This is a genomic window from Streptomyces sp. NPDC002564, assembly GCF_042889645.1.
GTDB lineage: Bacteria > Actinomycetota > Actinomycetes > Streptomycetales > Streptomycetaceae > Streptomyces.
Map to the genome: position 1 here is coordinate 1128286 of NZ_JBIARE010000001.1, position 57671 is coordinate 1185956.

At 72.3% G+C, this 57671-nt stretch carries 41 protein-coding genes and 1 pseudogene (2 of these 42 only partly in view); 16 read left to right on the plus strand and 26 right to left on the minus strand.

Annotated elements, in window-relative coordinates:
• On the minus strand, positions 1–303 hold the 5' end (the start) of the coding sequence (locus ACFYXE_RS05290; RefSeq protein WP_389308980.1) for a sensor histidine kinase. 1095 nt of this gene lie to the left of the window's left edge; 303 of the gene's 1398 nt are visible here — the first part of the coding sequence; its start codon is at positions 301–303; the stop codon falls past the left edge of the window.
• A complete protein-coding gene (locus tag ACFYXE_RS05295) occupies positions 300–1043 on the minus strand; it encodes a response regulator transcription factor (RefSeq protein WP_389308982.1) in 744 nt (247 codons plus the stop codon). Before ACFYXE_RS05295 ends, ACFYXE_RS05290 begins: the two co-directional genes overlap by 4 nt.
• A gap of 64 nt (positions 1044–1107) precedes the next feature.
• Here ACFYXE_RS05295 and ACFYXE_RS05300 point away from each other — a divergent pair, with 64 nt between their 5' ends.
• Both ACFYXE_RS05300 and ACFYXE_RS05305 read left to right on the plus strand, forming a co-directional pair.
• Positions 1108–2298 carry a glycosyltransferase gene (locus ACFYXE_RS05300; RefSeq protein ID WP_389308984.1) on the plus strand — a complete coding sequence of 397 codons (1191 nt, stop codon included), beginning with the start codon at positions 1108–1110 and terminating at the stop codon, positions 2296–2298.
• On the plus strand, positions 2295–3311 hold the full coding sequence (locus ACFYXE_RS05305) for a GDP-mannose 4,6-dehydratase (RefSeq protein ID WP_361177954.1): 1017 nt from the start codon (positions 2295–2297) through the stop codon (positions 3309–3311). Before ACFYXE_RS05300 ends, ACFYXE_RS05305 begins: the two co-directional genes overlap by 4 nt.
• A 15-nt stretch (positions 3312–3326) precedes the next feature.
• Here ACFYXE_RS05305 and ACFYXE_RS05310 read toward each other — a convergent pair whose 3' ends face one another.
• On the minus strand, positions 3327–3959 hold the full coding sequence (locus ACFYXE_RS05310; protein ID WP_361177957.1) for a TetR/AcrR family transcriptional regulator: 633 nt from the start codon (positions 3957–3959) through the stop codon (positions 3327–3329).
• Between the two features lie 323 nt (positions 3960–4282).
• Here ACFYXE_RS05310 and ACFYXE_RS05315 point away from each other — a divergent pair, with 323 nt between their 5' ends.
• The 4 genes from ACFYXE_RS05315 (at position 4283) to ACFYXE_RS05330 (ending at position 8715) form a co-directional block, all read left to right on the plus strand.
• Complete coding sequence (locus tag ACFYXE_RS05315) at positions 4283–5272, plus strand: tetratricopeptide repeat protein (RefSeq protein WP_389308987.1); 990 nt, start codon at positions 4283–4285, stop codon at positions 5270–5272.
• 666 nt (positions 5273–5938) lie between these two features.
• Entirely contained in the window at positions 5939–6556 is a 618-nt protein-coding gene (locus ACFYXE_RS05320; RefSeq protein WP_389308989.1) for a DUF6230 family protein, read from the plus strand.
• A gap of 163 nt (positions 6557–6719) precedes the next feature.
• A complete protein-coding gene (locus ACFYXE_RS05325) occupies positions 6720–7289 on the plus strand; it encodes a DUF6114 domain-containing protein (protein ID WP_389308991.1) in 570 nt (189 codons plus the stop codon).
• Positions 7279–8715 (plus strand): hypothetical protein, encoded by a 1437-nt coding sequence (locus tag ACFYXE_RS05330; protein ID WP_389308993.1) that lies wholly within the window; start codon positions 7279–7281, stop codon positions 8713–8715. The genes ACFYXE_RS05325 and ACFYXE_RS05330 overlap by 11 nt, the downstream gene beginning before the upstream one ends.
• Positions 8716–8788: 73 nt before the next feature.
• Here ACFYXE_RS05330 and pyk read toward each other — a convergent pair whose 3' ends face one another.
• The 3 genes from pyk to pta form a co-directional block, all read right to left on the minus strand.
• The gene (pyk, locus tag ACFYXE_RS05335) at positions 8789–10219 is read right to left on the minus strand and encodes a pyruvate kinase (protein WP_361179332.1); all 1431 of its coding nucleotides are present in this window, start codon (positions 10217–10219) and stop codon (positions 8789–8791) included.
• Between the two features lie 73 nt (positions 10220–10292).
• The gene (locus ACFYXE_RS05340; RefSeq protein WP_389308995.1) at positions 10293–11510 is read right to left on the minus strand and encodes an acetate kinase; all 1218 of its coding nucleotides are present in this window, start codon (positions 11508–11510) and stop codon (positions 10293–10295) included.
• 38 nt (positions 11511–11548) lie between these two features.
• Positions 11549–13630, minus strand: coding sequence for a phosphate acetyltransferase (gene pta, locus ACFYXE_RS05345; protein WP_361179328.1), 2082 nt, complete (start codon positions 13628–13630; stop codon positions 11549–11551).
• Positions 13631–13920: 290 nt separating this feature from the next.
• Between pta and ACFYXE_RS05350 the strand changes: the two genes are divergently transcribed.
• Positions 13921–14946 carry an ATP-dependent 6-phosphofructokinase gene (locus ACFYXE_RS05350; RefSeq protein WP_389308997.1) on the plus strand — a complete coding sequence of 342 codons (1026 nt, stop codon included), beginning with the start codon at positions 13921–13923 and terminating at the stop codon, positions 14944–14946.
• A 42-nt stretch (positions 14947–14988) separates the two neighbouring features.
• Here the strand turns inward: ACFYXE_RS05350 and ACFYXE_RS05355 are convergent, their stop codons facing one another.
• The 11 genes from ACFYXE_RS05355 to ACFYXE_RS05405 all read right to left on the minus strand — a co-directional run bounded on the left by ACFYXE_RS05355 (position 14989) and on the right by ACFYXE_RS05405 (position 31057).
• Positions 14989–15618: an XRE family transcriptional regulator gene (locus ACFYXE_RS05355; protein WP_389309558.1), complete on the minus strand. Its 630-nt coding sequence runs from the start codon at positions 15616–15618 to the stop codon at positions 14989–14991.
• 197 nt (positions 15619–15815) lie between these two features.
• Positions 15816–16472, minus strand: a complete 657-nt coding sequence (locus ACFYXE_RS05360; protein WP_389308999.1) for a hypothetical protein — start codon at positions 16470–16472, stop codon at positions 15816–15818.
• Positions 16473–16486: 14 nt separating this feature from the next.
• Positions 16487–20977 (minus strand): DUF6531 domain-containing protein, encoded by a 4491-nt coding sequence (locus ACFYXE_RS05365; protein ID WP_389309001.1) that lies wholly within the window; start codon positions 20975–20977, stop codon positions 16487–16489.
• Positions 20978–21067: 90 nt separating this feature from the next.
• On the minus strand, positions 21068–23206 hold the full coding sequence (locus ACFYXE_RS05370; protein ID WP_389309003.1) for a protein kinase: 2139 nt from the start codon (positions 23204–23206) through the stop codon (positions 21068–21070).
• Positions 23207–23261: 55 nt separating this feature from the next.
• Positions 23262–24296, minus strand: a complete 1035-nt coding sequence (locus ACFYXE_RS05375; RefSeq protein WP_389309005.1) for a hypothetical protein — start codon at positions 24294–24296, stop codon at positions 23262–23264.
• Positions 24284–24931, minus strand: a complete 648-nt coding sequence (locus ACFYXE_RS05380) for a hypothetical protein (protein ID WP_389309006.1) — start codon at positions 24929–24931, stop codon at positions 24284–24286. Before ACFYXE_RS05380 ends, ACFYXE_RS05375 begins: the two co-directional genes overlap by 13 nt.
• A 185-nt stretch (positions 24932–25116) precedes the next feature.
• Positions 25117–25971, minus strand: coding sequence for a carbohydrate ABC transporter permease (locus ACFYXE_RS05385; RefSeq protein WP_389309008.1), 855 nt, complete (start codon positions 25969–25971; stop codon positions 25117–25119).
• On the minus strand, positions 25972–26916 hold the full coding sequence (locus ACFYXE_RS05390; RefSeq protein WP_389309010.1) for a carbohydrate ABC transporter permease: 945 nt from the start codon (positions 26914–26916) through the stop codon (positions 25972–25974). It lies immediately after the preceding gene.
• A gap of 61 nt (positions 26917–26977) precedes the next feature.
• Positions 26978–28345: an extracellular solute-binding protein gene (locus tag ACFYXE_RS05395; RefSeq protein WP_389309012.1), complete on the minus strand. Its 1368-nt coding sequence runs from the start codon at positions 28343–28345 to the stop codon at positions 26978–26980.
• Positions 28346–28559: 214 nt separating this feature from the next.
• On the minus strand, positions 28560–29246 hold the full coding sequence (locus ACFYXE_RS05400) for a response regulator (protein ID WP_361179313.1): 687 nt from the start codon (positions 29244–29246) through the stop codon (positions 28560–28562).
• On the minus strand, positions 29243–31057 hold the full coding sequence (locus tag ACFYXE_RS05405; protein ID WP_389309015.1) for an ATP-binding protein: 1815 nt from the start codon (positions 31055–31057) through the stop codon (positions 29243–29245). The genes ACFYXE_RS05400 and ACFYXE_RS05405 overlap by 4 nt, the downstream gene beginning before the upstream one ends.
• Positions 31058–31209: 152 nt before the next feature.
• On the opposite strand from ACFYXE_RS05405, the gene ACFYXE_RS05410 reads away from it, so the two are divergent.
• Entirely contained in the window at positions 31210–32631 is a 1422-nt protein-coding gene (locus ACFYXE_RS05410) for a cation:dicarboxylate symporter family transporter (protein ID WP_389309017.1), read from the plus strand.
• A gap of 270 nt (positions 32632–32901) precedes the next feature.
• On the opposite strand, the gene ACFYXE_RS05415 is transcribed toward ACFYXE_RS05410, so the two are convergent.
• Positions 32902–33501, minus strand: coding sequence for a TetR/AcrR family transcriptional regulator (locus ACFYXE_RS05415; RefSeq protein ID WP_389309019.1), 600 nt, complete (start codon positions 33499–33501; stop codon positions 32902–32904).
• Positions 33502–33697: 196 nt separating this feature from the next.
• On the opposite strand from ACFYXE_RS05415, the gene ACFYXE_RS05420 reads away from it, so the two are divergent.
• Both ACFYXE_RS05420 and ACFYXE_RS05425 read left to right on the plus strand, forming a co-directional pair.
• Positions 33698–35392, plus strand: a complete 1695-nt coding sequence (locus tag ACFYXE_RS05420; RefSeq protein WP_389309561.1) for an MFS transporter — start codon at positions 33698–33700, stop codon at positions 35390–35392.
• 207 nt (positions 35393–35599) lie between these two features.
• A complete protein-coding gene (locus ACFYXE_RS05425) occupies positions 35600–36217 on the plus strand; it encodes a dihydrofolate reductase family protein (protein ID WP_389309021.1) in 618 nt (205 codons plus the stop codon).
• On the opposite strand, the gene ACFYXE_RS05430 is transcribed toward ACFYXE_RS05425, so the two are convergent.
• The gene (locus ACFYXE_RS05430) at positions 36175–37041 is read right to left on the minus strand and encodes an alpha/beta fold hydrolase (RefSeq protein WP_389309023.1); all 867 of its coding nucleotides are present in this window, start codon (positions 37039–37041) and stop codon (positions 36175–36177) included. The two genes, ACFYXE_RS05425 and ACFYXE_RS05430, sit on opposite strands and share 43 nt — an antisense overlap.
• A 97-nt stretch (positions 37042–37138) precedes the next feature.
• Between ACFYXE_RS05430 and ACFYXE_RS05435 the strand changes: the two genes are divergently transcribed.
• Positions 37139–38068, plus strand: coding sequence for a MerR family transcriptional regulator (locus tag ACFYXE_RS05435; protein ID WP_389309025.1), 930 nt, complete (start codon positions 37139–37141; stop codon positions 38066–38068).
• Positions 38069–38070: 2 nt separating this feature from the next.
• On the opposite strand, the pseudogene ACFYXE_RS05440 reads toward ACFYXE_RS05435, so the two are convergent.
• Positions 38071–39033 (minus strand): annotated as a pseudogene (locus tag ACFYXE_RS05440) (glycoside hydrolase family 16 protein); the annotation flags it as partial.
• A gap of 133 nt (positions 39034–39166) precedes the next feature.
• Here ACFYXE_RS05440 and ACFYXE_RS05445 point away from each other — a divergent pair.
• The 4 genes from ACFYXE_RS05445 to ACFYXE_RS05460 all read left to right on the plus strand — a co-directional run bounded on the left by ACFYXE_RS05445 (position 39167) and on the right by ACFYXE_RS05460 (position 43084).
• Positions 39167–39799, plus strand: a complete 633-nt coding sequence (locus tag ACFYXE_RS05445) for a disulfide bond formation protein DsbA (protein ID WP_389309027.1) — start codon at positions 39167–39169, stop codon at positions 39797–39799.
• Positions 39800–39865: 66 nt separating this feature from the next.
• Positions 39866–40258 carry a MerR family transcriptional regulator gene (locus ACFYXE_RS05450; protein ID WP_389309029.1) on the plus strand — a complete coding sequence of 131 codons (393 nt, stop codon included), beginning with the start codon at positions 39866–39868 and terminating at the stop codon, positions 40256–40258.
• Between the two features lie 55 nt (positions 40259–40313).
• Complete coding sequence (locus ACFYXE_RS05455; protein WP_389309031.1) at positions 40314–40649, plus strand: thioredoxin family protein; 336 nt, start codon at positions 40314–40316, stop codon at positions 40647–40649.
• A gap of 200 nt (positions 40650–40849) precedes the next feature.
• Positions 40850–43084, plus strand: coding sequence for a HelD family protein (locus ACFYXE_RS05460; protein WP_389309032.1), 2235 nt, complete (start codon positions 40850–40852; stop codon positions 43082–43084).
• 21 nt (positions 43085–43105) lie between these two features.
• On the opposite strand, the gene glgB is transcribed toward ACFYXE_RS05460, so the two are convergent.
• From glgB to ACFYXE_RS05490, 6 genes are all read right to left on the minus strand, one after another.
• The gene (glgB, locus tag ACFYXE_RS05465; protein WP_389309034.1) at positions 43106–45850 is read right to left on the minus strand and encodes a 1,4-alpha-glucan branching enzyme; all 2745 of its coding nucleotides are present in this window, start codon (positions 45848–45850) and stop codon (positions 43106–43108) included.
• Between the two features lie 27 nt (positions 45851–45877).
• Positions 45878–47308: a maltokinase gene (locus tag ACFYXE_RS05470; RefSeq protein WP_389309036.1), complete on the minus strand. Its 1431-nt coding sequence runs from the start codon at positions 47306–47308 to the stop codon at positions 45878–45880.
• A gap of 176 nt (positions 47309–47484) precedes the next feature.
• Positions 47485–49203 (minus strand): maltose alpha-D-glucosyltransferase, encoded by a 1719-nt coding sequence (gene treS / locus ACFYXE_RS05475; RefSeq protein ID WP_389309038.1) that lies wholly within the window; start codon positions 49201–49203, stop codon positions 47485–47487.
• Positions 49200–51236, minus strand: coding sequence for a maltotransferase domain-containing protein (locus ACFYXE_RS05480; protein WP_389309040.1), 2037 nt, complete (start codon positions 51234–51236; stop codon positions 49200–49202). The genes treS and ACFYXE_RS05480 overlap by 4 nt, the downstream gene beginning before the upstream one ends.
• 435 nt (positions 51237–51671) lie before the next feature.
• Entirely contained in the window at positions 51672–54140 is a 2469-nt protein-coding gene (locus ACFYXE_RS05485) for a protein kinase (RefSeq protein WP_389309042.1), read from the minus strand.
• 76 nt (positions 54141–54216) lie between these two features.
• A complete protein-coding gene (locus tag ACFYXE_RS05490) occupies positions 54217–56970 on the minus strand; it encodes a protein kinase (protein WP_389309044.1) in 2754 nt (917 codons plus the stop codon).
• Between the two features lie 249 nt (positions 56971–57219).
• On the opposite strand from ACFYXE_RS05490, the gene glgP reads away from it, so the two are divergent.
• On the plus strand, positions 57220–57671 hold the start of the coding sequence (gene glgP, locus ACFYXE_RS05495) for an alpha-glucan family phosphorylase (RefSeq protein WP_389309046.1). It continues 2176 nt past the right edge of the window; only the first 452 of its 2628 coding nucleotides appear in the window; the start codon lies at positions 57220–57222; its stop codon lies beyond the right edge, outside the window.

A 57671-nucleotide genomic window follows, 5' to 3' on the forward strand; every position in this document is an offset into this window, starting at 1 on the left:
GGCCGGGTCGTCCGCCGCGTCGGCGGGGACGATCTGGGAGCAGGCGGGGGCGCCCAGGTAGCGGCACTCGCCGGTGACGACACCCGGCTCGGTGTCGTAGTGCCGCTGCTGCGCGATGAGCGTCGCCGACTGGGCGAGGTTCTGGTCGAGCTGCTGGTAGAGCTTGTAGCGGATCACGAAGAACGCGGCGGCGCACACCCCGATCGCCACCAGCGCCACCGCCGCCGCGGCCGCCACCGCCAGGCGGGTGCGCAGCGGCCTGCGGCGCCGCCAGCGCGTGCCGAGCCTGCGCCGCGCGCTCACGGGGAGCCCAGCCGGTAGCCGACGCCGTGCACCGTGTGGACCAGCCGCGGCTCGCCGCCCGACTCCAGCTTGCGCCGCAGATACCCCACGTACACCGCGAGGGAGTTGGAGTCCGGGCCGAAGTCGCGGCCCCACACCGTCTGCTGGATCAGCTCGCGCGGCAGCACCTGCCCCGCGTTGCGCAGCAGCAGTTCGAGCAGCACCGCCTCCGTACGGCTGAACTCCACCCGGCGCCCGCCGCGCCGTCCGGTACGCGTCGCCGGGTCCAGGACCAGATCGCCGTACGCCAGGTCGTCGGGGTCGTCCGCGGCCCGCTCCGCCGTCGCCCGGCGCAGCAGCGCCCGCACCCGGGCCACCAGCTCGTCCAGCGCGAACGGCTTGACCAGGTAGTCGTCGGCGCCCGCGTCCAGGCCGTCCACCCGCTCGCTCACCGAGTCCAGCGCGGTCAGCACGAGCACCGGGGTGCGGTCGCCCGCGGCGCGCAGCTGACGGCACACCGCGAGGCCGTCCATGACCGGCATCAGCACGTCCAGGACCACCAGGTCCGGTTCCCAGCGGGCCACCGCCGTCAGCGCGCGGTGGCCGTCCGCCGCGCCCCGCACCCGGTGCCCCTCGATCGTCAGGGCGTCCTCGACGGCGGCCCGCACCTCCGGGTCGTCGTCGACGACGAGGATCTTGTGCGGGACGGGCTCACCCGCACCCGGCGGACCGCCCCTGCTGGTCGGGCTCGCGAAGCTCATGCACCAAAGGTGCCAAACGCGGCTCTTAAAACCCTCTTAGACCCTCGCGTGAAGCTCCACTGCCATGCGAACCACTCACTCCGACCGCGCCGCCGCCCCGGGCCGCGCCGGGCTCTCCGTCGTGATCGGCGCGGGCGGCACCGGTGGCCACATCTACCCGGGCCTCGCCCTCGCCGACGCGCTGCGCCGGGCCGTGCCCGGGGCGGTGATCTCCTTCGTCGGCACCGAGCGGGGCCTGGAGACCCGGCTGATACCGGACGCCGGGTACCGCCTGCACACCGTCGACATGATCCCCTTCGACCCCTCGCTCGGCGCCCGCCGCTATCTGCTGCCCGCCGCCCTGATGAAGTCCGGCGCCCAGTGCCGGGCCATCCTGCGCGCCCAGGGCGCACAGGTCGCCGTCGGCATGGGCGGCTACCCCAGCGCCCCCGTCATCGTCGGCGCCCGGATGGCGGGGCTGCCGAGCCTCATCCACGAGTCCAACGCCGTGCCGGGCCGCGCCAACCGGTTCGCCGCCCGGCTCACCCCGAACATCGCCGTCGCCTTCGACCGCAGCCGCGCCCACCTGCCGGGCGGCGGGCGCGCGCACACCACCGGGATGCCGATCGCCGCGCCGCTCGCCGCGCTCGACCGGGCCGCGCTGCGCGACGAGGCCCGGCGCTCGCTCGGCGTGCCGCCGGGCGCCCGCCTCGTGCTGTTCAACGGCGGCAGCCTGGGCGCGGCCCGCCTCACCGAGGCCGCGGTCGGTCTCGCCGCCCGCTGGCAGGGCCGCGCGGACGTGCACCTCCTCATCAAGACCGGGCCCGCCGCCCTGGAGGAGACCCGCGCCCGGCTCGCCTTCGAGGGCGGCGACGCCGTCGCCCGCGCCGTCCCCTACCTGGACCGCATGGACCTCTCCTACGCCGCCGCCGACCTCGTCGTGTGCCGGGCCGGCTCCGCGACCGTCGCCGAACTGGCCGCCACCGGCGTCCCCGCCGTCCTCGTGCCCTACCCGCACGCGCCCGGCGACCACCAGACCCACAACGCCCGCGTCCTGTCCGACGCCGGCGCGGGCGTCCTGCTGCCCGACGCCGAGACCACCGCGGACCGCCTCGCCCAGCTGGTCGGCCCGCTCCTCGCGGACCCGGCGCGGCTGGCCGCGATGAGCGGCGCCGCCGACCCGGGCCCGCACGCCCGCGCCGCCGACCTGCTCGCCGAGCAGGTCCTGCGCCTCGCCCGCACCACCCCTCACCTGGATCACCTGGAGTACGCATGAACACCACCGCAGCCGCACCGGACACCTTCTCCTGGCAGCACCGCACCGTCCTGGTCACGGGTGCCGAGGGCTTCATCGGCTCGACCCTCGTCGACCTGCTGCTCGACGCGGGCGCCACGGTCCGCGCCTTCGTGCACTACAAGCCGTACGCGGAGAAGGGGCACCTGGCCCACCTCATCGGCGACCCGCGGGTCGAGATGATCGCGGGGGACGTCCGGGACCCGGGGCGCGTGATGGACGCGGTCGCCGGGTGCGACACGGTCTTCCACCTCGCCGCGCTGATCGGCATCCCGTACTCGTACGACTCCCCGGGCGCCTACGTCCAGACGAACGTGGTCGGCACCGAGAACGTCGCCGAGGCGTGCCGCAGGCACTCCGTGCGGCGGCTCGTCCACACGTCCACGAGCGAGGTGTACGGGACCGCGCTGACCGCGCCGATCGCCGAGTCGCACCCGCTCCAGCCGCAGTCGCCGTACTCGGCGTCGAAGATCGGCGCCGACATGATGGCGCTGTCGCACTGGCACGCCTTCGAGCTGCCGGTGACGGTGGTCCGGCCCTTCAACACGTACGGCCCGCGGCAGTCGGCGCGCGCCGTGATCCCCACGATCCTCGCCCAACTCCACGCGGGCGCCCGGGAGATCAAGCTCGGCTCGCTGACGCCCACGCGGGACTTCACGTACGTCACGGACACGGCGCGGGGCTTCCTGGCGATGGCGGTCGCCGACCGGGCGCTCGGCCATGCGGTGAACCTCGGCGTGGGGCGGGAGATCTCCATCGGCGACCTCGCCGACGCGCTGATCGAGGCGTCCGGGCGGGAGGCGTCCGTGGTCGTCGACCCGGCGCGGCTGCGGCCCTCGGGGAGCGAGGTCGAGCGGCTCCTTTCGGACAACTCGCGGGCGCGGGAGTGGGCCGGCTGGGAGCCGGAGGTCTCCCTCGCCGAGGGGCTCAAGCTCACCTCCGCGTGGGTCGCGGAGAACCTGGACCTGTTCGCGCCCTCGCGCTACCAGGTGTGACCTTCGGCAGGAGCCTCAGCCCTGGCCCGCTGCCGCCGCCAGGCCGCCCAGGAGGAGGAGGGTGAAGCTGCGGGCCCAGTCCTCGTCCACCGGTTCCGCGCTGACCAGGGCGCGGTGCACCACCGCGCCGGCGATCACGTCGAAGATGAGGTCGGCGGTGCGGCCCGCCGCCGACGGGTCGGACTCGGCGGGGAGTTCACCGCGGTCCTGGGCGCGGGAGCGGCCCTGGAGGACCAGGCGTTTCTGCCGGTCGACGATGGACGCGCGGATGCGGTCGCGCAGCGGCTCGTCCGTCGTCGACTCGGCCACCACCGCCATCAGGGCCGTCTTCGTCTCGGGGCGGTTGAGCAGGGCCGCGAACTGCAGCACCACGCCCTCGATGTCGGCCGCGAGGCTGCCCCGGTCCGGCAGCTCCAGCTCGTCGAAGAGCTCCGCCACCGCGTCCACGACCAGCTCGCTCTTGCCCGCCCAGCGCCGGTACAGCGTCGTCTTGGCGACGCCCGCGCGGGTGGCGACCGCGCCGAGGGTCAGCTTGGACCAGCCGAGCTCGACGAGCCCCTGCCGGGTCGCCTCCAGGATCGCGGCGTCGGCGGTCGCGCTGCGCGGACGGCCGCCGGTGCGGGAGGGCGGAGTGGTGCGGCTCTGCATTCCGCGACCATACCGGCCAGTACGGAGCGGTTCGGGGTGCCGAGTGAGCGAGATCACCGGCAGGCGTCTCCCCGCGCCGGATGCCGGACAGTTACGCTACGACCCGTAGCGAAAGCTCCGGGGTGGCGGACGGCGCACCTCTTTCACCCAGGAGCGAAAGCGCACGAGAGACAACCACGCAGCACGACCACGGCACGGGGTGGGGACCCCGGGCCAACCAGCGGTCCTCCTCGGGACCTTGAACCAGCCCACTGCGGCCCCGCAATCCGGCGGGGGGCCGAAGCCGGGCGCGGTTCCCGCACGGCTTGGGGGAGGATGTACTCATGCAGCCACGGAACATGTCCATGAGCGGTGTCGTCGACCTCGCCGCGGTGAAGGCGGCCCAGGAGGCCAAGGCCAAGGCGGAGCAGGCGCGCGCCGAAGCGGCCCGGCAGGGCGGGGGCGCGGCGGGCGCCGCGATCTCCCCGGCCTCACTCGTCATCGATGTCGACGAGGCGGGCTTCGAGCGCGAGGTCCTGCAGCGCTCCAACGAGGTACCGGTCGTCATCGACTTCTGGGCCGAGTGGTGCGAGCCGTGCAAGCAGCTGAGCCCCCTTCTGGAGCGGCTCGCGCAGGAGTACAACGGCCGTTTCCTCCTTGCCAAGATCGACGTCGACGCCAACCAGATGCTGATGCAGCAGTTCGGGGTCCAGGGGATCCCGGCCGTCTTCGCGGTGGTGGCCGGACAGGCCCTGCCGCTCTTCCAGGGGGCCGCCCCCGAGGCGCAGATCCGCCAGACCCTGGACCAGCTCATCCAGGTCGGCGAGGAGCGCTTCGGCCTGACCGGCCTGGTGGTCGACGCCGACGGCCAGGGTCAGGGCCAGGAGGCCCCGGCGGCGCCCGAGGTGCCGGCCGGTCCGCACGACGCGCTGCTCGAAGCGGCCGTCCAGGCCTTGGACGCGGGCGATCTGGGCGGTGCCGTGCAGGCGTACAGGAACGTGCTCAGCGACGATCCGGCCAACACGGAGGCCAAGCTCGGCCTCGCCCAGGCCGAGCTGCTGCTGCGCGTGCAGGGTCTGGACGCGCAGGTGGTCCGCAAGGACGCCGCCGACAGGCCGGCCGACGTCGCGGCGCAGATCGCCGCCGCCGACCTGGATCTGGTGGGCGGTCATGTCGAGGACGCCTTCGGGCGGCTCATCGACACCGTGCGGCGCACGGCCGGCGACGACCGGGATGCCGCGCGGGTGCGCCTGCTCGAACTCTTCGAGGTGGTGGGCGGGGAGGACCCGCGGGTGAACGCCGCGCGCACCTCGCTCGCCCGGGTGCTCTTCTGACCCCTGCGTGACCTCCGGCCGGTTCGTCCCCGGCCGTCCGGCTGACCAGTCCCTAAACGCAGGGGCCTGTGATGCCGAGGTGAAAAGTCTGTCCCCAGGACGCAACAGCGGTCGCACTTTGCCAAAACTTGGCAAATGCGGCCGCTGTTACTTGGAGTAAGACAGCGGCTTCCTTCTGGGCGCATTCGCCCGCCCATGTCCCGTTCTGTTCCGACCCGTTGGGCCACCGTCCGTACCCGACCGATACCGCGCGGTCGCGCTTCGGTTATCCGGCCGTTACTAGCGAGTAACGAACCCCCTTGTGCGGGGGCCGAGAATGCACCACGATCGGCCACGCTCGGTCCGATGACCCGCAGCCCGACAGCCAATCGGGAGCGGGGTTTCTGGGTCCCCACCGAGCAGGCCGGTGACGCCGTCGCCGGTCTTGGACAGGGGGGTCTCTGCCGTCCCGGCAGGGCCTGTCCGTGCGGTCGTGCGTGATGCGTCAGGCGCGACCAGTGGTTGTCGCTCGGGGGTGATCGCCGGTGAAGTGTGGTGCGGTTGCGCGCCTCCGATGCGGGCGCTCTCCTTCCCGAGGACGTAGCACTTCTCCCATCCCTGCCCGGCTGAGCCGCCCCAAGGGGAGCAGTCAGGGCCGGAGATGTACGTCCGAGAAGGAGGAAAGTCATGGAGTCCGTGGCTCGTGGCGGAACCAGATGGAAGCGGTTCGCCGTGGTCATGGTGCCGAGCGTCGCGGCGACTGCCGCGATAGGCGTCGCCCTGTCCCAGGGTGCGCTCGCGGCATCGTTCAGTGTGTCCGGTCAGCAGTTCAAGGTGACCGCAAAGGAGCTCAAGGGTACGGGATTCGTCCAGTACGGAGCCCTTGACAGCGGCAAGTCGGGTGCCCACCCGGTGGCCGTCGTCGGTCTCGACGAGGCCACGATCACCAATCTCTGCCAGTCGGTGGTCGTGCCGGTCCCGGTCTTCGGCGATGTGTCGATGACCCTCAAGGCCGGTGGCGAGGGTGGCCCGAAGGTCAAGGCCAAGAAGCTCTACATCGATGCCGACGACCTGAAGGCCAACGCGACCTTCAACAAGGTCGACATCGGTGTCTCGGTCGACCAGACCACCAAGGGCCCGGGTCCGGCGAAGGGCGACAAGTACGCCCCGGACTCGTTCGCGCAGCAGGCGGAGTCGGTGAAGTTCACCGATGTTCAGCAGCGTGCGTGGGCGACCACCGCCGGCACCTTCAAGCTCTCTGGCCTGGGCATGTCGGTCAAGAAGGGCAAGCACGAGTGCTACTAGGGCAGTTGATGCCCTAGCGGGTCGCGACAGGCGGCCCGGTGCGCACTCGATGCGATGAGAACGGCCGGGCGCGGGGGCGCGACGGCATATCTGACGGAGCCGTCCCCGTGCCCGAAACCGCACGACACACAGAACCAACGCCATTCCCGAGGAGCTGTACGACATGAGCGCCGAAGCGCAAGTGGGACTGGGCGACAAGCTCGGCCGGATGCGCCGATCGTTCCGAGGGTGGCGCGGTCAGCGCCCGTTCTGGGGTGGTCTGCTGACGCTGCTCGGCGGCATCCCGATCATGTACTTCCCGTACGCGAACCTCACGCTCGGCACGATGACGATCCGGATGGCGACCACCGCCGGCGCCGGATCGCTGATCATCGGCGTGCTGTTGGTCGTGCTCGGCCTGACCATGTGGTTCCAGCCGCACTCCCGGGTCTTCGCGGGTGTCGCGGCGATTCTGCTCGCCCTGGTCTCCCTGGTCGTCTCCAACTTCGGCGGCTTCGTCATCGGCTTCCTGCTCGCCCTGATCGGCGGCGCCCTCGGCGTCTCCTGGGCGCACGCGAAGCCCGGCGGTGACCCCGCGAAGGGGCGTACGGCCAAGGACTCCGACGGTCCCGTCGACGACGGGACGCCCGAGCCCACCGGCCCGGCCGGCGCGGGTGGGGTGAACGGCGAGCAGGACCATCTGTCAGGAACGAGCCCGACAAACGGGACGAACGGGAGGCACCGTGCCGGCTGACGAGGTGCACCACGAGGGCTTCGCGGGGGAGCCCCGTGCGAGAACCGGGCCGCGCCACGCGGCCCCCAGGAAGCCGCTGCTCACCCGGCTGCAGGTTCCCGCGGGAAAGGCGATAGCCATCGCCGCCATGCCCACCGCCGTACTGATGGGCATGGGGCTGACCCCGACGCTCGCGCAGGCCAAGCCGGGAGTCCCGGACAACCCCTTCCAGGACGGCCCGTGTGTCACGGCGCCGGACAAGGACGCCGAGGACGCGGAGAAGGACGCCGCGGACAAGGCGAAGGAAGAGGCCGAGAAGAAGGCCGCGGAGAAGAAGGCCGCGGAGAAGGCCGCCGAGGAGAAGGCGAAGCAGAAGGAAGCCGAGGACGCCGAGAAGCAGGCGGACGAGGACGAGGCGAAGAAGGGCGACGCCAAGGAGCCCGCTCCGTCGGCCTCGCCCTCCCCGGACGGCACGGCGGACCCGGACGACAAGGACGGGCCCACCCCTTCCACCGGTGACAGGGCCGGCGAGGAGGAGTCGGGGAAGACTCCCGAGCCGGACAAGACCAAGAACCCCTGGGACCCGCTGGGCCTCGGCGAGGCCCTCAAGGACGCCTTCACGCCCGACGGGAAGAAGTCCGGGAGCCCCGAGCCGGACCCGGCCGCGTCCGGGAAGTCCGACGAGTCCGACGAGCCCGACGACTCCGACGCGACCGCCGGGTCCGGGAAGGACCGGGCCGGCGACGAGAAGGACGCCAAGGACGCCGAGGACCCGCTCAAGGACACCACCGACAAGGTCACCAAGCCGGTCGACGACACCGTCGACGGACTCAAGGACGGCCTGAAGGACGGCAAGGACAGCGCCGAGGACGCCGCGGACAAGCTCAAGGAAGCAGCCGACAAGGCGGCCGAGGACGCGGCGAAGGACAAGGCCGAGGACCCGATGGCCCCGGACGAGGACGGCAAGAAGCCCTTCCCGTGCGTGGTCGAGAAGAAGGTCGACGGCGAGGGCGAGAAGCCGCCCGCGCCGATCCCGAACCAGCCGTGGCACCTGGAAGCCAGCTCGCTCACCCTCAAGGGAGCCGACTACCAGGGCGTCGTGAACCTCACGATGCCCAACGGCCAGTCCAAGCAGGCCCTGAAGTACGTCATCCAGAAGACCGACATCGGCGACCTGCACCAGATCGTCGAGGGTCCGGGCGGCAAGAAGTACCACGTCGAGGCCGCCAAGGGCTCCACGTCCACCATCCGGGACGGGGAGACGACGATGTACACCGAGCGGATCTCGGGCAAGCTGTTCGGGCTGATCCCGATCACCTTCGACCCCGAGCACCCGCCGCCGCTGAACATCCCGCTGATCCACTTCACCGACGTGAAGGTGCAGCAGGCGGGCCAGTTCGGCGGGAACCTGACGATTCCGGGCCTGCACCAGTCGATCACCGACTGAGTCGCCGGTCCCCACGCACCGAGGGCGCCTCCCCACGCGGGGAGGCGCCCTCGGTGCGTGTCGCGTGCGGCGGTCAGTCGCGCTCGCCGCCGCCCAGGTGGTGCACCCGGACCATGTTGGTGGTGCCGGGGACGCCGGGGGGCGAACCCGCGGTGATGACGACCGTGTCGCCGTCGTTGAAGCGGTTGAGCTTGATCAGTTCGGCGTCGACCAGCTCGACCATCGCGTCGGTGTTGTCGACGTGCGGCACGACGTAGGTGTCCACGCCCCAGCTCAGCGTGAGCTGGTTGCGGGTCGCCTCGTCCGTGGTGAAGGCCAGGATCGGCTGGGCCGCGCGGTAGCGGGACAGGCGGCGGGCCGTGTCACCGGACTGCGTGAAGGCGACCAGCGCCTCGCCGCCCAGGAAGTCCGCGATCTCGCACGCGGCACGGGCCACCGAACCACCCTGCGTACGCGGCTTCTTGCCGGGCACGAGCGGCTGCAGGCCCTTGGCGAGCAGCTCCTCCTCGGCCGCCTTGACGATCTTCGACATCGTCTTGACGGTCTCGATCGGGTACGCGCCCACGCTCGACTCGGCCGACAGCATGACCGCGTCCGCGCCGTCCAGGATCGCGTTGGCGACGTCGGAGGCCTCGGCGCGGGTGGGGCGCGAGTTGGTGATCATCGACTCCATCATCTGGGTCGCGACGATCACCGGCTTGGCGTTGCGGCGGCACATCTCCACGAGGCGCTTCTGCACCATCGGGACCTTCTCGAGCGGGTACTCGACGGCCAGGTCGCCACGGGCCACCATCACGGCGTCGAACGCCGCGACGACGCCCTCCATGTTGGCGACGGCCTGCGGCTTCTCCACCTTGGCGATGACGGGGACCCGGCGGCCCTCCTCGTCCATCACCTTGTGGACGTCCTTGACGTCGTTGGCGTCGCGCACGAAGGACAGGGCGACCATGTCGCAGCCCATCTTCAGGGCGAAGCGCAGGTCCTCGATGTCCTTCTCGGACAGGGCGGGGACGTTCACGGCCGCGCCGGGCAGGTTGATGCCCTTGTGGTCGGAGATGACACCGCCCTCGACGACGATCGTCTTCACGCGCGGCCCGTCCACCTCGACCACGCGCAGCTCGACGTTGCCGTCGTTGATCAGGACCTGGTCGCCCTTGGAGACGTCGCCGGGCAGACCCTTGTAGGTCGTGCCGCAGATCGACTTGTCGCCCGGGACGTCCTCGGTGGTGATGGTGAACTCGTCACCGCGCACCAGCTCGACGGGACCCTCGGCGAAGGTCTCCAGGCGGATCTTCGGGCCCTGCAGGTCGGCGAGGACGCCGACGGCACGGCCCGTCTTCACGGCGGCCGCACGGACGCGGTCGTACCGCCCCTGGTGCTCGGCGTGCGTGCCGTGGCTGAAATTGAAGCGGGCCACGTTCATACCGGCTTCGATCAGCGAGACGAGCTGCTCTTCGGAGTCGACGGCGGGGCCCAGCGTGCAGACGATTTTGGAACGGCGCATGGGGCGATCCTATCGGTTTGTTTCGCTACGGAATATTCCGTCTGGTGGAATCTACAAATGGGCGGAAGTGCGCTCAGGCGTTGCGGTCGGCGACCAATGCATACGTCTGCGACGCGATCTCCAATTCTTCGTCGGTCGGCACCACGGCCACGGCCACGCGCGCGTATTCCGGCGAAATGAGCCGCGCTTCGTCGGAACGTACGGAATTGAGCGCGCCGTCGACCGCCAGGCCCAGCTCCTCCAGGCCCGCCACCGCCGCCTCGCGCACCGGGGCGGCGTTCTCGCCGACGCCCGCCGTGAACGCGATGGCGTCCACGCGGCCGAGGACCGCGTAATAGGCGCCGATGTACTTCTTCAGGCGGTGGACGTAAATGTCGAAGGCCAGTGCCGCCTGTTCGTCGCCCTCGTCGACGCGCCGCCGGATCTCCCGCATGTCGTTGTCGCCGCAGAGCCCGATCAGGCCGCTCTTCTTGTTGAGCAGGACGTCGATCTCGTCGATCGACATTCCGCCGACCCGGGCCAGGTGGAAGATGACCGCGGGGTCCGTGTCACCGGAACGGGTGCCCATCACGAGCCCTTCCAGCGGGGTGAGCCCCATCGAGGTGTCCACGCAGACGCCGCCCCGCACGGCGCTCGCCGACGCGCCGTTGCCCAGGTGCAGCACGATGACGTTGACGTCCTCGGGGGCCTTGCCCAGGAGCGCCGCGGTCTTGCGCGAGACGTACGCGTGGGACGTGCCGTGGAAGCCGTAGCGCCGCACGCGGTGCTCGTCGGCGGTCGCCACGTCGATCGCGTAGCGCGCCGCGGCCTCCGGCATCGTCGTGTGGAACGCGGTGTCGAAGACGGCGACCTGCGGCAGGTCGGGGCGCAGCGCCTGGGCGGTGCGGATGCCGGTGATGTTGGCCGGGTTGTGCAGCGGGGCCACCGGCACCAGGCGCTCGATCTCGGCGAGGACCTCGTCGGTGATCACGGTCGGCGCGGTGAACTTCAGGCCGCCGTGCACCACCCGGTGGCCGATCGCGGCCAGCTCGGGGGAGTCGAGGCCGAGCCCGTCGGCGGCGAGCTCCCGGGCGACGGCCTCGAGGGCCGCCTCGTGGTCGGCGATGGGCTCCTCGCGCTCACGGGTCTCGGCGCCGCCGCCGGTCAGCGGGGTGTGCTTGAGCCGCGAGGTCTCCTCGCCGATCCGCTCGACCAGGCCGACGGCGAGGCGGGAGCTGTCGCGCATGTCGAGCAGCTGGTACTTCACCGACGAGGAGCCGGAGTTGAGGACGAGTACGCGAGTGGCGGTCACGGGGAGAGACGCTTTCTGTGGGGGACTGGCTGCGGGGGTCACTGGACGGGAGCGGGCGTCTGCGCCTGGATCGCCGTGATGGCGACGGTGTTGACGATGTCCTGGACGAGGGCGCCCCGGGACAGGTCGTTCACCGGCTTGCGCAGACCCTGCAGGACCGGGCCGACGGCGATCGCGCCGGCCGAGCGCTGCACGGCCTTGTAGGTGTTGTTGCCGGTGTTCAGGTCCGGGAAGATCAGCACGCTGGCCTGACCCGCGACGTCCGAGTCCGGCAGCTTGGTGGCCGCGACGGAGGGCTCCACGGCGGCGTCGTACTGGATCGGGCCCTCGATCTTCAGGTCCGGGCGCGCGGCCCGCACCTTCTCGGTGGCCTCGCGCACCTTGTCGACGTCGGCGCCCGAACCGGACGTGCCCGTCGAGTAGGAGAGCATCGCGATCCGCGGCTCCACCCCGAACTGCCGGGCGGTGGACGCCGCCTGCACGGCGATGTCGGCGAGCTGCTCGGCGTTCGGGTCCGGGTTCACCGCGCAGTCGCCGTACACGAGGACCTTGTCGGCCAGGCACATGAAGAAGACCGAGGAGACGATCGAGGCCTCCGGCTTGGTCTTGATGATCTCGAAGGCGGGGCGGATGGTCGCGGCGGTGGAGTGCACCGAGCCGGAGACCATGCCGTCGGCCAGGCCCTCCTGGACCATCAGCGTGCCGAAGTAGTTCACGTCCGCCACCACGTCGTACGCCAGCTCGACGGTGACGCCCTTGTGGGCGCGCAGCTCGGCGTACTTCGCGGCGAACCGGTCCCGCAGCTCGGAGGTCTGCGGGTCGATGAGCTCGGAGTCGGCGAGGTCCACGCCCAGGTCGGCGGCCTTCTTGCGGATCTGCTCGACCGGTCCGAGCAGCGTCAGGTCGCACACGCCCCGGCGCAGCAGTACGTCGGCGGCGCGCAGCACCCGCTCCTCGGTGCCCTCCGGCAGCACGACGCGGCGCCGGTCGGCGCGGGCCTGCTCCAGGAGCTTGTGCTCGAACATCATCGGCGTGACGCGGTCGCTGCTCGGCGCCGAGACGCGGCCCAGCAGGTCCGCGGTGTCGACGTACCGCTCGAAGAGGCCGAGGGCGGTCTCCGCCTTGCGGGGCGTCGTCGCGTTCAGCTTCCCCTCCAGCGCGAACAGCTCGGCCGCGGTGGGGAAGGAGCCGCCGGAGACGGCGACCACCGGGGTGCCGGGCGCGAGGCGGTCGGCGAGGGTGAGGATCTCCTGGCCCGGCTGCTCGTTCAGGGTCAGCAGGACGCCCGCTATCGGCGGGGTGCCGGCGCTGTGCGCGGCGAGCGAGCCCACGACGAGGTCGGCGCGGTCGCCGGGGGTGACCACCAGGCAGCCGGGGGTCAGGGCGTTCAGGAAGTTCGGCAGCATGGCGCCGCCGAAGACGAAGTCCAGGGCGTCGCGGGCCAGCCCCGAGTCGTCGCCGAGCAGCACGCGGCCGCCCAGGGCGTGGGTGATCTGCGCGACGGTCGGCGCGGAGAGCGCGGCCTCGTCCGGCAGGACGTAGCAGGGCACGGGCAGGCGTGCCTCCAGGCGCTCGTGGATCTCGTCGCGGTCGGCCGGGGCCACCCGGTTGGTGATCATGGCGAGGACGTCGCAGCCGAGCGAGTCGTAGGCGCGGTAGGCGTTGCGCGTCTCGGCGCGCACCGACTCGGCGGTCTGGTTCTTGCCGCCGACCACGGGGAGCACCGAGGCGCCGAACTCGTTCGCGAGGCGGGCGTTCAGCGCGAGCTCGTCGGGGAGCTGGGTGGCGGCGAAGTCCGTGCCGAGCACGAGGACCACCTCATAATCCCTCGCGACCCGGTGGAACCGGTCGACGAGCCGGGAGACCAGCTCGTCGGTGCCCTGCTCGGCCTGGAGCGCGGACGCCTCGTGGTAGTCCATGCCGTACACCGACGCGGCGTCCTGCGAGAGGCGGTAGCGGGCCCGCAGCAGGTCGAAGAGGCGGTCGGGGCCGTCGTGGACCAGCGGCCGGAAGACGCCGACCCGGTCGACCTGGCGGGTGAGGAGCTCCATGACTCCCAGTTCGACGACCTGTCGACCGTCGCCCCGGTCGATCCCGGTCACGTACACGCTGCGCGTCACGCGTGCTCTCCCCTTCTTCCTGTCCTGCTTCGCTTGCCTGTCGATGCCCGGCGCGAGGCGCCGGTGGAGCCGGACAAAGTACCCGATATCGCGGCTGTGCCCTCTTGACAATACCTCTGCGGCTGGCTAGGTCGCCCGCCGGACGAAAGGCCCGGCAGGGCCGGTACCAAGGTCCCTGCCCACCCCTCGCACGCCCATCCGTCGGACATCCGTGAGCGGCGACCCCCCTCCGGCCGTGGAACAATCGGACCGGCTCACAAGTACCAATAGCGAGCAGGAGACACAGCGCGATGCGTATCGGAATTCTCACCGCGGGCGGCGACTGCCCCGGCCTCAACGCAGTGATCCGGTCGGTCGTGCACCGCGCCGTGACCCACCACGGCGACGAGGTCATCGGCTTCGAGGACGGCTACGCGGGCCTGCTCGACGGGCGCTACCGCCCGCTCGACCTGAACGCCGTCAGCGGCATCCTGGCCCGCGGCGGCACCATCCTCGGCTCGTCCCGCCTGGAGCGCGACCGCTTCCGTGCGGCCTGCGACAACGCCAAGGACCTCATCGAGAAGAGCGGCTTCGACGCGCTCATCCCGATCGGCGGCGAGGGCACCCTGACGGCGGCACGCATGCTGTCCGACGCGGGCGTGCCGGTGGTCGGCGTCCCCAAGACCATCGACAACGACATCTCCTCCACGGACCGCACCTTCGGCTTCGACACGGCGGTCGGCGTGGCCACCGAGGCGATGGACCGCCTCAAGACCACCGCCGAGTCCCACCAGCGCGTCATGGTCGTCGAGGTCATGGGCCGGCACGCGGGCTGGATCGCCCTGGAGTCCGGCATGGCCGGCGGCGCCCACGGCATCTGCCTGCCGGAACGTCCCTTCGACCCGTCCGACCTGGTCGCGATGGTCGAGGAGCGCTTCGCCCGGGGCAAGAAGTTCGCGGTGATCTGCGTCGCCGAGGGCGCGCACCCGCAGGACGGCACGATGGCGTACGGCAAGGGCGCGATCGACCAGTTCGGTCACGAGCGCTTCCAGGGCATCGGCACGGCGCTCGCGTACGAGCTGGAGACCCGCCTCGGCAAGGAGGCCAAGCCGGTCATCCTGGGCCACGTGCAGCGCGGCGGCACTCCGACGGCCTACGACCGCGTCCTCGCGACCCGCTTCGGCTGGCACGCGGTGGAGGCGGTGCACCGCGGCGAGTACGGCCGGATGACGGCCCTGCGCGGCACGGACATCACCATGGTGCCGCTCGCCGAGGCGGTCACGGAGCTGAAGACGGTCCCGAAGGACCGGATGGACGAGACGGAGTCGGTCTTCTAGGCCCCGCCCCCGCGGCCCTTGGTCCGTGCCGCTGCCGGGCCCTCAGGCCCGCCCGCCGCGGACCAAGGCCCAGAAGTGTTCGAGGATTCGGTCCAGGAAGTCCCGCCCGGCCTCGCCGGACGCGTCCGAGCCGGCCCCGCCGCCCCAGCTCAGGGTGCGCGCCATCCGGGACTGGTAGTCCTCGTGCATCTGCCGCAGCACGTCCTCGACGTGCCGCTTCGGCACGGGCAGCAGCTTCGTCACCGGCCGCACGTACCCCTGCCACCGGGTGGTGACGGCACTGCGCAGCAGCTCCGCGAGGGGCTCGGCGCGCCCGGTGACGGTGACGAAGTCGGGCACGGAGAGCCGTAGGATCCGGGCGAGCGCCTCGGACTGGCGTTCGTTCCCGCGCCAGGTGTCGGTCTCCTCCATCCGCAGGTACGCCTGGATCTCGACGCCCGCCTCCCGGGCGACGTCCTCGGGCGCGAGCCCGCCCGCGAGCCGGTGCTCGCGCAGGGTCCGCGCGGCCCCCATCAGATCCCCCGGCGAACACCACAGGGTCGCGGCGAGCGCGGTCAGCTCGGCGGACGTGGGCGAGGCGAGCCCCCGCTCCCAGGCGGCGACGGTGTCGGCGGTGACGTGAGCGAGCCCGTAACTGGCCCGCATCCCGTACGCGACATGCCCGTGCGCCATCCCGAGCGCCTCCCGCAGGCGCCGGGCGGCGGGAAAGTTGAAGGGGGGCGTGGGCTGGTGCGGCGATCGGCTCGGTTGCACGGGCACACGGTAGGCGCCCGTGGGGGCGGTGACTACGGTGCGTTTCTACGAGGCTGCGGGTTGGTGGGAAGGTACGGGGGGATCGGCCGGGCCGATCCGGTGCGGGGCTGTCGGGCTCAGCGGGTGGCCGGGGGCGACAGCAACTCCTCCAGCGCGTGCCCGTACGCCCGGAAGCGGGGGCGCGCCTCGGGGTGAGCCGGGGAATCGGGGAGCAGCAGATCGGCGAGGAATCCGGTGCGCCACATCTTGAAGACGGTCCGCGGGGCGGTGGCGTGATCGTCGTCGAGCGCTCCAGCGACCAGCCCCACTCCGATCCGCACCGCCTCGGCGACCAGCGGTGCGCCCCAGGCCACCTCGGGGCCGCGTGCGATCGCCGCGTTCACCAGTTCCTGCAGCATGCGCGTCAGCTGGAGGTCGGCTCCCGCGCGGCTCATCCGCCGTACGGCGGCGGGCTCCGAGAGCCGGGGCGACACGTCCTCGTACAGCGAGGACCACATCAGCAGTGACGGGACTTCCACGGGGTGGTCGCGCAGGTAGCCCAACTCGTCGAAGATCCCCATCGTCGGGCCGCCGAAGTCACCGGCCTCCCGGATCACGTCCAGCAGGCGGTTCACCTCGGACCGGTGCGCCGACACGAACGAGACGACGGACGCGTCGGGCAGCGCCCACGTGCCCGTCGCGGCGACCGCGCCGATCTCCACGATGCCGCCGAGCGGACCGAAGACCGAACGGCCGAGCACGCTCTCCGAGATGTCCCACTCCACCTGGCTCAACTGGACCGACCTTTCTAGAAGTTCCCGGCCACGTTCTGCATGAACGCTTCGCCCATCGGCAGCACCCGTGGCGAACCGGCGTTCAGAATGTCCACGTCATCCTGTGTATTCACGAAGTACTCCGGTTGATTTCCGGCAGGACCTTCGTGCTGCCTCAGCCAGCGATCGGCGTCCGCCCGCGGCACTTCGGTGCGTACGACATGACCGCCCGGCCCAGCGTACTGGTTGGCCGCCCGCACGAAATCGTCCGTCAGATAGACCCCGGCGTCCGGTGTGTACGGCCGTGAGTCGTCCACTGCCCTCGGCAGTGAGAATGCGTCGCCGTGCCAGTTCTGCGAGCCGTGGTAGAGGACCACGTTTTCGTCGTATCCGGAGAGGCCGTAGGGGTCGATCTGGCGGAACGGGTTGGCGACGTACCCGTAGGCGTCGGGGCTCGGTTCCAGGCCGAGCGGATCGAGCGTGGTGTACCGGGCGGCCTCGGGGTCGTAGTGACGCTGGAAGTTGTAGTGCCAGCCCGTCTCCGGGTCGTGGTACTGGCCGGGGAAGCGCAGCGGTGTGTACGCCGTGCCGTGCGCGGGCCAGGAGGTGAGACCCCAGACCGTCCGCCGGGCGCGCCAGGCGACGTCGCCGTCCTCATCGATGAGTTCGGTCGGGGTCCCGGCGATGTCGGTGACGATGGCGAAGAACCGGGAGTCGATCTCCTCCTGGGTGGCTTCGTCGAGCAGCCGCTCCGTCTGGGCGATGGCGCGGAACCCGTCGTAGTCCCACGTCAGCGTGACGAGGTGGGGCAAGTCGGTTGCGGTGGTCGTCTGTTCGGCGAGCTGGGGGCCGTCCCACGTGAAGTCGGTCCGCTCGACAACGCTGCCCGTCTCATCGAGCCGCAGCTTCGCCCGGCGTCGCCCCAGCGGATCGTACAGATAGCGCCAGGTGGTCCCGTCGGGCATCGTCACGGCCGTGAGCCGGTCCTCGCCGTCCCACGTGTACCGCCACGTGTCCGGTTTCCTCGACTCCCGGCGCTTGCGCCGTACGACGACACGCCCCGCCGCGTCGTGCTGGTAGCGCACCGCCCCCGCACGAATCAGCCGGGTGCCGGCGAAGCGTCGCTCGCCGCGCGCGTCAGGGGCCGGGTGTCGCTCCGGCCACTCGGCGGCGGTCAAGTGACCCGCTTCGTCATAGGCGTAGCGTTCGGTCCAGTCGTGGCCGCTGACGTCGGTGATCCGCCCCGCAGGGTCGAGCCCCAGAGCGATCCCGCCGAGGAGCGGATCCTCGATGCGGGAGACGAAACCGTCGGGCCGGTAGGAGTAGTCGCGGGTCTGGACGACGTCGTCTCCGGCCGTCACCGTCTGCGCGAGAGGGCGGCCGACCGGGTCCCATGTCTGGGTGACCGCCAGCGAGTCCCCCACCAGTCGCTCTGTCTCCTGGCCGTTCGCGGCGTATGCGAAGGCCAGGACATGCCCCGAGGTGTCCAGCAGGGTCGCGCGGCCCACCGGGTCGTAGGCCTGCCGGGCCACGGCGCCCGTCGGTGTGGTGCGCCGTATGCACCGCCCCCTGGCGTCGTAGGCGAACGCCAGTGTCCGGCCGTCCGTCCGCTCGGCGAGTACCCGTCCGCGCGGATCCCGCTCCCACGTCAGTGCCGAGTCGGGTCCGACGGCGCGCACGAGCCTGCCTGCACGGTCGTAAGTGAACGCGGTCTGCCGTCCGTCGACGTCCTTGGCCACCGGCCGGCCCAGGACGTCGTAGGTGAAGCGGACCGACTGCCCCTGCGGGTTCGTGCGCTCCAGGAGCCGTCCCGCGGCGTCGCGCGCGTAGTTGGTGACCCGGTCGTCGAAGTCGGACTCGGCCACCAGGTGCCCGGCGGCGTCGTACTTGTAGTCCCAGGTCAGGCCGTGCGGGTCGGTGACCTGGGTGAGGCGTAGCGACGCGTCGTGACGGAACTCGTGACGGGCCCCGTCCGGCCCGGTCCGCGCGCTGACCAGATCGAAGTGGGTGTACTCGAAGACCGAGACCCCGCCGTTGGCATCGGTGCTGCGGACGCAGTTGCCCTCGCCGTCGTACTCCCAGGCTTGCTCGGTCCCGTCCGCGGAGAGCACGCGCGCGATTCGGCCCTCGACGGTCCACCACATCCGCGTCGTCGCGCCTAGCGGATCGGTGACCTCGGTGAGGCGTCCGAAGGCGTCGTAGGAGCGAGTGGTCCGTTCACCGAGCGGGCTGAGGATCTCGACCGGGAGGCCTGCGGCATCGCACCGCACTTGGGTGGTGGCCCCCAGTGGGTCGGTGATCGTCAGCGGTCGGCCTGCCGCGTCGTGGGTGAACCGGGTCGTCGAGAGGTCGGGCCCGGTGAGTGCTACGCGATTGCCCCGCTCGTCGTAATCGTGTTCCCACACGGAGCCGTCGGCGGTCACCACCCGCACCGGCAGGCCGAGGTCGTCGTACTCGGTGCTGCTTTCGGCCCCGTCGGGGCGGATGACGTGGACGGGCCTGCCGTACGCGTCGTTCCTGAACTCCGTGGTGTGCCCGCACCGGTCGGTCCAGGAGACGAGGTGATGATGCGTGTCGTACGTGCTCCGCGTCACCGAGCCGATCGCGTCGACCTCCGCGACGACCTGGTACCGCTCATTGACGACGAAGCGGGATACGGCTCCCTCCGCGGTGGTGAGCGTGGTGACGTGGCAGCCGGGCCACGCGGGGTCGGTCCCGTCGTAATCGAGGGTGAGGGCGAGGTGGCCGGCCGCGCCTCCCTCGGTGACGCAGCGGTCCCGGTCGTCATAGGTGTACTCGTAGCGGCTCTGATTGGTGTCCGTCCAGGACGTGACGCGCAGCCGCTCGTCGTAGGTGAACTTCAGCGGCAATCCCGAAGAGTTGACCGTCTCGGTGAGGTTTCCGTCGGTGTAGCGGTATTCCTTGACGGTCCTGTCCGAGCCGTCGTCGGCCGCTCCCACGAGACGCAGAGCGGTGATCCGTGCGTCCTCGATCTCCAGCGAAAGGTGATAGCCGCCGGAGTGCCGGATCGCGAGCGGAGTGCCGTCGGCGTCGTAGTCGAAGTCGATGGTGTTGCCGTTGCGGTCGGCAATGCGCTCGAGCAGCGCCAGGCCCTCGTGCGGAGGGCCGAAGAAGCGGCATTGTCCCGTCAGAGGGTCGTCGATGCGGTAGCCGCCGTCATCCGTGCGGACGAGGGGGCGGCGCGGGCCCACCTCCGGCAGCACCGGCATCCCGGGCCCTTCGGAGTGCGGATAGGCGAGGAGTAGACCGTCCTCCGTGACGAAGACGACGCCCTCAGCGTCGATCTCGAGGCGCTGGTCGATGGTGGAGGACCACGTGGGGCCGAACCACCATCCGGTGCGGTAGTCGGAGGCGACGCGCCGGGTGAAGGTCAGAGGCAGGATGCCGGGCAGGTCGATGTCGGTCTGGGGTAGGAACATCTGGCCGGTGGCCAGGTCCACGGGGTCGGTGAGCTTCTTCCACACCGCCTTTGCGTTGCGGGCGAATGCGTCCTTGCCCCGCCCCAGCATGCCCCGGGCATTCTTCAGCCCCTTGAGCCCGCCCTTGAGGCCCTTCATGCCTTTGGCGAGTTTGGCCGCGGTGGTGATGCCCTTGGCGCCGGGTATGCAGTCCATGGCGGCGAAGGCCACGTCCATCAACGTGGCCTGGCCTTTGGCGTATTTGCTCAAGGTGTCGGCGAGGACGATGGCGCCGGCGACGATGACGATGGCGGCGAGGATGGGGCCGCCGACGATCATCGCGATGACGCCGACGACGGCGACGACGACTTTGCAGACGGCGACGATGGAGTCCCAGTTGTCGGTGACCCAGTCGCCGATCTCCTCCCACCACTTGCGGTTCCTGATGCCCGCGTCGGAGGCTTCGTCGATCTTCCGCCGGGCGGTGCCCGCGGCGTCCTCACGCATCGTGCGGGCATCGGCGGCCATCTTCTTGGCCGCTTCCAGCGCGCTCTTGGCGGAGTCGACGTCTTGCTGTGCGGACTTCTGGGCCTTCTCGGCGGAGGTGGCGTTGCGGGTGGCGGCCTTGACCTTGTCCTGGTCGGGTGGGGGGACGTCCTTGCCGGGCTTGTCCTTGTACTTGTCGGCTTCCTTGCCCGCGCGCTCCATCCAGGAGTCGGCCGAGGACAGCCGGGAGGTGGCGCTCTTGAGGTCGGCGCGGGCCTCGCGGCCCTTGACCAGGGCTTTGTCGGCCAGGGTCTGGGCGCGTTCCAGTTCGGGCCAGTAGGCGGCCAGTGCGTCGCCGGCCATCTCGTAGCTCTTCTTGAGCTTCTTCAGCTTGTCGGGGGCGTCCTGGAACTTCTCGGTGAAGGCGTCCGCGGTCTTGCCCGCCCACTTCAGGATGGCGTCCTCGCCCGCCATCCCCTTGATGTCCCGCAGCACCCGGCCGACGTCGTCGGAGAAGTCGTGCAGATTCTTCGCCAACGACCGCACCCGGTGCGGATCACCCGGCGTCGGATCCTTGTCCAGGTCAAGGACATGCCAGTCCGACGGCCGATGGCCTCCCATGCGACTACCCCCGCCACTCGCGTATCTCCGGTCCTTGTACGCACGAGCGAAGCTATCGAATGACAGTGCGTATGTGCAGGCGAATGCGGGCTAGTGCTTCGCGGGCTCGAACGTGTTGGTCACCGTGCCCAGTTGCGTCCAGTGGTCGTCGTCTCTGCGGTCGAGCCAGACGGGCCAGTCGCGGGCCGAGCGGCGGGTGTCGAAGGAGAGTTCGTGGAGCGTGCCGTTCACCGAGACGTGCTGGATCTCGCGGTCCAGGGTGTGGCGCAGGGAGGCGGGGGAGGCGTCGGCGGGGAGTTTCTTCAGGGCCGCCGCCAGGGCCGTCGCGCCGTCGTACAGCTCCTTGTTGCCGTGCGCCGGCAGGTTCGCGTCGGGCTCGCCCGCGTGGTTGCGGGTGCGTACGACGCCGTCGGGGACGCCCTTGTCACGTGACGTCGCCGCCGCGCCGTCCTCGGAGTCGGCGCAGGCGCCCTCCGCGTCGCCCTGGGTGAGGACGGGTCCGCCGAAGCCGTCGGCCTCCAGCGCCCTCGTCCACGTCCGCACCGACGTCCCGGTCGGCACCACCACCGCGTCCGCCCGTGCCGCCGTCACCAGCCCGGGGATCCGCGCCGCCGTCACCTTGTCGGGGTCGTCGTCCAGCGCCTCGGCCGTGACGCCGCCCTTGCGCAGGCCGGTGGCGATGCCGTCCGCGCGGTCCACCCACAGCTTGTCCTCGGCCACCAGCACCCGGCGCGCCCCCGTCTCGGCGCGGAGGTAACGGGCCATCGCCTCGCCCTGGCGCGCGTCGTCCGCCGGAAGGGCGAACGCGCCGTCCGGGTGGGCGTATTCGGTGCACGTGCTGATCTCGGGCAGGAACGCCTCGTCCGTGTCGTGCACCCACGAGAAGTCCACCGTGTCCCCGATGACGGCGAGCAGGTCCGGGTGCTTCGCCAGCAGCTCGCGCGAGCTGACGTCCGGGTCCGCGGTCACCGGTACGACACGGAAGCGGCTGCTGCCCCGCGCGCCGAGCGTCTCCTCGAAGGCCGACGCGACGGTGCGCCGCTGCTGCGTCGTGAACTGGTCGTACTCCGACTTCTCGTCCGTGTCGGGGGTCGTGCCCGCGCCCACGTGCCGGTAGCTGTGTGCCACGCCTATCTTGTAGACGATCTCGGGGGAGGCGGCGGATCCGCCGTCGCCGGTCGTGCCCAGCGCCTGGATGCCGATGCCGGTGGGGACGCCGGCCGCGACGAGCAGGGCGACGGTCAGGAGCAGGCGGCGTCTTCGGGAACGCGGGGCCTGCGGCGACGTGGCCGTCTTCGCGAGGGCCACCGGAGCGGTGGTCCTGGTGACCTCCGGCTCGGGGGCGGTGCCCGCGTCCGGGCGGTGCGGTGTGCGTACCGGTGGCGTCGTCCCCGCGGCTGCCGCCCCGATCCGGGCCAGCGCCGTCGCCGCGTCCGCGGGGCGGTCCGCCGGGTCCTTCGCCAGCAGGTCGAGGACGAGGCGCTCCACCGGCTCCGGCACCTCGGGACGCGCCGCCCCCGGCCGCAGCGGCGCGTCGTTGACGTGGTGGTACATGACGCCGACCGCCGACCCCGTGAACGGGGGCCTGCCGACGAGGAGTTCGTACAGGACGCAGCCCAGCGCGTACAGATCGGTGCGGCCGTCCCCCGCCTCCTGGCGGAACCGTTCCGGCGCCAGATACGGCACGCTCCCGAACGGCAGCTGCCCCGTCCGCGTCAGCCGCGCGTCACCCACCGCCCGTTCCATGAACGTCGCGATGCCGAAGTCGACGACCTTCGCGGTGCCGTCCCGCGCGATCATCACGTTGCCGGGCTTGATGTCGCGGTGCACGATCCCCGCCGCGTGCGCCACGTCCAGGGCGCGGCACACGTCCGCCGCCCAGCGCAGCGCGTCCGCCACCGCGACCCGGCCCTCCTCGCGGAGCACCTCGTCGAGGGAACGGCCCTGGACCAGGGACATCACCAGGTACGGGGTGCCCTCGTCCTCGCCGTGGTCGTGGACGGCGACGATGTGCGGGCTGTCCAGGGCGGCCGCGGCGCGTGCCTCCTGACGGAAGCGGGCGAGGAGCTCCGGCCGCTCCGCCCCGCCCGCCGGCGTCCCGGGTACGAGGAGCTTGACCGCGACCTCGCGGCCCAGGCTGCGGTCACGGGCCCGCCAGACCTGGCCCATGCCGCCCGCGCCGATCGGCGCGAGCAGCTCGTACCGGCCGTTCAGCAGGCGCCCCTGCACGGTGTTCCCCCTCGGCGTTCCCGGCGTTCCCGGCGTTCTTGCGGTCCTCGCCGTGCTAGCGGTTGACGGACTGCACCTCTTCCACCACCACGTCCTGCTCGGCCCCGAACTCGCCGTCCGGCAGGGCCTGTTCGCCGTTCACCCCGGTGCCCGTCCAGTGCACCTTCCAGGTGACCGTGGCCTTCAGCGGGTACGAGCCGTCGCCCGACGAGCGCAGGTACTTCACGCCGCAGGGCGGGGTCTCCTTGGCGTTGCCCTTGGCGTACGGGCGGCCGATCCTGCCGTCCACGATCTCGCAGACGCCGTCCGCGGGGAAGGTCTCCGCGTCCGCGGTGCCGGGGTCTATTTTGAGGGAGACGGGTTCGGCGGTCGTCGTCGCCTCGATGCCGAGCACGTCGACCCTCGCCGTGACCGACACCGGCTTGAACTCCGCGCCGTCCAGCCACGCCCACGTCGGCAGGTTCACCTTCGTCGCCGCCTCGGGGGCGAGGGACACCTTCGTGCCGGGTACGCGGATCCGGGCGTAGGCGAGCTTCGCCAGGATCTCGGGGTCGATCGCCTCCGGCACGTCGGCGGGCGGCGGGTCGCCCGTGTCGACCCAGAAGGTCTCCTTGGTGCACTTGTCCCAGCCGGGCGGATAGGACTTGTTGGGGAACGACGTCCACCAGTAGCCCTTCCCGGCCTTGTCCATGTTGAAGTCCTTGTACGGCTCGCCCTCGACGTACCGCTTGCGCTGCTCCAGGTCCCACTGGTGGCCCGTGGAGTCGACGGCCCACACCGCCTCGCGCTCCTTCTTGAACTGGGCGGGCGTGTACGTCGGGCCGTACCAGCAGGGCGGCGGGCTGTAGTCGCCCGCGGGGGCGATGGGGCCCGCCTTGGGGCCCGAGCCGTTCTTGGAGTCGTCGTAGCTGATGCCGCCGGCGGTGGCGAGCAGGGTGCCGTCCTGTTCGTCGCCGGACACGGCCGGTGTGGCGCCCGGCGTTCCGCCGCCGATGCCCTTCTCGGCCGTGGCCGGTCCAGCGGACAGCATCACGCATCCGAGGGCCGCAGCCGTGGCCAGCGCGGCCGACCTGTGCTTCATGGTTGGCATGTGTCGCTCCCCCGAGTCGCGTTCAGTTCAGTGGTCACCCAGACGCCCGCGTCGTTCTTGCGGAGCTTGGCCGCGTAGAGCACGTAGCTGTTCTTCGTGGCGGGCGACTTGTCGACCTTGTCCTTCTTGAGGTACTTGTCGAAGACCTTGCCCTGGTCCTCGCAGTACGTGAGGCCCGCACTGCTGCCTTCGGCCGTGACGGTCGCGGCGTAGTAGCGATAGGCGCCGGTGGTGCGCGCCTGTGCCTTCACATAGGCCTGGATGTATTTCTGCGCGCCGGCCGCCGCGTCACCCTCGTGGTAGAAGCGCATGGCCTTGCTGGCCGGCTCCTGATCGGCGATGGCCATGTCCACCGTCTGGATGGCCTGTTGCCGGTCGGCGAGGACCGCGTCCTTCGTCTTGTCGCCGGTCTTCGGCCACTGGAAGTCGAACGACACATCCGACGGCAGCTCGATCTCCGGCCGGTCCGCCGCCGCCTTCGCGGGCTCGCTCGGCGGGGTCGACTTCTCGTCACCCTGTTCCGCTCCGGCGATCTTGTCGTCGTCCTTCGGCTTGTCGTCGCTGCCGCACGACGTCAGCAGCAGGGCTGCGGACGCGGTGAGCGCGGCCGTGGCGAGGCGGAGAGGGCGGTTCACTGTCGGCTCCTGGCAGGTGGGAGATGGCGCGAGCTCAGCACGCTAGTGCGGAGCGGGGCCCGATACCAGGGAGATGTGTGGTCATGAAAGGGGCGCCGGGGACGTATCGCCGCGAACTCATGTCACAGTTCTGTGTCCGAAAGCAGCGCCCCCGTCCGGTCTCCTCCGGTCCTCCCCGACCTCCCTCAGCCCTTCACCGCGCCGCCGAGCGCGAAGCCGCCGCCGAGCTTCCGGGAGATCAGGACGTACAGCAGGATCACCGGCGTCGAGTAGAGGATCGAGAACGCGGCGAGCTGGCCGTAGACCACCGTCCCCTTGTTGCCGAAGAAGTCGTTGATGCTGACCGAGGCGGGCATCTGCTCCGGGGTGAGCAGGAGCATGAAGGGGACGAAGAAGTTCCCCCACATCATGACGAAGGAGAAGACGGTCACCACGGCCACGCCGGGGCCCATCAGCGGGAGCACGATCCGCAGCAGGGACTGGAAGGACGACGCGCCGTCCGTCCACGCGGCCTCCTCCAGTTCCTTCGGTACCCCGTCCATGAAGTTCTTCATCAGCCAGATGGCGAACGGGAGTTGGGAGGCGGCGAAGAAGAAGATCGTGCCCTGCATCGTGTCGATCAGGTCGACCTGCACGAAGAGGGCGTACACCGGAACCATGATCGCCGTGATCGGCAGGCTCGTCGCGAAGAGGATCGTCAGCATGAACGGGCGGTTCAGGCGGGAGCGGTAGCGGGACAGCGGATAGGCGGCGAGGGCCGCGCAGACCACCGTGAGCAGGGTGCCGCCGCCGCAGAGCAGCAGGCTGTTCAGGAGCGGCGTGAAGGTGATCTCGGGGGTCAGGACCTTGTCGTAGTTGTCCAGGGTGAGGCCGTCGGGGAGCCGCACCCGCAGGTCCGCCTCCGGGTCGAAGGAGGAGAGGACCACCCAGGCGAGCGGCAGCACGAACGCCGCGGCCACCACCAGCAGGCCCGCGTCGGCCGCGAGCCGGTGCCTGGTCCGGCGCGAACGCGGCCTGCGGGGAGTCTTGTCGACGGTCACTCAGACCTCCGTACGCAGCAGGCGCATGTATACGAGGGAGAACAGCGAGCCGACCAGGAGGAGCAGCAGCGCCACGGCCGTCCCGTAGCCGATCATGCTCTTCTGGAAGGCCTGCTCGTACATGAACAGCGGGAGCGTCTGGCTGTCGTTGCCGGGGCCGCCGCGGGTCATCACCCAGATCAGACCGAACACGGAGAGCGTCTGGAGGGTGTTGAGCATGAGGTTCGTGCCGATCGAGCGGCGGATCATCGGCAGCGTGATGTGCCACATGCGCCGCCAGCCGCTCGCGCCGTCGACCTGAGCGGCCTCGGTGATCTCCTTGGGGATCTCGTTGAGGGCGGCGGAGTAGACGAGCATCGAGAAGGCCGTGCCGCGCCAGACGTTCGCGAACGACACCGCGAGGATCGGCAGCGTGAACATCCAGTTCTGGGACGGCAGATGGAGGAAGTCGAGGACGGCGTTCAGCGTGCCTTCGCGGCGGAAGAAGGCGTACAGCAGGAAGCCCGCGACGACCTCCGGCAGCACCCAGGCCGTGACCACGATCGCGCCGGTGAGGGTGCGGACCGGCTTGGAGGCGCGCTGCATGAGCGAGGCGAGGGCCAGGCCGAGGGTGTTCTGCCCGATCAGGGAGGACAGGACGGTGAAGACGAGCGTGAGCCAGACCGCGTTCAGGAACCGTTCGTCGCCGAACGCCTCGCGGAAGTTGTCGAACCCCACGAAGCTCGACTCGGCCTGGCCGGTGAGCTGGAGGTCGGTGAAGGCGATGTACGCGCAGTAGCCGATCGGGCCCGCCAGGAAGAGGGCCAGCAGGACGACGGCGGGGGAGACGGGCAGGGCCCTGAGCAGGCCCCTGCGGGCGCGGGCGCGCGGGCCCGGCGGCCCGCCGGCCGGACCCCGGGGCGTCTTGACGACGCCGCCGGGGCCGGCGGGAGATGTGGTGGTCACGTGCGGGCACTCACTCTCTGGGGAGGTGGCGGGGCCACGGACGGCAGGAGGTGAGGGGCCGCTACTTCTCGACGACCTCGCCGTCCGTCGCCGAGTCGACCTCCTCGTCGTAGCCGCTCGCGGCCTTCTCCACCGAGCTGTCGCCCGTCGTCACCGACTCCATCGCCTCCTGGATCGCCGTGGAGACCTTCGGGTACGCGGGGTACGCGGGCCGGTAGTGCGTCGTGGCGACCAGGTCCGTGAAGAACTTGATGCCGGGCTGCGCCTTCACGTACGACGGGTCGGCGGCGACGTCCTCGCGGACCGCGATGCCGGAGTTGGCGATGTACCACTTCTTGGCGTTGGCCTTGGTCTGCATCGTCTCGATGAACTTGAAGGCCAGGTCGGGGTTGTCCGCCTTGGCGGGGACCGCCCAGGTCCAGCCGCCGGACATGCTCACCTTGCCGGGGGCCTGGCCGTGCTGGGTCGGCATCGCCGCGAGGCCCAGCTTCCGCGACCACTCGGGCCACTCGTGGCCCGCGCCCTTGCCCCAGTCCTGCGGCAGCCACGAGCCGTCGAGGTTGATCGCCAGCTTGTCCTCGGGCAGGAGTTCACCGCGTACGCGGGTGGCGAAGTTGGGGTCGAGCGCGTCCGAGACGTCCGGGCCGAGCTTCTCCCGGTAGACGGTCTCCACGAACGTGAGGGAGTCCTTGAACCCCTGGCTGCCGGTGACCCACTTCTTCGCCTTCGGGTCGTACAGCGGGTCCTTGCCCGTGCCGTACGCCAGCATCTCGAAGCCCTGCATCGAGGCGGCCTCGCCCGCGGGCTTGCCGGTGTAGACGTTCAGCGCGGTGACGCCGGGCACCTTCTTCTTCACGGTACGGGCCGCGTCCAGGACGTCGTCCCAGGTCTTGGGCTGCCAGTTCGCGGGCAGCCCCGCCTTCTTGAAGATGGCCCTGCTGAACCAGAGGCCGCGGGTGTCCGTGCCGTCCGGCACCCCGTACGTCTTGCCGTCGGCCGCCTTCGCCGCCGTCTTGGCCGTGTCGACGAACTGGTCCCAGTCCTTCCACGCGGCCAGATACGGATCGAGGGGCTTCAAGTACCCGCTGGTGATGTCCGAGTTGATGAGGAAGGTGTCCTCGTAGACCAGGTCGGGCGCGGTCTTGGGGGAGCGCAGCATCTGCTGCAGCTTCGTGTAGTACTCGGAGTCCGGCGCCTTGATCGGCACCAGCTTGACCTTCTTGCCGGGGTTCTCCTTCTCGAACTGCTTCTTGATGTCCGCCAGATAGGTGTCCATGACCCTGATCTGGTTGTCCGTGGACTGCTTGAAGGAGATTTTCACGGTGTCGGGGTCGTCGCCGGAACCGCCGCCGCACGCGGTGAGGGTGCCGGCGGCGAGCAGGGTCGAGGCGGCGAGGAGCAGGGGGGTGGTGGTGGGGCGCACGGGCACGACCTCCTCTTGGCCGACGCGGCCGGGTTGCCACGCGGTGCTGCAAGGCGGAGCTGGAACGCGGGTTGCCCGGTGAACGTAAGGGCGTGCTCGGAGCAAGGTCAATGCCCCTGCGGGGGCTGTGCATCGATGCCTGTCATCCACGTGACAACGTTGTTGTGGGGGGTGTGCCGGTGCGGTGTCCGGGGTGGGCGCCGCGGACCGCCGGGCGGGTTCAGTCGCCGCTCCGGACGAGCCAGCGGTAGACCAGTTCGGGGCGGCCGACGTGGCCGTACTGGGGGCTGCGGGCGGCGCGGGCCGTGTCGACGAGGTGCTCCAGGTAGCGGCGCGCGGTGATCCGGGACAGGCCCGCCGACTGGGCGGCCGCGGTGGCGGTCAGCCCCTCGGGGGCGGCGCGCAGGGTGTGGATCACGCGGTCCAGGGTGGGGCCGCTGAGGCCCTTGGGCAGGTCCGCGGGGCCCGGCGCGCGGAGGGTGGCGAGCGCGCGGTCCACCTCGTCCTGCCCGGTGGCCTCGCCGTCGGCGGCGGCGGTGCGGAACTCCGCGTAGCGGGTGAGGCGGTCGCGCAGGGTGGCGAAGGTGAAGGGCTTCAGGACGTACTGGACGACGCCGAGGGAGACGCCCTCGCGGACCACCGCCAGGTCGCGGGCGGACGTCACCGCGATCACGTCCGTGGGGTGGCCGGCCGCGCGCAGGCCGCGGGCCAGCTGGAGCCCGTGCCCGTCGGGCAGGTGCAGGTCGAGGAGGATCAGGTCGACCGGGGTGCGGTCCAGGACGCGGCGGGCCTCGGCGGCGGAGTGGGCGGGGCGGTCGATGGCCTCGAAGCCGGGGACGCGGTTGACGTAGAGGACGTGGGCGTCCGCCGCGACGGGGTCGTCCTCGACTACGAGTACGCGGATCACTGGGCGCCTCCGTTTTCGTCTCTGTCACCCGGGGCCGGTCGGTCGCCCGGGGCCGGGCTGTCACCCGGGGCCGGTCGGTCACCCGGGGCCGGGCCGGTGCTCGTGGAGCGCCCTTCGCCCCCGTCCTTTGTCTCCGGCGGCGGTGTCCCCGGCGGCGGTGGCGCGCCGGGGCGGAGGCCGACCGGGACCTCCGGTCGGGTCACCGTCAGGATCACCTCGAACTCCGCCCCGCCCTCCGGGGATTCCCGGACCGTCAGGGTGCCGCCGTTGCGGGTGACCGTCTGGTGGACCAGGGAGAGGCCCAGGCCGCGGCCCGTCGGCGCCTTCGTCGACCAGCCGCGCTCGAAGACCGCCTTGCGCTGCGCGGGGTCGACGCCCGGGCCGGTGTCGCGGACCCGCAGGAGCAGGCCCGACCCGTCCGCGCGGGCCGTCACCGTGACGCGGGCCGCGGGGGAGCCCTGCGCCGCGTCGACCGCGTTGTCGATGAGGTTGCCGAGGACGGTCACCAGGTCGCGGGCGGGCAGCGAGTCCGGGAGCATGCCGTCGTCGATGCTGCTGTCGGCGGAGACCACCAGCTCCACGCCGTGCTCGTTGGCCTGCGCCGCCTTGCCGAGCAGCAGGGCCGCCAGGACGGGTTCGCTGACGGCCGCCACGACCTGGTCGGTCAGCGCCTGGGCCAGCTCGAGTTCCGCCGTGGCGAAGTCGACGGCCTCGTCCGCGCGGCCCAGTTCGATGAGCGAGACCACCGTGTGGAGCCGGTTCGCCGCCTCGTGGGCCTGCGAGCGCAGGGCCCGCGTGAAGCCGCGTTCGGAGTCCAGTTCCCCGGCGAGCGCCTGGAGTTCGGTGTGGTCGCGCAGGGTCACCACCGTGCCGCGGCGCTCGCCGCCGGTGACGGGGGAGGTGTTGACGACCACCACGCGGTCCGCGGTCAGGTGCAGCTCGTCGACCCGGGGCTCGGCGGCGAGCAGCGCGCCGGTCAGCGGGGCGGGCAGCCCGAGCTCGGCGACGTTGCGGCCGATGACGGGCCCCTCGGGCACGCCGAGCAGCTCGCGCCCGCCGTCATTGATGAGCGCGATCCGCCGCTGCCCGTCGAGCATCAGCAGCCCCTCGCGCACCGCGTGCAGCGCCGCCTCGTGATAGTCGTGCATGCGGCTGAGCTCGGTGGCGTTCATGCCGTGCGTACTGCGGCGCAGGCGCGCGTTGATGACGTACGTGCCGATGCCGCCGAGGACGAGCGCCGCCGCCGCGACGCCGAGCAGCGCGACGAGCTGGCCGCGCGCCTTCGCGGTGATCTCCTCGATGGTGATGCCCGCGCTGACCAGGCCGACGATGCGGCCCTCGCCCGCCTGCGCGCCGTCCCGGACCGGCGTGACGACCCGTACGGAAGGGCCGAGCGTGCCCGTGTACGTCTCCGCGAAGGTCCTGCCGCGCAGCGCGTCCGCCCGGTGGCCGAGGAAGCGTTCGCCGATGCGGCGCTCGTCGGGGTGCGTCCAGCGGATGCCGCGCGGGTCCATGATCGTGACGAAGTCGACGCCGGTGTCGCGCTGCACGCGCGTCGCGTACGGCTGGAGGCGCGCGGACGGGTCGTCGCCGCGGATGGCCTCCCGTACCGAGGGGGAGTCCGCGACCGCGCGGGCCGCCGCGGTCGCCTGCCGTCGCGCGCCCTCCTCCGCCTGGTGCTTGTCGCTCAGGTACGTGAAGAGCGCGCACCCGGCGACGACCACCGTGACCAGCACGATCTGCATCGCGAAGAGCTGGCCCGCCAGGCTGCGCGGCAGTCGGCGCGGGCGGGCCAGAGGGGTGCGGGACATGGTGCCAGTCTGCCTCTTCGTATAAGTGCGAACTAAATGAACGCAAGGGTGACCGCCCTCACAGGAAGGGAGATAGTCACCGGGATCGCCCAGGACGTGAGCCGCACGCACCGCAGGCGCAAACGCCGACGTCGTCGTTCAAGGAGGGCCCCGTGACCAGCACGGCCGACCCACAAGCGCAGCCCGCAGCCAAGCGGGACCGCACGCACTACCTCTACATCGCCGTGATCGCTGCCGTCCTGCTCGGCATCGCCGTCGGCTTCATCTGGCCCGACTTCGCCAAGGACCTCAAGCCGGTCGGCACCGGCTTCGTGAATCTGATCAAGATGATGATCTCGCCGATCATCTTCTGCACGATCGTCCTCGGCGTCGGCTCGGTGCGCAAGGCCGCGAAGGTCGGCAAGGTCGGCGGTCTGGCGCTCGCCTACTTCGTGGCGATGTCCGTCGTCGCGCTGGCCATCGGCCTCGTCGTCGGCAACATCCTGCACCCGGGCTCGGGCATGGACATCACCGAGTCCGAGAAGGGCGCGGGCCACACGGCGGCCGACGAGGCGGACAAGGGGCTCGTCGACTTCGCGCTCGGCATCATCCCCAAGACGCTGGTCTCCGCCTTCACCGAGGGCGAGGTCCTGCAGACCCTGCTCGTCGCGCTGCTCGTGGGCTTCGCGCTGCAGGCCATGGGGCGCTCCGGCGAGCCGGTGCTGCGCGGCATCGAGCACATCCAGAAGCTGGTCTTCCGGGTCCTCGGCATGATCATGTGGGCGGCCCCGCTGGGCGCGTTCGGCGCGATGGCCGCCGTCATCGGCGAGACCGGCGTCGACGCCCTGAAGGCGCTCGCCACGATCATGATCGGGTTCTACGTCACCTGCGCGCTGTTCATCGTCATCGTGCTCGGCACGCTGGTGCGCCTGGTGACCGGGGTCAATCTGTTCAAGCTGCTGAAGTACCTGGGCCGCGAGTTCCTGCTGATCCTCTCCACCTCCTCGTCCGAGTCCGCGCTGCCGCGGCTCATCGCGAAGATGGAGCACCTGGGGGTCAGCCGCCCGGTCGTCGGCATCACCGTGCCGACCGGGTACTCCTTCAACCTCGACGGCACGATGATCTACCTGACCATGTCGTCGCTCTTCATCGCCGAGGCGATGCACCAGCCGCTCGGCGTGGGCGAGCAGATCTCCCTGCTGCTCTTCATGATGATCGCGTCCAAGGGCGCGGCGGGCGTCTCCGGTTCGGGCATCGCGGTCCTGGCGAGCGGACTGCAGTCGCACAAGCCCGCCCTCGTCGACGGCGTCGGCCTGATCATCGGCGTCGACCGCTTCATGAGCGAGGCGCGTGCCCTCACCAACTTCGCGGGCAACGCGGTGGCCACGCTGCTGATCGGCACGTGGACCAAGGAGGTCGACAAGGAGCGGGTCGACGCGGTCCTGGCGGGCCGGCTGCCCTTCGACGAACGCACGCTGGTGGACGACGGCCACGGGGCGCCGTCCGGAGCGGGCGAGGGCCGGGACGCGGACGGCCACGACGCGGACGCCGTGCCGGAGCAGCGCGGCGACGGCAAGGAGCCGATGAAGGTATAGCCACCACGGGCGTGGGCCGCAGGCCGAGGCTGTCATCCGCAGTCGACCCGCACGCCCCGTGGAACGGCCCCCGCGACGGGGCCGCCGGGCGCCGCCCGTGACGCATGGGACTTCCCCCTCATGCGTCGCGGGCGGCGCTTTCGGCTGTGCGGGCGTCGGCTGAGGGGGCGTCGGTCGTGCGGGCGTCGGCTGTGCGGTCGATCGCCGGGTGCGGGTGCGGGTGCGGGTGCGGGTGCGGGTGCGTACGCGGGTGCGGTGGGCGCGTACGGGTCAGGAGAGACCCGCGATGATCTCCTCGGCCCGCGCCACCGGGACGCCCGCCGACATCAGGGCCGTCGACGCGGCGGCCAGCCCCGCGTCCTGGGGGTCGAGCAGCCCGTCGTTGACCGCCTCCATGAGGCCGAAGAGCTGCTGCTCGTGCACGTACGCGAGCGCGGCGGGCGGCAGCGTCGAGGTGAACTCGCCCTTGGCCAGGCCCAGTTGGAGGACGTTCACGCACTGCTCGCGGACCGGCGCGAGGCGCTGCCTGATGCCCTCCATCGCGACGCTGCGCTGGGCGAGGGCGACGAGCAGCCGGTAGCCGTCGGCGATCTCCCAGACGGCGACCATCGAGTGGGCGAGCGACTCGGCGGGGTCGTCCGACCGGGCCCGCCCCGAGGCGTGCGCCGCCGCGACCGCCTCGACCGCGCCGTCGATGAGCGCGCCGATCAGTGCCTCCCGGCTCGGGAAGTGGCCGTACACCGTCCTGCGCACCACGCCCGCCGCCCGCGCGATCTGGTCCATCGACGCGTCCGGATCGCGCAGCAGCTCGGCGAGTGCCACCTCCAGGATGCGGCGGCGGTTGGCGTCGGCTCGGCTCATGGGCTCCATTGTGCACGCGAGCCGGGGGGCGGATTCCGGCGCGCGGCCGCGGTGGGTCATCCCGGTGCCCCTGCCCGTTTTGCACAGCGCTGTGCAGTGGCGTACGTTGCACACTTGTGTGTAATTGCACAGTGCTGTGCAAGGTCACCGGACAAGCAGGAACATATCTGGACCATGGAAGGGTGAGGCTTCGGTGGCTCTGCTCATGAAGCAACCGGTCGAGGAGATGAAGCAGCCGTACGCGCGGCGCTGGTGGGCGCTGCTCGTGCTCTGCCTGAGTCTCTTGATCATCGTGATGGCGAACACGGCACTGACCGTCGCCGCCCCCGACATGACCAAGGACCTCGGGCTCTCCAGCTCCGACCTGCAGTGGGTCATCGACGGCTACACCGTCCCGTACGCCGCGCTGATGCTGCTGCTCGGCGCGATCGGCGACAAGTACAGCCGGCGCGGCGCGCTGGTCCTCGGCCTCGTCGTCTTCGGCGCGGGGTCGGTCGCGGGCTCGCTGGTCGACAGCTCGGGCGGGGTCATCGCGGCCCGCGCCGTCATGGGCTTCGGCGCGGCGATGATCATGCCGGCCACGCTGTCGCTGCTCGCCGCGACCTTCCCGCGCGCGGAGCGGGCCAAGGCCATCGTGCTGTGGACGGCCACCGCGGGCCTCGCCATCGCGGCCGGTCCGCTGGTCGCGGGCGCCCTCCTGGAGAACCACGGCTGGGCGTCGACCTTCCTGATCAACGTGCCGATCGCCGCCGTCGCCATCGTCGGCGCGCTGCTCCTCGTGCCGCCGTCCAAGGCCGGGCACCACGACCGGATCGACTACGTCGGCGGGCTGCTGTCCGTCGTCTGGACCGGCGCGCTGGTCTACATGATCATCCAGGGCCCGCACTTCGGCTGGGACGCGAAGGCGATCTCGGCGGCGGTCGTCGCGGGCGTGGGTCTGCTGGCCTTCGTCGCCTGGGAGCTGCGCCACCCGCACCCGATCCTGAACGTCCGCCGCTTCCTGAACCGCCGCTTCGCGGGCTCGAACCTCGCGGTGGCGCTGTTCTTCCTCGCCGTCTTCGGCGCGTTCTACTACCTGACCCAGCACCTGCAGTTCGTCCTCGGCTACAACCCGCTGGAGACGGGCGTGCGCATGCTGCCGCTGGCCGGCGCGGTCTTCGTCGGCTCGGCGCTGACGGGCTTCCTGACCCCGCGCGTCGGCATGAAGATCACGGTGTCGGCCGGCATGGTCGCGGGCACGGTGGCGCTCGCGCTCCTGACCCGGGTGGACGCGTCCTCCTCGTACGGGGACTTCGTCGCCCCGCTGATCATCCTGGGCCTGGCCATCGGCCTCGCGCTCTCGCCCTGCACGGACGCCATCATGGGCGCCTTCCCCGAGTCCGAACTGGGCGTCGGCGGCGCGGTCAACGACACCTCCCTGGAGCTCGGCGGCTCGCTCGGCATCGCCATCCTCGGCTCGGTGCTCGCCAGCACGTACTCCGCCAAGCTCGCGGACGCGGCCTCGGCCTCCGGCACGAAGCTGCCCGACGGCACGCTGGCGACCGCGCAGGACTCGGTCGGCGCCGGGTACGCGGTGGCGCAGGGCATCGGCGACCAGGCGCGCGCGGCCGCGGAGAAGGCGGCGCACGCCGGTTCGCAGCAGCAGGCCGCCCAGCTCAAGGGCCAGGCCGAGCAGCTCGCGCAGGGCGCGGGCAGGATGGCGGACGCGGTCGGCTCCGCGTTCTCCGACGCGGTGGCGCACACGAGCCTGATCGGCGCGGGCATCCTCGGCGTCGGAACGGTGCTCGTGGCGGTGCTGCTGCCCCGCAAGGGCCGCGGCGGGCAGGACCTCACCGAGGCGGACGGCACGGAGCCGTCCCCGGAGGCGAAGCGGGAGCCGCAGCCGCAGCCGCAGCACTGATCCACCGCACACCTCCGAAGCCCCCAGGCCGGGCCGCCCCGCACCGGGGCGGCCCGGCCTGCGCGTTCGGCCACCGGGCGCCGGTCCGGGACCCGGACCAGGAAAACCGTTGACACCACTCCAGGTGAAGTACTACGTTCTGACCACTTCAGTCGGAGTACAACGAACGGCGTGGCTCACGTCGGACGAGGTCGGTCAAGGAGACACATGCGAAAGCTCACCTACTTCATCGCCGTCAGCCTGGACGGCTTCATCGCGGGGCCGGACGGGGCCGACCCGACGGGTCCCGACGGGTTCTGGCCGGTCGCGGAGGACTACGTGCGGCACCTGGCCGGGACGTACCCCGAGACCCTGCCCGCCCCGGCCAGGGCCGCCCTCGGCATCACCGCCGAGGGGACCTGCTTCGACACGGTCCTGGAAGGGCGCAGGACCTACCAGATCGGGCTGGACGCCGGACTGACCAACGCCTACCCGCACCTGCGGCACCTGGTGTTCTCGCACACCCTCACCGAGAGCCCCGACGCGGGCGTCGAACTGGTCGCCACCGACCCGGTCGAGAAGGTCAGGGAGCTCAAGCGCGAGGCCGGCAAGGACATCTGGCTCTGCGGCGGCGGCGAGCTCGCCGGAGTGCTGCGCGGCGAGATCGACCGGCTGGTCGTCAAGCTCTCCCCGCTGACACTGGGTTCGGGCACGCCGCTGTTCGCGGCCGGGACCGCCTTCGACCCGGTCGTGCACGTGCGCACGGACGCCGTCCTGCTCGACAGCGGCACGATCTTCCTGACCTACGACAAGGTCGCCGACGAGCCCGCGGCGGACGCGTCCTGAGCGGTCGCGTCCTGAGCGGTCGCGGCCGTGGGGCCCGCCAGCCGGTGGCCCCCGCCCGCCGCAGCCCGCAGCAGGACGTCCGTCAGCTCGTCCGGGGTGGAGAGCATCGGCCAGTGACCCGTGGCCAGTTCGAAGAACGTGGCGCGCTCGTCCACCAGGTGCTGGACGAGCGGCAGCCCCGACGCCACCAGCGCTTCGAGCGCGGCGATGTCCATCGTCCCGCCCGTGGTGCAGAAGACACCCGTCATCGGCAGCGCGGCGACCGCCGCCGAGAGCCGCAGGCGCTGCGCGTACGGTCCGGCCGGTGCGGGCGAGGCGAGGCGCGCGAGCCGGTCGAGCGCCTCGTCCGGGACGCCCGCGAGATTCCCGTGGGCCCGCCACTCCGCCCGCGTGGGCGCCGGGATGCGCCAGCCGTCCTCGGCGCGTTCCTGCTGGCGGAGCGCCCGGTCGCGGGCGGGCCCGTCCGGCATCTGCTCCCGGATCTGGTCGATCATGGAGTAGCCGTCCTGCGGCATCGGCGAGTCCAGGTACACCAGGCGCGAGACCCGGCCCGGGCGCCGGCCGGCCGCGCCCGCCGACGGGTAGATGCCGTAGCAGTAGCCGACCAGCACCACCTCGGGCGCGTCCACGTGGTCGATCAACTGGACCAGGTCCTCGATGTGGGTGTCCAGGTCGACGCCGGGGCCCGCGAGATGGCGCCGGTCGCCGAGCCCCGTGAGCGTCGCCGGATGCACCTCCGCCCCCGCGGCCCGCAGCCCCGCGGCCACCTCCCGCCACAGCCAGCCACCCGTGTATCCCCCTGACACCAGCACGAACGCCGTCATGACTCCTCCTCGTCCACCGGGATGCGCCGCGACCGGCCCGAGGGGCCGCCCGCGCTCGCCGGTACCGTAGGAACTCCCCCTGAGGGAGGTTCAAGTCGTGGGGCCCGACGGCATGTGGAGCATCGGACAGCTCGCCGAACGCGCGGGCGTGTCCGTCAAGACCGTCCGCTTCTACAGCGACCGCGGCCTGCTGCCCGAGTCCGCCCGCAGCGGCGGCGGCCACCGCCGCTACGGCCCCGACGCGCTCGACCGGCTCCGCCTCATCCGCTCCCTGCGCACCCTCGACCTGCCGGTCCCCGACGTCGGCCGGGTCCTGCACGGCGAGGACGACCTCGCGGACGTCGTCGCCGGGCAGCTGAAGGAGGTCGGGTCGCGGCTCACCGCCCTGCGCTGGCGGGAGGCCGCCCTCCAGCTCCTCACCGACTGCACCGCCGAGGAGCGCGCCGAACGGCTGCGCCTGGTCGGAGCCCTGTCCACCCCTCCCGGCACGGCCGCCCTCGCGCGGTTCTGGCGGTGCTGGCTGCCCGCGCGGCTCCCGGCGAAGGTGACCCGGGCCGTCGTCGACCGTGCGGTGCCCGTCCCGCCGGACGCCCCGACCCCGGCCCAGGTGCTCGCCCTGGCCCGGCTGCAGGACTTCGTCACCGACCCCTGCTTCGTCGCGGGCCCCCGCGCGGGCGCCGACCACGGACAGCCCGACGTGCACGCGCCCGGCAAGGGCCACCGCCCCGCCCTGCTCTACGCGGCCCTCCCCGAGGCGTACGACCTGGCCGCCGCCCGGATCCGGGCGGGCCGCGCCCCGCACCCCGGCGAGGCGCTGGACTGCTTCGTCGCCGCGCACGCCGCCTCACTGAGCCGCCGCGACACGGCGGACTTCCGCCGCGTCCTGCGCCGCATGCTCGCCGCGGAACCCCGCATCGACCGCTACTGGCAGCTCGCCGCCGAGGTCACCCGCCCCCCGTCGGGCCCGCCGGAACCCACGCCGGGAGCGGCCGACAATTGGCTCCGCGCGGCCCTGGGCAGCCCCTAGGGCCGTGTCCACACCGCCACGTAGTCCACCGCCATCGCGTGACCGGGGCGGGTCGCCGCGACCGGCGTCGTCCGTCCGGCCACGCCGTTCGGGAAGCCGCCGCCCATCGCCACGTTCAGCAGGATGAAGTAGCCCTGGTGGGACGTCATGTCGGACCACGTCCGTGCCGAGAAGCGGTCCTGGCGCAGGGTGTGGAACTGCTGCCCGTCCACGGACCAGCGCAGCTGGTTCGGTGTCACCGAGCGGTCCCACTCGAAGCGGTACGTGTGGAAGCCGGCCTGGCAGGCGGTGCCCGGGCAGGGCCGGTTCGCGCCCAGGCCCTGGGACTCGTTGCAGTCGCCGCCCGGGTTCACCCCGCAGTGCAGCACGCCCCACAAGGCGTTGATGCCGTTCACGTTCTCCATGACGTCGAACTCGCCGATGGAGGGCCAGTTCTGGTAGTTGCCGCGGTAGGGCGCGCCGAGCGCCCAGAACGCCGGCCAGTAGCCGAGCGCCGCGTCACCGGTGACGTCCGGCATCCGGATGCGCCCCTCGATGGCGAGGGTGCCGCCCGCCGGCGCCTTGAAGTTGCTCCGGCGGGACTCGATCCGTGCGGAGGTCCACTTGCCCGCCGTGTTCCTGCGCGGTGTGATCCGCAGGTTGCCCGCTCCGTCGACCCTCAGGTTGTCGGAGGAGTTCGTGTACTCCTGGACCTCGCCCGTGCCCCAGTTCGGCGGCCCGCCGGGGTAGTTGTGGCCGGTGTCGACCTGCCAGTTCTTCGACGAGGGCGCGCTGCCCGCCGGGCCGTTGAAGTCGTCGCTCCACTTCAGCGACCAGCCGGGCGCGGGCGGCGGCACGTCGCCGCGCGCCGATCCCGGCAGCAGCAGCGCCCCGGCGAGACCGAGCGCGGCAAGGCCGGCGAGCAGGGGAGTCCTGCGCACGGCGCGGGGTGTGCGAGGCGTGCGGGGGATGCGGACCGTGCTCATCAGGCACCTCCGTGGGGGTGGGAGTGTGGCGGTGAGAGCGCTCTCAGAACGGTGTTGCTGGTTTTGTAGTTGTGGACGTGCGGCGCGTCAATGGGTGTGGTGCGTCAACTTTCCGAAGGCGTACGGTGGTTGAGTGAGCGTCAGCAACCCGGCGGACCGTCCGGGCGCCGGTGTCGGCGTCGACTTCTGGTTCGACCCCGTCTGCCCGTACACCTGGATCACCTCGCGCTGGCTGCGCGAGGTCGAGCGGGTGCGGCGCGTCGAGGTGCGCTGGCGGGTGATGAGCCTGGTCGAGCTGAACAAGCACCTCGCCGTCGACCCGGAGGACCCCGAGGGGCTGTACGGCGAGTACATGAAGGCGCCGGGCCGCATCTGCGCGGCGGTCCGCGAGCGGTACGGCAACGACGCGCTCGGCCGGTACTTCGACGCCCTCGGCGAGCGCGTCCACGTCCGCGGGGACTGGGCGGGCACCGGGGCCGCGCTCGCCGACGCGGGGCTTCCCGCCGGCCTGGAGTCCGTGGCGATGACCGCGGAGTACGACCCCGCCGTGCGCGCCTCGCACGACGCGGGCATCGCGCTGGTCGGCCCGGACGTCGGCACCCCGGTGCTCGCCGTCGAGGGCGTGGGCGCGCTCTTCGGCCCCGTGGTGTCCCCGGCGCCGCGCGGCGAGGCGGCCGGGCGGCTGTGGGACGGCCTGGTGCTGCTGGCCGGGGAGGCGGGCTTCTGCGAGTTCCGGCGGGGCTACGGGGAGCTGGACTTCGGCTGAGGGCCGGTTCGGCGCCGGGCGGGAATCGCTGGCCTTGACGCCCACGTCAAGGATTACCGTCGGGGCATGCGAATCGGCGAGCTCGCGGCGCGCGCGGGGACGACCACGCGGACGCTGCGCTACTACGAGTCCCGCGGGCTGCTGCCCGCGCGGCGCACGGGCAACGGGTACCGCACGTACGACGAGGACGACGTGCGGCTCCTCCGGCAGATCAGGACCCTGCAGGACTTCGGGTTCGACCTGGAGGAGACCAGGCCGTTCGTGGAGTGTCTGCGCTCCGGCCATCCGGAGGGCGACTCCTGCCCCGCGTCGCTCGCCGTCTACCGCCGCAAGCTCGCCGAACTCGACTCTCTCATCGGGGAGTTGAGCGCGGTACGGGACCAGGTCGGGGCGCAGCTCGCGCGCGCGGAGGCGGCGCTGCCCGGCGGCCCCGAGCCGCGGTGCGAGCTGACCGGATGACCCGGATGACCCTGATGACCCTGATGACACGGATGACACGGACGAGGGGAGTGGCGTGATGAAGGCGGCGGGTGTGGCCGAGGTGACGGACGCGGATTTCGCGGGGGAGGTGCTGGCGGAGGCGGAGCGGCCCGTCCTGGTGGAGTTCACGGCGGACTGGTGCGGGCCGTGCCGGCAGCTGGCGCCCGTGCTGAGCGAGCTGGCGCGCGAGGAGGCGGCGCGGCTGAAGATCGTGCAGCTGGACGTCGACCGCAGTCCGCAGGCGGCGATCACGTACCGGGTGCTGTCCGCGCCGACCATGATCGTGTTCCGGAACGGTGAGCCGGTGCTGCAGCTGGTCGGCGCCCGCGCCAAGCGGAAGCTGCTCGCGGACCTGGCCGACGTGCTCTGAGCGGACGGCGCCCCGCGGGGGAGGAGCGCCGCACGCCGGGGCGCGCCCACAAGAGAAATGCCCCGGACGAATTGACGTCCGGGGCATTTCTCTGCGTATATTGGATTCTTTCGCGAAGCCCTGCCCATTCGTCTTGACATTCAAGCAGGGCGGCTTCACGAGAAGTTCAATAAGAGCACTGTAACCGGCGAGGGGCTGAATTGTCAACCGAGGAATTGCGTGAAGAGCAGCAATTCGTCTCCGGGCTGTACGCGCGCCTGGACGCGCTGCGCGAGGAGGCCAAGACGGCCGTGCAGGCCTCGTTGTCGCAGGTCGGCAACGGTCTTCAGGCGCGCCTCGAGCGCGATGTGATGGTGGCGGAGCAGTCCGGCGTGCTCGCCGCCCTGAACGCGGAGGAGAACGGGCTCTGCTTCGGAAGGCTCGAATTCCGCGACGGCCGCGACCATCACGTCGGACGTATCGGAATCCGCGCGTCCGACACCGAACGCACTCCGCTCGTGATCGACTGGCGGGCCGATGTCGCCCGTCCCTTCTATCTCGCGACGGGCCACACCCCGATGGGCCTGCGCAGGCGCCGGCACATCACCACCAAGGGCCGCGAGGTCACCGGTCTGCACGACGAGATCCTCGACCTCGCCGACACGACCCGCACCGGCCACGAGGGCACCGACGCCGACGAGGTGCTGCTCGCCGCCCTCGACTCGGCCCGCACCGGCCGCATGCACGACATCGTCCAGACCATCCAGGCCGAGCAGGACCGCATCATCCGCGCCCCGCACCGCGGCGTCCTCGTCGTCGAGGGCGGACCCGGCACCGGCAAGACCGTCGTGGCGCTGCACCGCGCCGCCTTCCTCCTCTACGCCCACCGCGAGCTGCTCGCCAAGCGTGCCGTCCTCGTCGTCGGCCCCAACCCGGCCTTCCTCGGCTACATCGGCGAGGTGCTCCCCGCGCTCGGCGAGACCGGCGTGCTGCTCGCCACGGTCGGCGAGCTGTTCCCCGGGGTGACCGCGACCGGCACCGAGAGCGCCGCGGCGGCCGAGGTGAAGGGCCGGGCCGAGCTGGCGGACGTGCTCGCCCGCGCCGTGCGCGACCGCCAGCGCACCCCCGAGCCCGGCGAGCCGCTGATCGTCGCGCACGACGACGGCGACCTGATCCTGGACTGGACGATCGCCGACGCGGCCCGCGAGGCGGCCCGCGCCGCCGACGTGCCGCACAACCTGGGGCGCCCGCACTTCGCCTTCCGGATCATCGACGCGCTCACCGCGCAGCTCGCCGAGCGCATCGGCCACGACCCGTACGGCGGGCCGAACTTCCTCGGCCCGGACGACATCGCCCAGCTCGGCAAGGCCATCGCGGCCAGCCCCGAGGTGCACGCCGCGATCGAGGAGCTGTGGCCCACGCTCACCCCGGAGCGCTTCGTCGCCGACTTCCTCGCGGACCCGACGGGCCTGGCCGGACCCGACGCGGACGCGATCCGGCGACCGCACGGCACCCCCTGGACGCCCGCCGACGTCCCGCTCCTCGACGAGGCCGCCGAGCTGCTCGGCCACGACGACAGCGCCGCACGGGCGGCGGCCGAGGCCGAGCAGGCCCGGCAGATCGCCTACGCCCAGGGCGTCCTGGACGTCTCGCGCGCCTCGCGGACGTACGAGTTCGAGGACAAGGACGAGGACGACGCCGAGGTCCTGCTCGCGCACAACATCATCGACGCCGAGCGGATGGCCGAGCGGCAGGAGGAGGCCGACCACCGCAGCGCCGCCGAGCGCGCGGCAGCCGACCGCACCTGGGCGTTCGGCCACATCATCGTCGACGAGGCGCAGGAGCTCTCCGCGATGGCCTGGCGGCTGCTCATGCGGCGCTGCCCGACCCGCTCCATGACGCTCGTCGGCGACCCGGCGCAGACCGCGGAGGCGGGCGGCTGCGGATCGTGGGAGAGCATCCTCGGGCCGTACGTCGAGGACCGCTGGGAGTACACCCGGCTCGGCGTCAACTACCGCACGCCCGTGGAGATCATGGACGTGGCCGCCGAGGTGCCCCGCCTCGAACAGCCCGGCTTCCGGCCGCCGAGCTCGGTGCGTTCCACGGGCGTACGGCCCTGGGCGCGGCGGGCCGACGACCTGTCCCGCGCCGTCGCGGACGCGGTGGCCGCCGAGGCGCGCGAGGACGGCCGCCTGGCGGTGATCGCCCCCCGCGAGCTCCACCCGGAGCTCGCCGCACGGCTGCCCGGAGTGACGGCCGGGCAGGTCCCGGACCTGACGCGGCCGGTCGTCCTGATCGACCCGCGTCAGGCCAAGGGCCTGGAATTCGACACGGTCCTGGTCGTCGAACCGGCGCGGTACGGCACCAGCGACCTGTACGTGGCGCTGACCCGCGCCACGCAGCGCCTCGGCGTGCTGTACGCCGAGGCGCTGCCGGTCGCGCTCAAGGACCTGTGACGCCCGGCGGCCCGCCGCCGCTCAGACGGGCCTCAGCCAGAGCGTGGCCAGCGGCGGCAGGGTCAGCCGCAGCGACGCGGGGCGCCCCTGGGACGGCGTCGGCTCCGGCTTGAGCGGGTCGGGGTTGCCGACGCCGCTGCCGCCGTAGCGCGTCCCGTCGGTGTTCAGGACCTCCTGCCAGGCGGTGAACTCGTCCGGCACGCCCAGCCGGTAGCCGTGCCGGACGACCGGGGAGAAGTGCGAGACGGCGAGCAGCGGCGAACCCCGGTCGTCCAGGCGCAGGAAGGCGAAGACGTTGTCCTCGGCTGCGTCGCCGTCCACCCAGGCGAAGCCGCCGGGGTCCGTGTCGCGCTGCCACAGGGCGGGCTCGCGGCGGTAGACGGTGTTCAGGTCGCGCACCAGGTCGCGCACGCCCCGGTGGTCCGGCTCCGCGCCGTACGCCGGGTCGAGCAGCCACCAGTCCGGGCCGTGCCCCTCGGACCATTCGGCGCCCTGGGCGAACTCCTGCCCCATGAAGAGGAGTTGCTTGCCCGGGTGGGCCCACATGAAGCCCAGGTAGGCGCGCTGGTCGGCCCGCTGCCGCCACCAGTCGCCCGGCATCTTCGACACCAGCGACCGCTTTCCGTGCACGACCTCGTCGTGCGAGATCGGCAGGACGTAGTTCTCGCTGTAGGCGTACACCATCGAGAACGTCATCTCGTTGTGGTGGTACTTGCGGTGCACCGGCTCCTTCGTCACGTAGTCGAGCGAGTCGTGCATCCAGCCCATGTTCCACTTCAGGCCGAAGCCGAGGCCGCCGAAGCCGCCGGGGCCCTGGTGGTGCGTCGCCCGGGTCACGCCGTCCCAGGCCGTGGACTCCTCGGCGATGGTGACGACGCCGGGGGCGCGGCGGTAGACGGTGGCGTTCATCTCCTGGAGGAAGGCGACGGCGTCGAGGTTCTCGCGTCCGCCGTGCGCGTTCGGCGTCCACCGGCCGTCCTCGCGGGAGTAGTCGAGGTAGAGCATGGAGGCCACCGCGTCGACCCGCAGGCCGTCGATGTGGAACTCCTCGCACCAGTAACAGGCGTTGGCCACCAGGAAGTTGCGCACCTCCTTGCGGCCGTAGTCGAACTCCAGGGTGCCCCAGTCGGGGTGCGCGGAGCGCAGCGGGTCCTCGTGCTCGTACAGCGGCCGGCCGTCGAACTCGGCGAGCGCCCAGTCGTCGCGCGGGAAGTGCGCGGGCACCCAGTCCATCAGGACGCCGATGCCGGCCCGGTGCAGCGCGTCGACGAGGAACTTGAAGTCGTCGGGGGTGCCCAGGCGCGCGGTCGGCGCGTAGAAGCCGGTGACCTGGTAGCCCCAGGAGCCGCCGAAGGGGTGCTCGGCGACGGGCATCAGCTCGACGTGCGTGAAGCCCAGGTCGGCGACGTAGGCCGGCAGTTGCTCGGCGAGCTGGCGGTACGTCAGGCCGGGCCGCCACGAGGCGAGATGGACCTCGTACACCGAGAAGGGCGCCTCGTGGACCGGCACGTCGGCGCGGTGCGCGAGCCACTCCTCGTCGTGCCACTCGTGGTGCGAGACGTGCACCACCGAGGAGTTGGCGGGCGGCGTCTCGGTGCGGCGGGCGAGCGGGTCGGCGCGCAGCGAGGTGGAGCCGTCGGGCCGGGTGATCTCGAACTTGTACAGCTCGCCCTCGCCGACGGACGGCACGAACAGCTCCCAGACCCCGGTGCCGCCGAGCGAGCGCAGCGGGAAGGCCACCCCGTCCCAGAAGTTGAAGCCGCCCACGACCCGCACGCCCCGCGCGTTGGGCGCCCACACCGTGAAGCGGGTGCCGGTGGTGCCCTGGTGCGTCATCGGCCGCGCGCCGAGCGCGTCCCACAGCCGCTCGTGCCGCCCCTCGCCGATCAGATGCAGGTCGAACTCGCCGAGCGAGGGCAGGAAGGAGTAGGCGTCCTGGATCTCCAGCTCGGACTCCTCGTACGTGAGGTGCAGCCGGTAGCCGTCGGGGACGGCCCGCAGCGGCAGCACCGCGGAGAAGAAGCCGTCGCCGTCGTCGCGCAGTTCGGCGCGGAGGTCCTCGGCGACCACGGCGACGGCCCTGGCGTACGGGCGCAGGGCCCGGAAGGCTATGCCTCCGGTGACGGGGTGGGCGCCCAGGACGCCGTGCGGGTCGTGGTGGGTGCCGTCCAGGAGCCGGGCGCGGTCGGCCTCGGGGACGGGGGACTCGGTGACCGGCGCCGGGGTGGCGCCGGGGGCGGTCACGGCACGGGGGGCGGAGTCCGCCGGGGCGGCGGGAGGGGTGGTGCGGGTGCCGTTCACGGCCGTGCGGGCGGCCGCGGGCGCCTTCGCCGCGGGTCCGGCCGTCGTCCTCGCCGTCGCGGTCGTCTTCGCCGTCGTCTTCGCCGTCGTCTTCTTCGCGGCCTTCTTCGGCGCCTTCTTCGTGGTCTTCTTCGTGGTCTTCTTCGCGCTCCGGGCGGCCGGGGCGGTCCGGTCGCCCTGCTCGGTCCGTGCGGCCCGCACGGTCTCGGCACTCTTCGCGCCCGCGGAGCCTTCGGTGCCCGTAGTCGTCTTGGCGGGCTTCGCGGTCTCGGCCGACTCGGCCGTCTTCGCGGGCCTGGCGGGCCTGGCGGTGTTGGCTGTCTTGGCCGGCTTCCTGGGCGTCGCCTTCTTCGCGGGCTGCTTCGCCGCCTCGGGCGGCCGCCCGGCCGCCGCGTCCGGGCCGGCCGGGGTGGGCGGGGTGCTCGGGGCGTCGTCGTCGGACGGTTTGCGGGGGCGCGGGGTCACGGGGGAGGCCTCCTCCGGAGGGGATGGTCAGTGGGCGTCGTCGGCGGGGCCGTCCTGGGCGAGACGGCGGACCGCGGCCAGCGGGACCGCCAGCCATTCGGGGCGGTGGCGGGCCTCGTAGAGGACCTCGTAGACCGCCTTGTCCGTCTCGTGGGCGCGCAGCAGCACGGGGTCCGTGCGCGGGTCCTGGCCCGCGACGTCCGCGTACCCCAGGCAGTACGCGGCCCGGCAGTCCGCGGCCCACTCGGGCGCCCAGGTGCCGTGCGACGCGGCGTAGTCGAAGGAGCGCAGCATGCCCGCCACGTCGCGGACCGTCGGCTGCGGCAGGCGGCGCTCGGCGAGCGGGCGTGCGGGCTCGCCCTCGAAGTCGATGAGCGACCACGTGCCGTCCGGGCCGCGCAGGCACTGGCCCAGGTGCAGGTCGCCGTGGACGCGCTGGGCGGTCCACGACTGGCTCTCGCCGCCCAGGTCGGCGAGCGCCTCGTAGGCGGTGAGCAGACCGGGGGCGTAGGGGCGCAGCGCCGGGACGGCCTGCGCGGCCGCGGTGAGGCGTTCCGCCATGCCGTCGGCGAGCAGCTCCACCTGCGCCCGGCCCAGGGTGACGGTCGGCAGCGCGGCCGCGAGCGCCGCGTGCACCTCGGCCGTGGCCCGGCCGAGCGCCCGCGCCTCGCCGGTGAACGCCTCGCCCTTGGTGCGCGAGGCCAGGGCGAGCGCCCAGCCGTCCTCGGCGCCCGTCAGATAGGGCTGGAGCAGCCCGAGCCCGCAGGTCTCGTCGTCGGTGTCGGCGAGCTCCGCGAGGAACCACGCGGCGGGCGCCGGCACCCGGGAGCAGCCCTTGCGGGCGAGTTCGAGGGGGAGCTCCAGGTCGGGGTTGATGCCGGGCACGACCCGGCGGAACAGCTTGAGGATGAACGTGTCGCCGTACACGAGCGAGGAGTTGGACTGCTCGGCGGCGAGCATCCGGGGCGTGAGCCCGGAGGGTATCTCGACGCCCATGTCCCGCTCGAAGCGCAGCACGCCGTGCCGGCCCGGCATCCGCAGCCGTTCCAGGAGCAGTTCGGCCAGGTGCGGGTCGTACAGCGCGTCGTACACCGTGTGGCCCACGAACGGCCCCGACGTGACGTGGCCGATCAGGGCGGGTGCCAGGTGCGGCGGCAGGGTGCGGCGCACGCCGAGCAGCAACTGGTAGCAGTCCGAGGGCCGTTCGGCGGCGACGCCCTCCAGCGTCGCGCCCTGTGCGGGCACGATCGGCTGGCGGACCCGCAGCAGGACGTGCAGCAGTCCCGACGGCGAGTTGCGGGGCAGCAGTTCGGTCGCCGTCACCGCCTCCAGGGCGCTGATCGGGCGGCCCTTTCCGGCGAACCACCGCTGCCGCGGCAGCCACTCGCGCAGCAACGGGTCGAGCGAGGCGAGCAGCGCGGTGGCGTGCGCACTGGGGCGGGTGGCGGCTTCCGACATGGCGTCGCGTCCTTTCCGCGTCGCGGACAAGGCAGGGGTGCGGGAGTGCCGTTGGTGCGTGGAGGGGGTGCCGTGGTGCGTCCGGGAGTGCCGGCTGTTGCGTAGGAGTGCCCAGGGCGGGGCGGCGGAAACCGCTCCGCCCGGGCGACGGGTCTCGTGCGTCGCGCTGCCGGAGCCTACGCCGGTTCCTTGCGGAGCCGGAACCAGTAGAACCCGTGTCCCGCCAGCGTCAGGAGGTACGGCAGCTCGCCGATGGCCGGAAAGCGCACCCCGCCGATCAGCTCCACGGGGTGGCGTCCGCTGAACGCCTGCAGGTCCAGTTCGGTGGGCTGCGCGAACCGCGAGAAGTTGTGCACGCACAGCACCAGGTCGTCCGTGTCCTCGCCGGTCGACGGCGCCTCCCGCAGGAAGGCGAGCACGGCCGGGTTGGACGAGGGCAGTTCGGTGTACGAGCCGAGCCCGAAGGCCGGGTTCTGCTTGCGGATCTCGATCATCCGGCGCGTCCAGTGCAGCAGCGACGACGGGGACGACATCGCGGCCTCGACGTTCGTGACCTGGTACCCGTAGACCGGATCCATGATCGTCGGCAGGGAGAGCCGGCCGGGGTCGCTGGACGAGAAGCCCGCGTTGCGGTCGGGCGTCCACTGCATGGGGGTGCGGACCGCGTCGCGGTCGCCCAGCCAGATGTTGTCGCCCATCCCGATCTCGTCGCCGTAGTAGAGGATCGGCGAGCCGGGCAGGGAGAGCAGCAGCGCGGTGAACAGCTCGATCTGGTTGCGGTCGTTGTCCAGGAGCGGGGCGAGCCGGCGCCGGATGCCGATGTTGGCGCGCATCCGCGGGTCCTTGGCGTACTCCGCGTACATGTAGTCCCGCTCTTCGTCGGTGACCATCTCCAGGGTCAGCTCGTCGTGGTTGCGCAGGAAGATGCCCCACTGGCAGCCGGACGGGATGGCCGGGGTCTTGGCGAGGATCTCCGAGACGGGGTAGCGCGACTCGCGGCGCACGGCCATGAAGATGCGCGGCATGACGGGGAAGTGGAACGCCATGTGGCACTCGTCCCCGCCCTGCTGGAAGTCGCCGAAGTAGTCGACGACGTCCTCGGGCCACTGGTTGGCCTCGGCGAGCAGCACCGTGTCCGGGTAGTGCGCGTCGATCTCGGCGCGGACGCGTTTGAGCAGGTCGTGGGTGCGGGGGAGGTTCTCGCAGTTGGTGCCCTCCTCCGCGTACAGATAGGGCACCGCGTCCAGCCGGAAGCCGTCGATGCCGAGGTCGAGCCAGAACTTCAGGGCCGAGACGATCTCCTCCTGGACGGCCGGGTTCTCGAAGTTGAGGTCCGGCTGGTGGGAGAAGAAGCGGTGCCAGTAGTACTGCTTGCGGACCGGGTCGAAGGTCCAGTTCGACGCCTCGGTGTCGACGAAGATGATCCGGGCGTCCTGGTACTGCTTGTCGTCGTCCGCCCAGACGTAGTAGTCGCCGTAGGGCCCGTCGGGGTCGCTGCGGGACTGCTGGAACCACTCGTGCTGGTCGCTGGTGTGGTTCATCACGAAGTCGATGATCACGCGCATGCCGCGCTGGTGCGCGGAGTCCACGAACTCCACGAAGTCGGCGAGGTCGCCGAACTCGGGCAGCACCGCCGTGTAGTCCGAGACGTCGTAACCGCCGTCGCGCAGCGGTGACTTGAAGAACGGCGGCAGCCAGAGGCAGTCCACGCCGAGCCACTGGAGGTAGTCCAGCTTGGCGGTGATGCCCTTGAGGTCGCCGATGCCGTCGCCGTTGCTGTCCTGGAAGGAGCGGACGAGGACCTCGTAGAAGACGGCGCGCTTGAACCACTCGGGGTCGCGGTCCTTGGCCGGTGTGTCCTCGAAGGTGTCCTGGACGGGCTCGTTGACGATCATGGTGTGGGTGACCCTCCGATCAACGGTGAGGACGGTCGCAGGACGCGGAAGACGTGCGCGGGCGCGCGGCCCGGCTCGAGGCGCACATAGTTGGCCCTGCCCCAGTGGTAGGTCTCGCCGGTGAGCTCGTCGCGCACCGGCACGGACTCGTGCCAGGGGAGGCCGAGTCGCGGCATGTCCAACGAGACCGTCGCTTCCTGGGTGTGGTGCGGGTCGAGGTTGGCGACCACCAGAACCGTGTTCGAACCGTGCTCGTCCACGGCCGACTTCGAGTAGGCGATCACCGACTCCTGGTCCGTGCGGTGGAAGTGCAGGTCGCGCAGTTGCCGCAGCGCCGGGTTGGCGCGCCGGATGTGGTTCAGGGTGGTGATGAGCGGCGCGATCGTGCTGCCGTCACGCGCGGCGGACTCCCAGTCGCGCGGTCTGAGTTGGTACTTCTCGGAATGCAGGTACTCCTCGCTGCCGGGCCGCAGCGGCGTGTTCTCGCACAATTCGAATCCGCTGTACACGCCCCATGTCGGGGACAGCGTGGCGGCGAGCACGGCCCGCACCTCGAATGCCGGACGGCCGCCTTCCTGGAGATAGGCGTGCAGGATGTCCGGGGTGTTCACGAAGAAGTTGGGCCGCAGGAAATGCGCGGTCTCGCGGGACAACTCGGTGAGGTAGTCGGTGAGTTCCTCCTTTCCGTTCCGCCAGGTGAAGTACGTGTAGGACTGCTGGAAGCCGATGGCCGCGAGGGTCTGCATCATCGCGGGCCGGGTGAAGGCCTCGGCGAGGAAGATGACGTCCGGGTCGGTCCCGTTGACCTCCGCGAGCACCTGCTCCCAGAACGCGACGGGCTTGGTGTGCGGGTTGTCGACGCGGAACACGCGCACCCCGTGGTCCATCCAGAAGCGCAGCAGCCGCACGGTCTCCGCGATCAGCCCCGGCATGTCCTGCTCGAAGGCGATCGGGTAGATGTCCTGGTACTTCTTCGGCGGATTCTCCGCGTACGCGATGGAGCCGTCCGCCCTGCGGTGGAACCACTCCGGGTGCTTCTCCACCCACGGGTGGTCGGGCGAGCACTGCAACGCGAAGTCGAGGGCGACCTCCAGGCCGAGTTCGCCCGCGCGGCGCACGAAGGCGTCGAAGTCGTCCAGCGTGCCGAGGTCGGGGTGGACGGCGTCGTGACCGCCCTCGGGGGAGCCGATCGCCCAGGGCACGCCGACGTCGTGCGGCCCCACGGACAGGGAGTTGTCGGGGCCCTTGCGGAAGGTGGTGCCGATGGGGTGGACGGGCGGCAGGTAGACGACGTCGAAGCCCATTCCCGCGATGGCCGGCAGCCGCCCGGCCGCGGTGCGGAACGTCCCCGGGACGGGCGGCTCCCCCTGCCGGACGACCGCGCCCTCCGAGCGCGGGAAGAACTCGTACCAGGAGCCGAAGAGGGCCCGGTGCCGTTCCACCAGGAGCGGCATCTCCTCGGAGGAGGTGACGCGTTCGCGCAGCGGGTGACGGGCGAGCGTCGCCGACACCTCGGGGGTGAGGGCGGCGGCGAGCCGGGCGGCCGGGGGGCGGGCCGGGTCGCGCAGCGCGGCGACCGCGGCGAGCACGGCGTCCCGCTCGGCGCGGGGGACGCCGTCGGCGGCGCGCTCGTGCAGGCGGGCGCCCTCCTCCAGGACCAGTTCGGTGTCCTGGCCCGCCGGGATCTTGATCTGCGCGTGGTGGCGCCAGGTCGTGACGGGGTCGCTCCACGCCTCGACGGCGTACGTCCAGCGTCCCTCGGTGTCCGGTGTGATGTCGGCGCCCCACCGGTCGGTGCCGGGGGCGAGCTCGCGCATCGGTGTCCAGGGGCCCGGCCGCCCCTCGGGGTCGCGCAGCACGACGTCGGCGGCGACCGCGTCGTGGCCTTCGCGGAAGACCGTCGCGGTGACCTGGAACGTTTCTCCTGGCACCGCCTTCGCCGGTTTTCGACCCCGCTGGACGGCCGGTCGCACGTCCAGGACGGGGATGGTGGGCCGCGAGGGGGAGCCTGGCGGGGGTGAGCCTAGAGGCATGTCTGACCGCTCCTGTCCGCGTGCACGGATACGTGGGTGTGGAGGGGTTCCGCGGTGTGCCGGCCTGTGCGCCGAAGTGCGTACCGCAGGAGCCTTCCCACACTCTTCGGGTGCGCAATCCGGCGCTTTGTTAACTACCTGTGCGTAAGGGCGCATGCAAGACCGGCCCCGCCATGAATGGCGGGACCGGACCGAATTCGCATATGCCTTATGGGGTGTTGGCCCGCTCGCATATGCCTACGGCTTTTCGCCGGGGCCTTGTTCGTCGGTGGCGCATCCCCAACAACCCTTGTGGGGAAGGGAGTTGGGATTGGCGGCGCTGGCGGGTGTGCGGGCGGGGGTCGGTGGCGGGTGAGGTGCCGCCGTCGCTGCGGGGCGCTCGGACAGAGGTCCGAAAACCGCCGGTGCGCGAGGGGCCCGTGCGGCCGGACGGGGTCAGGGGGCGTAGCCCGAGAGGATCCGGCCGTCCAGCGAGGCGCTGAAGAGCACGCCGCCCACGTACAGCGGGAAGCCCAGGGGCTGCCGCTCGTCGTAGGGGGTGTCGCCGTCCGGCTCGGGGAGGTCCTTCTGGCGGTAGGAGTCGATGTCCTTGCCCGTGGACCTGCCCCACATGTCGTACCGGCCGAGGATCATCACCCGCTTGCCCGCGAGCGCCACCGCCACCGGGTCCTGCGGGGCGCCGTAGCGCCACAGCCGCTTCCCGGTGCGCCAGTCGAAGCCGGTCGTGGCGAACGCGAGGGGGTCGTCCGACGCGGTGTCGCCGCTGACCACCACCAGGACGTCGGCCTCGCCCACGACCGGGGGCAGCGCGGGCTCCAGGCCGGGGGCCAGCGTGCGGCGCCGGGCGAGCGTGGCCGGGTCGAGTTCGCGGATGCCGGGCGTGCCCTGCTCCCAGCACAGGATCGCGGAGCGGTGCGCCAGGAGGCCGAAGCAGGGCTGGTCGGGCGCGCGGCGGACGATCCTGCCGGTCTTCGCGGAGAGCGCGAGCACGCCGTTGTCCTCGATCGACGCGTACACCCGGCCGCCCTTGACCAGCAGCGCGTCCTGCACCTTGTGGGGCAGCCGCGGCGACGCCCACAGCTCGCGGCCGTCCTTCGCGCGCCGGGCGCGCACGTGGGCGCGGTGCGGCCCCGTCGCCTCGTCGGAGAACCCGAACTCGGCGGTGTACACCACCCCGTCCGCGTACGTCAGGCCCATCACCGCCGTGTCCGGGGCCATCGGCGCGCGCCAGCGCTCGGCGCCCGACGCGAGGTCCACCGCGACGACCCCCCGCTCGCTGGGGACGAACACGCGCTCGCCGTCGGTCTCGGGCGGCAACGCCTGGTTGCCCTGGAGCGGGGTGGCCGCGATCCGGAAGCCGCGGGAGGTCCAGCGGTGGGCGCCGGTCGCCGCGTCGACGGCGGTGGCCGCGCCCTTGCCGTCCCGGCACACCAGCCGTGCCGCGGCCAGCACGCAGCCGTTGCCCCGGTCGTCCAGCGCCTTGGGACGCCGCACCGACCAGGGCTTCCAGCCCTTGGGGCGGGCGGTCGTGGCGGTCGCCGCCGCGCCGAACTCGCCGGAGCGGTCGGCGTTCCCGTACTCCGTCACGATCCGGTCGGCGCCTCCCGGCCCCCGGGCGCCGCCGGAACCGGAACCGGAGCCCCGGCCGCCGCCGGAGCCGCCGTTCCCGCCGGAGCCGCCCGTGCTCCCGGAGTCCCCCGGGCCGCCCGCGCCCCCGGCGCTCCCCGAGGCCGACGGGCGCCCGCCCGCCGCGTTCCCGTCGCCGCCGCTCCCGCCAAGGGAGGGGATCAGCACCGCCGCGACGGTCACCACCGCGGCCACCGCCGCCGCGGCGGCGATCCACCGGCCGCGGCGCCGCGACGACGGCTGCGACTGCCGGGGCTCTCGCGGACCGGGGTCCACGGGCGGGGCGAGGGGCGGTGGCGGTGCCGCCGGGCGCGGGGCGACGCGGGTGCCCGGGGCCGTCGGGGCGTCCGCCGACGCGCGCTCCGCCGCCTCCCGTTCGCAGCGCGCCACGGCCTCCCGGTACTCGGCGAAGAGGGCGAGCACGGACACGGGCCACGCCACACTCCGCCCGGCCTCGGCTTCGGCCCCGACCCCCGCCGCAAGCCGCTCCGCGAGTTGCGTCGCCGTCGGGCGGTCGCCCGGTGACGGGCTCAGGCAGGCCGCGACGGCCTCGCGGAGGTCCTCGGGAACCGCCGAGAGGTCCGCGTCCCCCTGCGTGATCCGGAAGATCACCGAGGCCAGTTCCTGGTCGTCGAACGGGCCGCGGCCCGTCGCCGCGAAGCACAGCACCGCGCCCAGCGTGAACACGTCCGAGGCGGGCACCACCGCGTGGCCGCCCTCGATCTGCTCGGGCGCCATGAAGCCGGGCGTGCCCACCACCATCCCGGCCGCCGTCAGGGCCGTCGCGTCGAAGGCCTGCGCGATGCCGAAGTCGATGAGCGTGGGGCCCTCGGCCGTGAGCAGCACGTTGCCCGGCTTGAGGTCGCGGTGCAGGACCTGCGCGGCGTGCACCGACGCCAGGGCGCGGGCGAGCCTCGCGCCGAGCGCGCGCACCGCCCCGACCGGCAGCGGTCCGCAGCGGCGCACCGCGTCGGCGAGCGAGGGCCCGGCGACGTACTCCGTGGCCAGCCACGGCACGGCGGTGTCCGCGTCCCCGTCCAGCAGCGCCGCCGTGCCGGGGCCCGACACCGCGCGCGCCGCCGCGATCTCCCGGCGGAAGCGGATCCGGAACTCCCGGTCGACGTCCAGGTCGGGCCGGACCGTCTTGACCGCGACGAGCGGCGCGCCGGGCCCCGGCGCACGGGCCAGATAGACCTCGCCCATCCCGCCCGTGCCGATCAGGGCGAGCAGCCGGTACGGGCCGACGTGCCGCGGCGGTCCGGACAGCGGGTCGAGCACGGAACCTCCAAAGGGCAGGGAAGGGACGGGAGCCGGTCGTGCCCCGGGCGGTCGCGGTCACCCGGGCGGGCCGTGGTCAGGAGGGCAGCTCGACCGAGACGACCGTGCCCTGGTCGTACACGATCGTCGCGACCCCGCCCAGCGGCAGGACCGTCGGCGGCTTCGGCTGCTCGGCGATCACCGTGCCGGTGTCGTCGGACGGCTTGGGCGTGCGGTTGCCGGGAGCGCTCGGGACCCGGACCGAGCGGACCTCGCCCGCCGCCGTCAACGGCACCGTGCGCAGGGTGGAGTTGTCGGCGGTCAGCGCGCGGTCGCCGATGACCAGCGCACCGGAGGACACCGGCCGCGGGATGCGGTACTCGACGACGGAGAGCGACTCCCGGCGGGCGATCCTGCCGTTCTTCGGGTCGGCCACGAGCAGCTTCGCGCGCGTCGTGTCGTACGCGAGGGCGGCGCCCGGCGTGACCGCGCTGACCACGATGTCCAGGCCGGGGAACCCGTCCTCGCCGACCGGCGGGGCCGTGAAGCCGAAGGCTCCCTTCTCCGCCAGGGTGCGCGGGTCCATGCGGGTCACCCGGGTCTGCGGGTCCTCCGTCGGGTCGTCCAGGTCTCCGGTGCTGCCGAGCACATGGGTGCACAGGATCTGGTCGTCGTCCGGCTTCGCGGTGCCGCGCGTGTCGGCCATCAGGGAGCGGCACCGGCGGTCCTTGCCCCGGGAGGCGTCGACGCGGGCGCCGTTCTTCACCTCGATCGCGACGACGCCGCCCTGGGCGTAGGCGTAGACCCGCCCCTGGTGGACGAGGGCGGCGCGGTAGGCGCCCTGCTCGGCCTTGGACAGGGACTCGGTGCTCAGCTCGTACGTCCACAGCGGCTTGCCGCCGCGCCCGACCGGGAACGCCTGGACGACGGCGCCCACCGCCTCGTCCCTGTCCTGGTAACTCCCCTCCGAGGAGAGGATCAGACGGTCGTCGGTGAGCAGGGCCGAGGTCACCTTCTTGCCCGGCGGGGCGCCGGCCGACCACCGCACCGCGCCGCTGGCCGAGTCGCGGACCTGCACGCGCCCCTTGTACGCGATGACCGCCGTGCCGCCGCGCACCTCGGGGTCCACCTCGTCGCCCGGCATGAAGAACGCGCCGGTCGGCCCGACGTACGCCTCCGCGCCCGCGCCCTTGTCCTCGCCGGAGCGCCCGTCCGAGGTCCACAGCCGGTGCCCGTCGACGGCGCTGCGCGCTTCGTACGTGCCGTCGGTCAGCAGGCAGACGACCGCCTCGGTGTCCGCCGCGCAGCTCATCGGGGAGTGGCCGAACCTGGCGCGCCAGGGCTTCCAGCCCTTGGGGCGCTGCTCCTCGTACTGCGGGACCAGGCCGCTGCGGTCGGCGGACCCGGCCTTGGTGACCCCGGCGGTGGCGACCAGCCGGGCGGGGGAGAGGGGCGGCTTCGCGGACCCGCCCGCGGCGTCGTCGTCGCCGGTGCCGCCCCCGTTCCTGCCGCTGCCACCGCCGCCGCCGTCGTCCGAGGCGGAGCCCGAGCCGGAGCCGGAGCCCGAGCCCTTGCCGGGACCGGCCTCGGTACCGGAGTCGGGCCCGCGCAGGGCGAGCAGCCCGCCGACGACGGCCCCCACCACGGCCACGGCGACCACGGTCAGGACGGCGCCGCGGCGGCCCGGCCCACGGCGGGGCGGCGGGGGCGCGGCCCCGGGCTGCGCGGAACTCATGGTGGGCAGGCCGTGCGCGGACGCCGCGGCGCCGGGTGCCGTGAGGCCGGGCGCGGTCAGACCCGGCGCGGTCGGCGGATGCGCCGACGGCCGCACGGCCGGGCGGGGCGGGCCTTCCGGCGCCGGGGGCAGGGGCAGCAGCGGCCGGCCCGAGGCGCACAACTGCTCGGTGTGGCGGCGGACTTCGGCGATGTCCTCGATGACGGTGCCGGGCCAGCCGGCGTCGGAGAGCGTGCCGCTGTCGGACCGCTCCTCGCCCGCGGCCCGCAGCGCCACCAGCCGCTCCGCCACCTCGGCGGGGTCCGGACGCTCGGCGGGCTCCCGCGCCAGGCAGGCCGCGAGGAGCCCGCGCAACTCCTCGGGCACCTCGTCCAGATGGGCCCGGGCCTGCGAGATCCGGTACAGCACCGCCGCCACCGGGCCGTCCCCGAACGGGTCGTCGCCGGACGCCGCGTAGGCGAGGACGGACGCCAGGCAGAACACGTCGGACGCGGCCACCACATGGCGGCCGCCCGCCACGTGCTCGGGGGACATGAAGCCGGGCGTGCCCACCAGCAGGCCCGTCGACGTCATGGTGGTCGCGCCGAGCGCCCGGGCCACGCCGAAGTCGATGAGCTGCGGCCCGTCCGCGCCGAGCAGCACGTTCGCGGGCTTCAGGTCGCGGTGCAGGGCGCCCGCCGCGTGCACGGCGGCCAGCGCGCGGGCGACCCCGGCGCCGAGCGCGGCGACCGAGGCGACGGGCAGCGGCCCGTGCCGCCGCACCGTCTCGGCGAGGTTGGGGCCCGCGACGTACTCCGTGGCGAGCCACGGCTGTGCCGCGTCCGCGTCGCCCGCCACCAGGCGCGCCACGCAGGGGCTCACCACGGACTGCGCGACGGAGATCTCGCGCCGGAACCGGGCACGGAAGCCGTCGTCGCCCGCGAGGTCGGTGCGGATCGCCTTCACGGCGACGAGCGCGTCCGGGTCGTAGGCGGTGCCCGGCTCGTGGCCCCCGCCCGGCCCACGCAGGTCCGGCGTGGCGAGGAAGACCTCTCCCATGCCGCCCGCGCCGAGCCGCGCCAGCGTCTCGTACGGACCTATGCGCAGGGGAGAGGACTCCCGTAACTGCCCGATCATCCGCCAACCCCCGTTGCCGTCATGGCCGCCGGCCGCATCCGTCGTGCCGTGGCAGGTCGCACAGTACAGCGACTGACGTGACCAGGTCAGACAGATGCCGCCGGTGGCGGAACCCGGCCGGGGAACGGCCGATGTGCACCCCGTGCGCCGTGGTTGCACAGGGCACGGCGCCGCTACCGTCGATGCGAGCCGTCGACACGCACACGCACGCCGTACGAAGTTCGCACACGCCGTACGAAAGTGGAGACCGTGAAGGCAATCCGTCGATTCACCGTACGCCCCGTCCTTCCCGAACCCCTCGGTCCACTGGCCGAGTTGGCCCGCAACCTGCGCTGGTCCTGGCATCCGCGCACCCGTGACCTCTTCGCGTCCGTCGAGCCACGCCTGTGGGAGTCCTCCGGCCGCGACCCCGTGCGCCTCCTCGGCGAGGTCCCGCCCGCGCGGCTCGCCGACCTGGCCGGCGACCCGGAGTTCCTGACCCGGCTGCGGGAGGCCGCCGACGAACTGCGGGAGTACGTCACCGGGGAGCGCTGGTACCAGGAGCAGACCCGGCGCGACGGCCATCTGCCGCGCGCCGTCGCCTATTTCTCGCCGGAGTTCGGCATCACCGCGGCCCTGCCGCAGTACTCGGGCGGCCTCGGCATCCTCGCCGGGGACCACCTGAAGGCCGCGAGCGACCTCGGCGCGCCGCTCGTCGGCGT

Coding starts and splice junctions, on each gene's coding strand:
- ACFYXE_RS05405 (WP_389309015.1), bottom strand. CDS start 31,057: ATGTCCCGCACCCCTCTGGCCCGCCCGCGCCGACTGCCGCGCAGCCTG.
- ACFYXE_RS05470 (WP_389309036.1), bottom strand. CDS start 47,308: ATGTCGGAAGCCGCCACCCGCCCCAGTGCGCACGCCACCGCGCTGCTC.
- pyk (WP_361179332.1), bottom strand. CDS start 10,219: ATGCGCCGTTCCAAAATCGTCTGCACGCTGGGCCCCGCCGTCGACTCC.
- ACFYXE_RS05490 (WP_389309044.1), bottom strand. CDS start 56,970: ATGATCGGGCAGTTACGGGAGTCCTCTCCCCTGCGCATAGGTCCGTAC.
- ACFYXE_RS05295 (WP_389308982.1), bottom strand. CDS start 1,043: ATGAGCTTCGCGAGCCCGACCAGCAGGGGCGGTCCGCCGGGTGCGGGT.
- ACFYXE_RS05425 (WP_389309021.1), top strand. CDS start 35,600: ATGCGAAAGCTCACCTACTTCATCGCCGTCAGCCTGGACGGCTTCATC.
- ACFYXE_RS05325 (WP_389308991.1), top strand. CDS start 6,720: ATGAGCGCCGAAGCGCAAGTGGGACTGGGCGACAAGCTCGGCCGGATG.
- ACFYXE_RS05315 (WP_389308987.1), top strand. CDS start 4,283: ATGCAGCCACGGAACATGTCCATGAGCGGTGTCGTCGACCTCGCCGCG.
- ACFYXE_RS05480 (WP_389309040.1), bottom strand. CDS start 51,236: ATGCCTCTAGGCTCACCCCCGCCAGGCTCCCCCTCGCGGCCCACCATC.
- ACFYXE_RS05350 (WP_389308997.1), top strand. CDS start 13,921: ATGCGTATCGGAATTCTCACCGCGGGCGGCGACTGCCCCGGCCTCAAC.
- ACFYXE_RS05450 (WP_389309029.1), top strand. CDS start 39,866: ATGCGAATCGGCGAGCTCGCGGCGCGCGCGGGGACGACCACGCGGACG.
- ACFYXE_RS05305 (WP_361177954.1), top strand. CDS start 2,295: ATGAACACCACCGCAGCCGCACCGGACACCTTCTCCTGGCAGCACCGC.
- ACFYXE_RS05365 (WP_389309001.1), bottom strand. CDS start 20,977: ATGGGAGGCCATCGGCCGTCGGACTGGCATGTCCTTGACCTGGACAAG.
- ACFYXE_RS05320 (WP_389308989.1), top strand. CDS start 5,939: ATGGAGTCCGTGGCTCGTGGCGGAACCAGATGGAAGCGGTTCGCCGTG.
- treS (WP_389309038.1), bottom strand. CDS start 49,203: ATGATCGTCAACGAGCCCGTCCAGGACACCTTCGAGGACACACCGGCC.
- ACFYXE_RS05375 (WP_389309005.1), bottom strand. CDS start 24,296: ATGCCAACCATGAAGCACAGGTCGGCCGCGCTGGCCACGGCTGCGGCC.
- ACFYXE_RS05415 (WP_389309019.1), bottom strand. CDS start 33,501: ATGGAGCCCATGAGCCGAGCCGACGCCAACCGCCGCCGCATCCTGGAG.
- ACFYXE_RS05430 (WP_389309023.1), bottom strand. CDS start 37,041: ATGACGGCGTTCGTGCTGGTGTCAGGGGGATACACGGGTGGCTGGCTG.
- ACFYXE_RS05355 (WP_389309558.1), bottom strand. CDS start 15,618: ATGGCGCACGGGCATGTCGCGTACGGGATGCGGGCCAGTTACGGGCTC.
- ACFYXE_RS05420 (WP_389309561.1), top strand. CDS start 33,698: ATGAAGCAACCGGTCGAGGAGATGAAGCAGCCGTACGCGCGGCGCTGG.
- ACFYXE_RS05310 (WP_361177957.1), bottom strand. CDS start 3,959: ATGCAGAGCCGCACCACTCCGCCCTCCCGCACCGGCGGCCGTCCGCGC.
- ACFYXE_RS05300 (WP_389308984.1), top strand. CDS start 1,108: ATGCGAACCACTCACTCCGACCGCGCCGCCGCCCCGGGCCGCGCCGGG.